We start from the raw sequence: 57,671 nt of genomic DNA, 5'->3' as shown, positions 1-57,671 counted from the left end.
TAGGCATACATGAAGTACGTGAGTACACGAATTCCTCGATAGTATTTGCAGAAACCAATTCTTTAAAGCAGAAGAGTATGCGCATAATTTTTTTGTTATTTACTACCTTAGTAACACTGTCTGCCTGCAATAAAAAAGTAAAAGAAACAATAGGTATAGTGACACCTGGTCCTGATGAATATAGGGTACAACGCAATAAAACCTTAGAAGTCCCCCCTCACTATGACTTACCTTCTATTGAAAAAAAAGATACAAAGAACCACAAAGTTCATTCTCCCAAAAATCTCAATGATGGAGAGCAAGCTTTAATAGAGGACATGGAAAAATAATGCTATTATTTTAATATTATATAATTTTTTCACTTAGTGGACAAAAATTTTGGTATATACTCGATTAAAATCAACAATTGCCGGGGTCTAAAACAAGGTGGGTGATAATAATAAAAGTGTTGTGTTAAATTTTGGTCCACAACATCCAGCTACTCATGGGGTATTAAGATTAATTTTAGAAATGGATGGTGAGGTTATCAATAAAGCAGACCCGCATATTGGATTACTGCATCGTGGTACTGAAAAATTAATTGAGCATAAAACATACCTACAAGCTATACCATATTTTGATCGGTTAGATTACGTATCGCCAATGTGCCAAGAACACGCTTTTGCCTTAGCAGTTGAAGGATTGCTTGGCTGCAATGTGCCAAGACGAGCGGGGTTTATTCGAGTGATGTTTTCTGAGCTTACTCGTATCCTTAATCACATACTGAATATAACAACACAAGCCCTAGATGTTGGTGCTACTACCCCTCTATTATGGTTATTTGAGGAACGCGAAAAAATTATGGAATTTTATGAGCGTGTCTCCGGCTCTAGAATGCATGCAAATTATTTTAGACCTGGTGGTGTTGCACAGGACTTACCAAATGGTATACTAGAAGATATAAATATTTTTGTTCAGCAATTCTCAAAAAAATTAGAAGACGTCGAGACTCTGTTAAATGACAATAGAATTTGGAAACAACGCTTAGTAGATATCGGAGTAGTAAGTCAAAAAGAAGCTATGGATTGGGGGTTTTCTGGCCCAATGCTTAGAGGCTCAGGCATCGCATGGGATCTTAGAAAAGCCACCCCGTATGATGTATATGATGAGCTAGATTTTGATATACCAATTGGCAAATCTGGTGATTGTTATGATAGGTATTTGGTCCGTATTGAAGAAATGTACCAATCGCTTAAAATTATACAGCAATGTCTTGAAAAAATGCCAGAGGGTGCTATTAAAACTGATGATCCTAGAATTGCACCACCCTCAAGAGAAAAAATGAAAGAATCAATGGAAGCCATGATTAATCATTTTAAACTTTACACTGAAGGATATGATGTGCCAAAAGGCGAAATATATAAATTTGTTGAAGCACCAAAAGGCGAGTTTGGTGTGTATTTATACTCTGATGGAACAAACAGACCTTATAGATGCCGGATTAAAGCCCCTGGGTTCGCCCATCTCCAAGGTCTAGATTTCATGTCAAAAGGACATTTGATGGCAGATGTGGTAACTATTATTGCCAGTCTTGATATTGTTTTTGGAGAAATTGATCGATGAATGATGAACCACTAAATTTCAGTTTTAATGATGAGAACTTAAAAAAAGCCCAAAATATCATTAAGAAATATCCTGAAAACAAACAAAAGAGTGCTATCCTGCCATTACTTGACCTTGCACAACGCCAAATGAATGGTTGGTTACCAAGAGGCTGCATAGAGTATGTAGCAAATTTTCTAAATTTACCTTTCATCCGAGCATATGAAGTTGCAACATTTTATACCATGTTTAATCTAAAGCCAGTAGGACGATATCATATACAAATTTGTGGTACTACTCCTTGTTGGCTAAGGGGTAGTGATAAAATTGTAACTATTTGTAAAAAAAAACTTGGTATTAACTTTGGTGAACTAACAAGTGATAAAAAATTTAGCCTTACAGAAGTTGAATGTTTGGGAGCTTGTGTCAATGCACCAGTTGTACAAATTAATGATGATTTCCTTGAGAACTTAGATGAAGAAAAAATGGCTGATTTAATTGATAGTCTCACCTGACTTCTGCAGCTTTTAATATTTATTATTGGGTAGTAGCAAAATTAAAGAAGTATACTCAAATGGTTTGGAGAATGGGAACAGTAAACAAGGGGTAAGCGAAATAGGTGTACATAAGGTATGTGTATAAAATGAATTCTTGGTTGTAACAATATCGCTACTGGTTTAAACTTTCGCTCTTTAAAGATAATTATTTATTACAATAGAAATTAAATTGTTGACATCTAAACTACTTAGCATAGCATAAGAAATATGATATATAACTTAGAGAGGTGTACTTATGCTACGCAATGTGATTCTGAAGGAGCTAATGAAATTGGATGTTTTAGGTACATTACAGCAACTAGTAGAATCAGCCAAATTACATCTTAAACAGGGCGATAAGAATAGCTGTCTGACTGAGCTTGATAAACTAGAAGAGTATCTAGAAAATTTTCAAGATATGAGTATGATATACTCAATGTTTGAAAAACATGTAATAGAACAAGGGCTAGAAAATGATGATATCATAGAGATCGATAAACATAAACGAGATTTATAACAGTAGATAGATCTATAATTAGCTAAGTATAAGCTCCTTTTAATATAAGGAAAAATGCACTCTTGAAGCGGTTGACACGAGTACATTTTAACTTTTTTCATCATTCAATAGGTAATTTTAATTATTAACATCACCTATTGAATGGAATATTATATTTTAATAATCAGGTGTAGGCGAGCATCAAACCTGATTGTTTCTACTTAACCCCTGAATTCAATGGTAAGTATACTCGAAGATTTGAAGAATAGGGACAACAAACAATGGGTGAGCGAACTAGGTGTAGATAATGTGTATACGAATTCCCATAGTACCCTACATTTTTCTATAATCGTCATCGCGAGGCATCTTTAGATGCCGTGGCGATCTAGGTAAACAGCGAAGCTGTTTTTTTCTAGTACGCTTCGCGTATCCTAGATTGCCGCGTCGCCGCTTTCAGCGACTCCTCGCAATGACGATCAGCAGCCATTTTAATAGTGGTTATATAAAAAATGTAGGGTACTATGCTACAGCACTCTAGCGTAAATATAATAATCCCTATGTACTCCTTGAACAATTTCATATTTCTTAAGCAACCCCTCTTTGACAAAATTACATCGTTCCAAAACATTAATTGAACGTATATTGTCATTTATTACAGTAGCTTGGGTTCGAACAATACCAGCATATTCTATAAATCTTAAAATAGCTTTGATAGATTTTAGCATAATTCCTTTACCCCAAAATGCAGGATCAAGATCGTAGCTTATTTCTGCTTTGAGGTGCATTGTAGAAACAGTATTAAACCCAGCCGTACCTATAAGTTTATTATTATCTTTAAGGGAAATACCCCAGTAAAATCCTCTTTGGTAATGAAATAAGCTAGACCAATATTTTAGTTCATCAGCAGCTTGTGGGATAGTTGATGGACTGTTGCTATCTGTCAAGAAAGGGAGCATCTCTAATTTACTCATATAACCAAAATAGTCTTCTGAATCATCACTAGTTAATTCTCTCAGCACTATGTTGTCTAGGTCTAACATAGGAAATTGATGGTATATAGAACGATTAAGCATACGTAGAAGCGAATTTACTTTTATAATTAATTGGATCAATTGTATTATTTTCTTCAAAGGCCTTAAGTCTGAGTAAGCAGGCATGACATGTCCCACAAGATAACCCATTATATGGGTCATAACAAGAAATTGTTTTGGAGTAATCTACTCCTAATTCTAGACCGGTTTTAATAATTTGCCCTTTTGTCATATTTATTAAGGGAGCATGAATGGTAATTCGTGTACCCAATACTCCTACCGCAGTTGCAAGATTAGCAAGCTTCTCAAAAGCGTCTAGGTACTCTGGACGGCAATCTGGGTAATTAGCATAATCAGTTGCGTGTACCCCCATAAAAATATCAAAGGCTCCTATTATTTCACTAAATCCCAAAGCATAACTTAAAAATATAGTATTACGTGCTGGGACATAAGTGATTGGTATATTATCCTCTAAATCACTATGATCTTTATATTTTGGTACTTCTATGGCATCATCAGTAAGAGCTGATCCGCCAAAGCTACGTAAATCAATATTTACAATTTTATGTTGTTTGATATTATAGTCCTTAACTAACTCTTTAACTTTCTCAAGTTCAATATTATTATGTTGAGAATAGTTAAAACTTATGGCATGAATTTCGTAATTCATTTTTTCTATCATTGCTAGTACTGTGGCTGAATCTGCACCGCCACTAACTAAAGCTACTGCCTTCTGCATAAAATCTTCCCCTCCCCTGATTAATCTCAATTCGATATAAGAATTAATAATTCTTATCCCAAATTCGGTGAAATTATAGAAACAATCAGATTTGAGACGGCTCTGCATCTGATTGTTAAATTAATATTTTGCTAAAAACATGATTTAAAAAGATTAAAATCATATTTTTAGCTTTAGAAAGCTTTAAAATGCATTCGCAAAACCGCTTTAAGAATGCATTTTTCCTTATATTAAAGCCAACTCGGGATAAGAATTAACTAATTCTTGAATTGGGGTTTGTTATACCCACAGGTAAGATTAATTTTTAGCACATCCTGCCACACCTTATCCCAACCTTTGGTATGAGTAATATTAGGGAAAATCTTTTGTTGTATACAATCTGAAGAACTAGCTTTTATATAGCCCTGCATAATTTTACTCGGTACTATTGCATCCTTACCTCCCGAAAGATGTAATTGCGGAATATTGCTAATTTTTATGGCATAATCTATGGGATTTAATGACTCCTTTAATGCATATATCCCATGATGTTTACTGAAATTCTCAATATCAAGATTACCAGCTATAGTTATTATATCTTTAATATGCTTATTTCTTGCTGCAACCAAGACAGCAACTCCACCACCTCCGGAAAAGCCAACCAAACTAGCTGGTTTACTATTACTTATACTATTTATTACTATGTTTGTTGATTCTATAACCTCCTTGGCAAGTCTTTTGTCTGTCCAATAGATTTGACTGCAATTGGGGTTAAGTTCTACTGGCGTATATTGGCACGGACGAGCTATATAAACTATATTAGGTCTAGTATCAAGAGCTGCAAGCTTAAGCAACATAATCTTGGAAGGGGTTGGATTGCTAGAAACTGCGTAACGCCCTATACTAATGCTACCATCACCCTCAATATAAAATACGTAAGGGCTATCTTTATCTGAAACACGTTGGTAAGTTGTAATAACAAAATCGCCAGCCTTAACTAGTTTTTTCTCAAAGTGGTTTATTGAGGCTACCTTATCTGCCTCCTCAATCCTAGTATCTATAGATGAAACACACGCAGAAAATAACAGGGATATAGAAAGTAGAACAATTTTAAAAAGGTATTTCATCATCTAGATCACTATGGTCAAAGTTACTATTACCAACTGTGCTTTTTGGTACAATAGAATCTAGGGAGTTAGCCCCACTACCTTTAGAGTCTAACAATATAAATTGTGAGTTAAAATTTTGTAATACTATTTCTGTTGTATATTTTTCTTGACCAAGGTTATCCACCCATTTTCTAGTTTGTAAATTACCTTCTAAATAAACTTTAGTGCCTTTCTTGGCATAATTCTTTACAACAGACACCAAACCTTCGTTAAATACTACTATTCTATGCCATTCGGTTTTTTCTTTCTTCTCTCCAGTAGCACGATCTTTCCAAGTCTCAGAAGTAGCAATACTGAAACTTGCTATCTCTTTACCATCAGCCGTGTGCCTAATTTCTGGATCACGCCCTAAATTACCTATTAATACTGCCTTATTTAAACTACCAGCCACAGATCATTACCTATTTAAAAATTACTATTGCAATAGTAATTCAAAACAACCTATAATGCTACAAGTTTTTTGAAAGTTCCTTAAAAATTTATAACAAATTATGATACAAGAATATATTAAAGTCCGTGGTGCTAAGGAGCATAATTTAAAAAATGTAAATGTTGATATTCCAAGAAATAAGTTTGTAGTAATTACAGGGCTTAGTGGTTCTGGAAAATCTTCACTAGCTTTTGATACTATTTATGCAGAAGGACAACGTAGATATGTTGAAAGTTTATCTTCATATGCTAGGCAATTCTTACACCTTCAGGATAAACCTGATGTTGAATCGGTCTCTGGTTTGTCACCTGCAATAGCTATTGATCAAAAAACCACATCTAAAAATCCTCGTTCTACAGTGGGTACTATAACTGAAATTTATGATTATTTAAGATTATTATATGCAAGGGTAGGAGTACCCTACTCTCCAGCGACAGGTTTACCAATCAAGAATCAGACCATCTCAGAGATGATAGATGCCATTCATAATTTTCCTAAGGGTACTAAACTATACATATTAGCTCCAATTATCAGAGGACAAAAAGGTGAATTCAGACGTGAAATGCTTGATCTTAAAAAACAGGGTTTTGGGCGATTATTCATTAACAATGAAATTTATGAAATCGATAATCTTCCAAAATTTGATAAGAATAAAAAACATAATATTGAAGTAATTGTTGATAGGATTTCTCTAGAAGATGATTTAGGTAACAGGCTTGCAGATAGTTTGGAAATCTCTCTTAAGTTGGCAGATGGTATAGTATATGTTGAAATTGTTGACCTACCAAACGGATTAGAAACCAACCTTACTAAAGGTCAGAGAATCATTTTTTCAGAAAAATATTCTTGTCCAGTTTCTGGTTTCCAAATTACTGAAATAGAACCAAGAATTTTTTCCTTTAATAGCCCATTTGGTGCTTGTCCTAAATGTGAGGGTATCGGCACAGAATTGTGTCTTGATAAAGAATTAATTATTCCAAATAGCAGAATTAGTATTAAAGATGGAGCTATAGCACCTTGGGGGAAAATATCCTCAAAGTTTTTTTTAGAAACATTAAAAGCTTTAGCAAATCATTACGAGTTCTCATTAGACACTCCTTTTATAGAACTACCAAATACTATACAGCAAGTATTATTCCATGGATCAGGTGACGATGTTATAAAATTTCAGTATCATGATGGTTCTAAATCTCAGGTGGTACAGCAACCTTTTGCTGGAATAATACCTAGCTTACAAGAAAAGGAGCGTAAGGCTGATTCTTCTTTAGTAAAAGAAGAATTATTAAAATATAAAGCAGAGTACAAATGCACATCTTGTGAAGGTTATAGGCTAAAAATGGAATCTCTTTGTATTAAAATCGCTGATATGCATATTGGACAAGTATCTACCATGAGTATTTTGCAACTACAAAAATGGTTTAATCAATTAGACAAACAGCTCAATAAAAGACAAATGACTATCGCTGAACGCATATTAAAGGAAATCAAGGAAAGATTACAATTTCTTATGAATGTTGGTCTTGATTATCTTGCTTTGTCTAGAGAATCAGGAACTCTGTCTGGTGGAGAAAGTCAGCGTATTCGCTTGGCATCGCAAATTGGTTCAGGGCTTAGTGGTGTGTTGTATGTACTTGATGAACCCTCAATTGGTTTGCATCAACGTGATAATGCTAGATTAATAGAAACTCTAAAGAATCTTCGAGACCTTGGTAATACAGTGCTTGTTGTTGAGCATGATGAAGAGACAATGTACGAATCGGATCACATTATAGATGTCGGACCAGGTGCCGGTATTCACGGTGGACATATAATAGCTCAAGGAACAATTGAGGAAATTAAACAATCTCCCAATAGTATAACGGGTAGCTATTTAAGCGGTAAACAATCTATTGAAGTACCAACAAATACTAGAGTATCCCCTACGGGTAAGGTAATAGCATTAACAGGGGCTATTTCTAATAATTTACAGGATGTTAATATTACAATTCCTCTGAGCAGTTTTACAGCAATAACGGGGGTATCAGGTAGCGGTAAATCAAGTTTAATAATTCACACTTTATATAAAGCAGCTTTAAAATTTTTAGAACCCTCTTCAAAAAATTTTCCAGGAGAATATAAGTCAATTAAAGGTCTTGAATATATTGATAAGGTTATTGATATAAACCAATCACCAATAGGTCGCACACCAAGGTCAAATCCAGCAACTTATACTGGTGCGTTTACCCATATTAGAGACTGGTTTGCTGAACTACCCACTGCAAAAGCACGGGGTTATAAAGTTGGTAGGTTTTCATTCAATGTTAAAGGTGGAAGGTGTGAATTATGTCAAGGTGATGGTCTGATTAAAATAGAAATGCATTTTTTACCTGATATTTATGTAAAATGTGATGTTTGTAATGGTGACAGATATAATAGAGAAACCCTTGAAGTTAAATATAAGGATAAATCTATAGCTGACGTTCTTAGGATGACAGTTGAGGATGCAATGAGTTTCTTTGCTAAAGTACCACTAATTTACGAAAAACTTGTTACTTTAAATGAGGTAGGACTTGGTTATATAAAAATTGGACAATCTGCTACCACTTTGTCTGGAGGCGAAGCACAAAGAATAAAGTTAGCTAAAGAGTTATCAAAACGCTCAACCGGTAAAACTTTATATATACTTGATGAACCAACAACAGGGCTGCACATAGATGATATTAATAAATTGCTTAAAGTGCTGCATAAGCTAGTTGATATGGGTAATACTGTTATAGTTATTGAGCATAATCTAGATGTTATCAAAACAGCGGATTATGTTATAGATATTGGACCTGAAGGGGGAGATAAAGGCGGTAGAATAGTAGCTACCGGCACTCCAAAGGATATAGCTGCTTGTAGTGAGAGCTATACTGGACAATATTTAAAGCATTATCTCGACCAGTGTTAAGGTAGCTGCGATGAGCCGCCACATTTAATATAAAGTTCCTAAAAGAATATTGTTGACACTTTTTGACATTTATTATTAAAATATACAGCTCATAATATTTGATTATAGGTAGTATTGTTCGTAAATACTACCTAACCTGAATTCGATGTAACAAGTTACATCGAACTTTCGTGTTATATATAGAAACAATCAGGTTTGAAGCGGCTGCCCACCTGATTGTTAAAATATAACACTCCATTCAATATGTGATTTTAATTATTAAAATCACATATTGAATGATGAAAAAAGTTAAAATGCACTCGCGTCAGCCGCTTCAAGAGTGCATTTTTCCTTATAACAAAGCCAGTTCGATATAAGAATTATTAATTCTTATATCGAACTGAGGTTAATTTATTGTCTCGTATTAACTGTCCGGAAAAGTATAACCACATCACTACTATTGAGAGAAAACGTAAATTGATAAATTTAGTGTTTGGTAACCTAGAATTAAAAGACGGAAAGCTAAACTTTATGCTACGTTCACCATTTAACGCATTCGTAAAATGCACTAAAATCGAAGAATGGTGGGCCCGGCAGGACTTGAACCTGCGACAACACCGTTATGAGCGGTGGGTTCTAACCAACTGAACTACAGGCCCTCTTATAATGATAGTTAAGGTTTATATAATTATTAGCTTTCTAAGTCTAGTAAAATTTTTATAACACTTGAAAAAGTTTTAATTAATTTAGGACTTTTTGGGTCAATTTTTCTGATTATTTATTTTGTTTGCATAACTATAACAATATATTGCTTTAAAAAACATGACCCCCAACACCCAACTTGATATTATTAATTCCATTATTTTATATTTCTGGGCTAGTTCTAGGGTGTGTCATCAATTGAGCCAAATTACCATGGAAGCCATATAAACAGCTCCCAAAAAGTTCTGAGATGTTTTGTCATATCGTGTTGCAATAGCTCTATATTGCTTCAATTTTGCAAAAAGTTCTCAATCAAATGCCTAGCTTTATAGAGGTCCTTATCATACTTAGCTGGATTCACACGATTCTTCTTTGGGGGAATCACAGCTATACATCCCTTATCTTTCAGCTTATCTCGCATACGTGCATTGGCATCATACGCCTTATCAGCAAGTACAGCATCCGCTTTCGTCAATTCATTCATCAAAACATCAGATCCTTGCAAATCATGAGCTTGACCCGGGGTAAGATGGACTTACTATTACCCACAAATATTATAGTTAGCTAATTGATAACCTTGAACTAGATCAAATAACCGTTGCCATCCTCTCCACAATACAATAGGACTAGGCTCTGGATCATTTTTTCTTGCTAAATACCCACCCAATTTAGCAACCCATATTATAGCATTTTTTATTGTAGGAATTGTATTATTAGGGGGAGCTGCTTTGTGTATCTTTACATACAAAACTCGCCATTCTTCTTCAGCTAATATTACACTACATGGTAGATTAGGATTAGTTCTGCCAATTAAAGTAATAAAAAAAATTCTCCAAGCAATTATGCTCATGATTGTCAAGTATTTTATTAATCTTTCTCCTGTTGCAAGTCTACATTGTTCAACCCTAAATCCAGATTTTAAAATTTTATGAAAAATTTCAATTCTCCATCTTAAACAATACCATCTTACTTTCTCTATAGCTTCTTCAAAATTATTGATAACTATATTGGTTAGTAACATCCATTCTAATGGTGTTGTTCCACTAGGGGGACGACGCTCAATAACATTGATGGCATATACTGGTAAATTTGGCAATGTTTCTGTTTTATGTCTTACATTGTTTACAGGAGGATTCATTATAAATTTTCCAAATCTAACTTCCAAATGTCTAATCCTATTAGCTTTATTTTCTTGACTAGTATCTTTAACTGCTATTTCTCCAGCACACTGGAAACCCGATACTACCTTCCACAAATATTGTCTATCTTTTTTGGAATATTTTGACTTTTTATTTATTTCTCTATCCTGTGCAGCTCTAACTAAAACTTTAGATTTCTGAGCTTGTGCCAATTCAAAAAAATCATATATATCAGCTTCTCTATCACAAACAGTTATAATTTGGGTATTACCATTATTCGTTGCATTAATAGTGTTCTGTAATGCATTAAGCCACTTTATACTTTCTTTATCTTTAATATGTACCGTATTACCATGACTAGTTTTTTTTAACTGTTGTATTTCTTCAGGCACTGCTGGTCTATTGTGAATCTTTTGATCCAACAACCCAAGTGCTAACCCATTGCTAGCAACCGCAAAGGCAGTATGCATTATCAGACCTTTACATTCAATATTTTTAACATTCTTTCCCTCTTTTCTTGATAACACACCCAATCCAGTAGTTTTTTTATGACTAGTATATGTGATATAACTAGTATCTTGTATAACAAGAACTTTATCATGCTCTTTGATTCTTTCTACTGTTTTAGCAATATGGGATTCTAATATTTTTGATTCCTTAACATTATCGTTTTTTTAAAAACGATATGCTGCTTTTGTTTCTGCCCAATTTCCACATGCTTGATTAATTGAGCTTTCAGGTATATTCGCAAAATTATCAGCTATCTTTATTAACCTATCTGTCAGCCTTTTATCACCCAAAATAGCTCCACTAAATTCCTCGGTCAAATAATTATTTATTATTTCTTGACTCATACTATACCTCTACAATGTAATATTTTAATTGCAAATCAGTATATTATTTTTACTTCTTTTTCACCATTGTTATTTTGTGGGTAATAGTAAGGTAAGATGGAATCCCGTTGGATTCCCTAGGTTCTGTTGACAAAAATTATAGTTAGGAAAGAGGAATAAAAAGTTGCCATAGTAAGAAGAAATGGTAGTTTCTAGTTATCAAAAAAAGGAACTACCAATATGAAGTATTACATAGAAGAACAAGCATGGGAAGTAATTTTATCATTTTTTAAGAAAAAAAATGGTATACACAACAAGAATGAAGAAAAAATGAGACATTTTATTGAAGCAATATGGTTTATTGTTAGAACAGGTTGCCAATGGCGTCTTCTACCTGATGATTATGGTTGTTGGTACAGTATTTATCGCAGATTTAAGAGATGGGTTGACAAAGGTATATGGGAGGATTTAATGGATTATGTTAAAGTAGATGCAGATATGGAATCAATTATGATTGATGCAACTATTGTGAGAGCACATGCTTGCTCATCTGGATATATCAAAGGTAATCAAGAAGAAGCGGCTTTAGGTAGAAGCAGAGGTGGTTTTAGTACTAAAATTCATGCCCTTGTTGATGCCCTTGGTAATCCATTAAAGTTTATACTAACTGCTGGGCAAAGAAATGATATAACTCAAGCGGGAAATCTTACTCAAGATGTTCAGAATACGACTGTGATAGCCGATAAAGGATACGATAGTAGTGCATTTGTAGAAAGTTTAGAAAATAAGGGGTGTGAGATTGTTATACCACCAAAATCTAACCGTAAAGTACAACGTGAATATGATAAACATACTTATAAGGAACGACATTTAATTGAGTGCTTATTGGCTCTGTCCAAAAAACTGTGTAAATTTCGAAATAGGTTATATATAAAAGTATAACAAAAAAGGAAATTACATGAATAAAAAAACTAATGAATCAATAAAGCAAGCAGTAGATTTATTAATAGATAATGATACAGATGTAAGTACAATACTGAAAGAAGGAGGTTTATTAAAAGAATTGACCAAACGTTTAATAGAGAAGGCACTGCAGTCAGAAATGAATAATCATCTAGGCTATGATAAATACAGTTGTGCAGATAATGATAATGCTCGTAATGGTATAACTAGCAAAAAACTGATCTCCGAACATGGAGCTGTAGAAATAGAAGTACCAAGGGATAGGCATAATACCTTTGAACCCGCAATACTACCAAAACGCCAGAAACGTTTTGATGGTTTTGACGATAAAGTACTATCATTATATGCTAAAGGCATGAGTATATCTGATATTAAGATTCAGTTACAGGAGTTATACAGTGTTGAAATAAGTGAAGGCTTAATCAGCCAAATTACTGATGATGTAATGGATGAGGTTAAAGCTTGGCAGAGTCGACCATTAGAAGAGATATATCCGATAGTATTTTTTGATTGTTTAGTAGTAAAAGTCAGGCAAGATAAAAGGATAATCAATAAGGCAGTATATGTTGCATTAGGAATTGATTTATCTGGTAAAAAAGATATATTGGGATTATGGATCAGTGAAAATGAAGGGGCAAAATTTTGGCTCGGTAATTTTACCGAAATGAAAAATAGAGGGCTAAAAGATATACTGATTGCCTGTAGCGATAATCTTACTGGTATGTCTGAGGCAATAGAAGCAGTTTATCCAAAAACAGAACATCAATTGTGTATTGTACATCAGATTAGAAATAGTTTAAAATATGTGTCGTATAAAGATAGGAAGCAACTGTCTAGCGATTTAAAGCCGATATATACTGCAGTAACGGAAGAACAAGCCCATTTAGCTTTAGTATCTTTTGAAGAAAAATGGAATAAACAATATCCACAAATTGCCAAATCATGGTATAATAATTGGGACAATCTAATGATTTTTCTAGGGTATCCTGAGTCAATTAGAAAGGTAATTTATACAACTAATTCAGTTGAATCTGTCAATAGTCAATTGCGTAAAGTAACAAATAATAAGCGGGTTTTTCCTAATGATAATGCTGTTTTTAAAAGTTTATATTTGACAATTGACTATATGACCAAAAAATGGACTATGCCCATTCCAAACTGGAATGAAGCTATGGCTCATTTGATGGTTAAATTTGAGGATAGGCTTAACAAAATTTAATGACCTATTTTTTCGAATTTACACAGTTTTTTGGACAGAGCCGAATTTGCTTTCATAATTATGGATTCTAGCATTAAGCAATTGGCTAGCTAATTCATTTAAAGTATAAAATCTTACCCTGTAACTATCCCAAATGCTAAGCCACCGCTTTCAGCGGTGGAATCATAGAGTTTGACATATACTAAAGATATCCCTAAATGATTTTGCCGCTCAAAGCAGAATCAAGAAGGATAATGTATATGCCAAACTATAATAGTTTAAACCACTGTACATGGGAATGTAAGTACCATGTTGTTTTTACACCCAAATATCGCAAGAAAACGATATTTGGATTAATTAGGAAAGAGTTAAAAGAAGTGTTGCATCGTTTAGCGGGTCAAAAGGAATGTAAGATAGAGGAAGGATATTTAATGCAGGATCATGTGCATATGCTAATATCCATTCCTCCCAAACATTCTATTTCAACCATTGTGGGTTTTATTAAAGGTAAAAGTTCTATATGGGTAGCACAAAATATAGCAAATAAACAGCAAAATTTTGTTGGTCATAAATTTGGGGCAAGAGGATATTTTGTGAGTACCGTAGGAGCGAATGAAGAGGTAGTACGTAAATACGTTCAAAACCAAGAATCTGAGGATAAAAGAGCTGATCAACTTAACCTGTTTTACAGGTCAAAATAAGTAATATTAACCCGCTTTGAGCGGTTCTATAACAAACTCCCACTTCTAGGGGGAGTAATTGGCTCAAGGCTTTAGGGAAATCATCCTTATGCATGCACTCTATATAACTTTTATAGAAAAATTTAAAATTCTTAGCATAGGATGTATGAAACATAATTATTATTGTTAACATTTCACTTAAACTCATGCTACAACAGCGATTTCTCTGCTTATTTGATGGTAATAACTTTCTCTGTTCATACTCCAAATAAATTTTACAAAAATCATCTATAAAACTATATAATTCTGTGATATCTTTTTTCATGCCTGTAGTTTGTTTTTTTGTTTAAAAATATAAATACTGCAGGCACTCCTTTTTGACAATCCTTTTATCTATTACTATTTCATCTATATCTTATCCCGAACTGACGTGTTATCAGCATCTTCAGCCAGCATCTCAAAAACCTTTTTCCACACACCTGTCTTGCTCCACCTTGAATGACGTAGGTGAATCACTCGAAAATCTCCAAAACGTTCAGGTAGGTCTCTCCAAGGTATACCAGCCCTATACCGATACAAGACTGCTTCTACAAATAGGCGATTATCCTTGGCTGTTACACCAACAGACTCTTCCCTTCCAGGTAGGTTATCTTTAATCCGATCCCATTGATCGTCACGTAGAGCATATCGACGCATAGAGAAAATTTATCCTTAATTTTTTCTCTATTACACAACAAACAAACACTCCTGTCAACTTAATTGATGACACGCCCTAATCAGTGTGCGTACTAAAGATGCCCTTGCACTTAAAAAAGCTCAAGGCCAAATATTTAGGTAAACCAATTGGTAGTATACAAAAAAGCAAGTTTGATAAAGACGTTAGTAAAATTAAAGAATTACTAAAACTAGGTTCTGTTGACAAAAATTTTAACGTAACCATATTAAAGTTCCAACGAAATTTAGAAAAGCTAAAAAAGTGGCTGGAGCTTTATCAAATCTAGAAAATATACGCCTAAAATGTTTGATTTTACCAAATAAGCACTCAATTAAATGTCGTTCCTTATAAGTATGTTTATCATATTCACGTTGTACTTTACGGTTAGATTTTGGTGGTATAACAATCTCACACCCCTTATTTTCTAAACTTTCTACAAATGCACTACTATCGTATCCTTTATCGGCTATCACAGTCGTATTCTGAACATCTTGAGTAAGATTTCCCGCTTGAGTTATATCATTTCTTTGCCCAGCAGTTAGTATAAACTTTAATGGATTACCAAGGGCATCAACAAGGGCATGAATTTTAGTACTAAAACCACCTCTGCTTCTACCTAAAGCCGCTTCTTCTTGATTACCTTTGATATATCCAGATGAGCAAGCATGTGCTCTCACAATAGTTGCATCAATCATAATTGATTCCATATCTGCATCTACTTTAACATAATCCATTAAATCCTCCCATATACCTTTGTCAACCCATCTCTTAAATCTGCGATAAATACTGTACCAACAACCATAATCATCAGGTAGAAGACGCCATTGGCAACCTGTTCTAACAATAAACCATATTGCTTCAATAAAATGTCTCATTTTTTCTTCATTCTTGTTGTGTATACCATTTTTTTTTCTTAAAAAATGATAAAATTACTTCCCATGCTTGTTCTTCTATGTAATACTTCATATTGGTAGTTCCTTTTTTTGATAACTAGAAACTACCATTTCTTCTTACTATGGCAACTTTTTATTCCTCTTTCCTAACTATAATTTTTGTCAACAGAACCTAGGTCTGTCGGTAAGAAAAATATCTAGATTCTTTGGTTATAATAACCATATATCGCTTAATACTTATATTCAAAAAAGAAAATTGAAAGATAGTTTAAATGGAGACAAAAATACGAGTTTTTAAATGGTTTAATTAATTAATATAGCACTTAACATATAGGTTCATACATTATTTTAAATGTTCTACAACTTGCCTCAAATACAGAAATTCCTTTATCTAATAATTTTCTAATGTTATTTTTTATCGGAAACCAATGATGTTCAATAAGATTTAAATCAGGGGAATAAGACGGTAAGAATTTTAGTTTACAGCCAGCTTTTTCGATTAATTCTTTAGCCCTTTTGGATTTGTGAAAGCTTGCATTATCAGCAATGACAACCTGTCCAGGCTTTAGCTCCGGCACAAGACAATTTTCTATATAATCTTCAAACACCTTACTATCACAGCTCCCTGTAAAGACTAGTGATGCGATTAAACTATTCCGATTTAACGCACCAATAAAACTTGTTCTTTCACTACGTCTCCCAGATTTACTTCCATTACAACGACTTCCTTTCATTGACCATCCATATTCATATGATTCATTATCATTTATGCCAGCTTCATCAAGATAAACTCGTTTCTCTATCGGCACTTTTTCTAATTCACTGAGAAAATCTTGTCGCTTTCCTTCATCTCTTTCTTTATACGCATATGTCTTTTTTTTCGAGTAATATTGAGTTTCTTTAATGCACGACTGATAGTCATTATACTTACAGTATTATCTAGTTTTTTTGCTATCTCTGTAAGCGTTAAAGAGTTATCTTCTTTTATTAAATTACCAAACGCTAATAAATCAGGGATTTTATGACCATACCCTTTTTGGTATCCTTCTTTTGCCTTTATATCTCCAGTTTGTTTCTTTAATCTAATCCATACATAGAGCATTGACCGACTAATTTTAAAGGTCTCGCATGTAAATGCTATTTTTTTATGTTTTTCATAATGTTCTATAACTCTAGAACGTAAATCATAACTGTATGGTGACGGCATATTTCTATTATATAATTTTTTTCTTATCTATTATTATAACTAATATCTAACTATATGTTAACTGCTATAACACAAAAAACACTCTAAAACCTATATTATAAAAGGCTTAGTCCATGCTGGTTTATCGGCGGGGATTTGTGCTTCGAACCCCTAATCTCTCCTACAATTACAAACTGACTTTGTTACCAAAGTTAGCTCAAGACTCGATACATAGTGTGCTAGGTCAACACTTCTATGGCTGATCTTTCATCAGCTAGCTCATTTACACTTCGTGGCACACCAAAAGCTGATTACAATCTACATTAGGTTTTACGGATGTATGAACCACAGTGGAGCTTTAATAAGGAACACAATCAATCTGATATTGCAGTGCAACTTCCTTGCCACAAAAGGTCATAGAGATTTTAATGATCTTTTTGACATGTTTGTGTTCTCTTATCTTAGTATCATATTGTTTATCTATAATTTGCTTTAAGCCCATTTTGGCTACTGAAAGCAAATCTTCTACATTTTTAGCAATCTTATACTCAATAATAATTGCCTTATCTTCTCTACCAGCTTTAGGGATCATGATAATATCAGCTCTTCCGCTTCCTGACTCCTGTTCACTTGCTATTATGTAACTAGGTGATAACATGTTAACAAGCCCTAGCATAAAGCCACTATAAAATAATTCTGCTTTTTTCTTCCCTGTTTGATAAAAACTGGTAGAATTTACCAACAATTCTTGTAACCGTTCTTTAAATTCCTCTACTTTACCTGCTGGTAATAAACTAACAAAAGAATAATACCGAGAACTATCGATTTCTATCTGATCGGTAACCCATTGTAGCATTCTAGCATTATATATATACCGTATTTCTTTGTTCGGTACTGCCAACTCATAAATATTTTCTTCTAGCATTTTAGTAATAGGGTTTAAATAACCACTAAATAGTAATAAACTAAATAATCCTACTGGTCTACTGATGTCAGCAAAGCTTATTTGTTTGGTAATAGGCGAGATAATGCTTTTACCTGCAGCTAAGTTCTGTAAATCTTCCTGCATTTCATCTGACAATAATGCCTGATCTACAAGCGAAGTTCCACCACTATCTAGCCAGTAATGATCAAGTTCGCCCTCCCGTGCAAGACATTGCATAATTGACCATGGGTTGTAGATGATCTCTCCACCAAAAGTGTAACCATTATACCAATTTTGAATTTCCTCAGGATTTGTTTTGGTTGGGACGATGGTTAATAACTCCTCAACTTCTGCTTGAGTGAAGCCATAAAACTTAGCAAAATTTTTATCAAGTAAGGTATATTCACTAACATTATTTAAATCAGAAAATAAATTAGCTTTAGCAATTCTTAATATGCCAGTTATTACTCCTTTTTCTACACAAGTATTACCTTTTAGGCTGCTGCCAAACATCCCGCGGAATATCTTTAGTACATCATCAAACTCTTTTGATTTATTGCCAAATTCAATGTACGAACTATTAATTGGCGTATCATATTCATCGATCAATATGTAGACTTTTTGATTGAAATGTTTAAACAATAATTCGCTTAAAAAACGTAAACTATCTTTAATATCTTCTTTATCAAATTTTCCTGTAAAATATCGGTTTAGCTTTTCCTTTTGTGCATCATCTAACAAACTTGCATCTTCTGTTATATAATGCTTTAAATAGCGATGGTTAGAGAACAATCTTATAACTTGTTCTTTTATCCCGTTCTCAATGTCTTGGTAATTACTACCCTTAACATCCTTAAAACTTATAGAAATAACCGGATAATTACCTTGTTGAACCATAGCGTATTCATTACTATTAATCTTTAAAGGTTTTAGAGTCCTTTTACCTTTAATACCTAAATCTACTGTACCTCCAAGGAATAGTTTGTTATTTATCTTTTGTTCTAGTGGTAAAGGCTTGCCTTTTTCATCTACTTCAATTTCAAAGAATTTCCGGAGCATATCCATATTTAGACTCTTACCCCAGCGTCTTGGTCGAGTGATTAATATAACATCTCCACTATCTTCTAGGAATTCTTTGATCATTAGACTTTTGTCAACAAATATATCACTATTTAATAATAATGTTTTAAAGTCATCAGTACCTACCCTCATTCTAGGGGACTTACTAACCTCAATAATATTAATATTCTTGAGATTTGTCTTGGTATCAGAAGGTTTGCTAATCATATTATGTTAATTGATAGTTATTATATAAGTTCTTTAAATTATTGTAACATAAGCAATGCTGCATTACTAGTATTTACCACGAGCATATTATCTCAATAAAATTTAATAGCTCTAAAATTATTCAATTTTGTATTTCACGCAATCTAAGGCAACATAGAAAAAATTAGTTATAAACTTTTTGTAAAAATCTGAGGTTTTAGCTCAAAACCACTATAGTTAAAATATATATTCGTAAAATTCCGTTACTATTTTAACACATATTGTTAAATTTTTATTTATTATTTTAATTATTGTTTGTATTTGATTAATTTAAATTGCTACGCTAATTAATTATTGCTTTATGCAGAAACCCTTCAATCACTTTTTTAGATACTTAATTAAGGTTAAATCAATTAAGGAATAATAGCCAATTACTCCCCCTAGAAGTGGGAGTTTGTTATAGAACCGCTTAAAGCGGGTTAATATTACTTATTTTGACCTGTAAAACAGGTTAAGTTGATCAGCTCTTTTATCCTCAGATTCTTGGTTTTGAACGTATTTACGTACTACCTCTTCATTCGCTCCTACGGTACTCACAAAATATCCTCTTGCCCCAAATTTATGACCAACAAAATTTTGCTGTTTATTTGCTATATTTTGTGCTACCCATATAGAACTTTTACCTTTAATAAAACCCACAATGGTTGAAATAGAATGTTTGGGAGGAATGGATATTAGCATATGCACATGATCCTGCATTAAATATCCTTCCTCTATCTTACATTCCTTTTGACCCGCTAAACGATGCAACACTTCTTTTAACTCTTTCCTAATTAATCCAAATATCGTTTTCTTGCGATATTTGGGTGTAAAAACAACATGGTACTTACATTCCCATGTACAGTGGTTTAAACTATTATAGTTTGGCATATACATTATCCTTCTTGATTCTGCTTTGAGCGGCAAAATCATTTAGGGATATCTTTAGTATATGTCAAACTCTATGATTCCACCGCTGAAAGCGGTGGCTTAGCATTTGGGATAGTTAAAATATTGCTCAAAATCTTTTAGTAGATGGGGTTTTTTAGCACAGGGCGGTAATTTTATTTTAGCAATGATACCTAAAACGGAGGTAATAACATGACTAAAAGATATAACGCAGGTTCTTGGGCTAATCATTATCGGAAAAATAACTTTAAAATACCGATGAAATATACCCCACCTCCTAATGTAGAGACTCCTAATACAATTACTTTTAGCATTGCAGAGAAAGATAATAATGAACCACATAGTAAGCAAAATGTTGAAGTATTTTTGGCTAGTAATAATTGGAAAAGTACTCAAAGTCTACCTAATGTAAATTGTAATGTGTTTTTGACCCTCTATTGTAATTATAAGTGACCCTCTTATCATAACAGTAAAACCCCTGAAGATATAGCTTTTATACAACTTATCAATGGGGTCAAAATTTGTTACAATAGGGGGTCAAAAACATATTACAATTTACATAACACTACCCGGCGTAGTGTAAAGAGGTAAGTAATAGCCATCCTTAGGCACTAATAATGGTGGGTCTAGTTGTTTTTGTGCTACTTTCAGGGTAATTTGTCTTAAGCTATTGAGTAATTTAATATCAGGTAGCACATGATGAGCCGGAGCATAGCCATATACTTCACCTTCTTCTTTTACCCACCGCGTTACAAAAAATGGGAAATAAGAATAGCCTGATTGACTGATAATTTTTTGTTCAGCAAACGTTAATTCGGGATAAGGATTAGTAAAAATGCTTTAGCTATAACTAATACAAGATTTTGGATATGTATAAATTGCATTTCTGTGAATTCATACATTAATTGCTCTTCGTAGTGTATATATGTCTGCTATTTTTACTAATCCTTATCCCGAATTAACGTATATTGAATGATGAAAAAAGTTAAAATGCACTCGCAGAACCGTTTCAAGAGTGCATTTTTCCTTATAACAAAGCCAGTTCGATATAAGAATTATTAATTCTTATATCGAACTGAGGTTATATTACATATCACGTTTCGTTTAGAAGAGATGCATATATGTATAGAAATGCTACTTGATGAATTTAGAGAATTTGTCAAACTTAACAATCCTAAAGGCAAGACCGAAGAAGAAAATAATAATCAACATACTAAGAGTAATGAAAATATACAACCATAATCTTAATCAAACGTTATATTCGATAGATGAATGAGGAATACTGCTGTTTAAGTTCATTAGCTAGTGTTTTATCATATATTATCTCTTGGAAATAAGAGCTAACTTTTTCAAGAAGCTTAATAATATCAGCACTTTGTTTACCAATATCACAATTTATATGATTAACTCTTAAACCACGATTTACAAATGTGACCTTAATGCTTAATTGTTCTTGTTCCACAAATCTATGTCATATTGTTTACAATATTCAAGCATATCAACGGTATTAGGATGGTGTATGCCAAATGCCTTAATTTGTGGCTTGCCAAAAAATTTATAATTATATAAATCTTTGCTTTTACAAGCGGCCTTTGCTCCTTTGTTATATAACTCACTTACTTGAACAACATTTTTACTTTTATCCCCATAGAAATAGTGGTATATAGCGTAAGCTTTTTTATAAGATTCTATACCTTCTTTAATGTTACCTTGACTAAGAAAAATATCACCTTGCACTACATAACTTGCTGCTAAATCTGGATCTTCCAAATGATCTACATTCTTAGGATTTCTACGCTCATCTGCTAAAAATATTGTTAGAGCTCTATTAATATGATCTAAAGCAATATCTATTTTATTTAATCCTAATTCACTTTTTGCCATTTGTGTATAAATATAACCTAATGCCTCTTGGTTTACAGATTTATGCATATTATATACTTGTTGAGTTTGAACATAAGCTTCTTGATATTTGCCAATAGAGCTTAATATTGCTGCTCTAAGTAAATAATCTCTAGTAAAACCTAGATCATTAGGATCTAACATCTTCCATACCTCAATGCCTTTATTAACATATTCTAAAGCCTCATTATATTTACCTTGAATAAAAGATATTCTGGCTTTTACATGATACAATATAAATATATCTCCTCCCTCTATCCTATGTTTAAATAGTTTCTCCATTTCGTTAATAATTTCTTCAGCAGTTTTTATATTACCTAAATATACATGAGTTAGAGCAATGTTTAAGCTACAGTTAAATTTAGAATAAATATAATCATAATCATCACCTAGGGTATCTAAAACTTTAAGTGCTTTAGTTAAATAAGAAATAGTTTTTTGATAATTTATCGATGTTACTCTATTGTAAAGTCCTACTCCTACTAAATATCTAGCGTAACAGAATTTTTGATAAGTAGACATTTGCCAAAATTTAAACTGTTCGTCTTGTTCTTTTTGCTCAAACCAGTTAACCATTTGCTTTGATTTATATAGATTCCAGGCATTCATATATGAGGCAAACAATTGCAATCTCAAGTTAAGCATTAAATATATGTTAATATTATATTTTTCAGCATTTTGAAAAATAATCTCTAAATTTTCGGATATAGTCTTACTGCCTCTCCATACATGTGCGGAATGAACCCCCTTTAGCTTAGGTAATTTTAGAATAATATCCTCTAAATATATTCTATTGTTTTCATCCCCATTCATCTCCATTATTTTATTGCTAATTATATCATGCATTTCAAAAATAGGATTATCCTGATTAGAATCAATATTGCTAATCAACATAAACTTAGATAATTGGTATATATCATCATCCAGAGTATCTTTGTTATCAATAATTATAGCAAGTAATTGTTTTGAGAAACTTTGGTTATTTATCAAAGCTATTTTATTAAGTAAATTTACTGCACTAGGTTTTAATTCTTGAATAGCCATGCTGATATTTGTTGCTATTTTATCAGTTGATTGATAAATTTTCTTTTTATACTCTTCTTTATCTAGACCTTTAATTTTATTGAGTAATTGAGCCCCCTGAACTATAAGTATTGGATAACCACTAAAATATTGCGTTAAAAATTCGATACTATTTTTATCCTTATTATCCAATAAACTATTAGCCAAAGCTACGATAGTAGGTTTATTAAACAAGGTCATTAATATAACATTAGGTAATCTCTCGTTATTTTGAGAACAAAACACCACATTACCATTATGTTCCCAATCAATAAAGTTCTGAATTTTTTTATTTTCATTAACTTTTAAATTATCAAACACCAATAACCATTTACTAGTAGAAGTTAAATATGACATTACTTCTTTTTTGGCTAGAGTTATTGCTTCAGATATATTAGTTTGTTTAACCATATTGAGTTGTTGGGCTAATTTAACAAATTGTTCATTAAGGTCTAGGTTACAATCAAAAAACCAAATTAGATCATAATTATTTTTATTCTCATAACTATACATCCTAATTAATTGAGTTTTACCTATACCGCTAGTACCCACTATACTTGCTTGTCTATATTTATCTAAATGTTTCTCAAGAATTTTAAGTTGTTGCTCATGATTGACAAAATAACTAACTGGGGTGATTAAATTAGTTATTTGTTCTTTTGCTAAAGTTCTAGTATTAATGATTAATAATATGATTAATAGTAAAAATTTTTTCATATAATAAAACTGTTGAAAAATAAATTATGCCCTAACGGTACGTATAAAACATATTATACGAATATATTATACGGATAACTATAAAGAATAAGCAGAAATAATTCAACTTAAGTTTGAATATTAATAATAAAAATCATTAAAAAGCAGGAAAGTTTGTTTGCTAATTCTGAACCTAAATTCCACTAACCTAGTATCAGTAGGCCATCTTTACAATCTCAAAGTTCGTATAATCCCTTATGGTGATTTTTGACATGTATAACGCCGATAGACCTCTAAATTATAACCTTATCCCGAATTCATACGTAATCCTTTCGTTAATAAATGAATAGTAATGAAGAAAATAAATAAAACCAAAGTATATTTAGATTTTAACCACCTTCTAGAACATTATTGATTCTCATTTTCAAATATTCTGTTCTAAATATGCTCACTTTGATCTAAACCTACTTATTACCCCTGCTAATATAAGAACAGGATCATTATTTATTGTTTTTTCTATCATAATATAGTCAATTAATTTGATTAGCTCTTTGCACATAGTATCAAATCCAACTGAATTAACGATAGTTCCTCATCATCACTATCATCTATTGTTACTGTAGTAGAAAGCATTATGCGTTCAAAATAAAAAAAACATAGAGTAAATAAATTACGGTTCATTTCTAGAAAATTATCAACCTGACCTTTTTTAGCATTAGCAGCATGCAGTATATTTTCTTGGACATAAAGTTTGTTAATTAGCTTAGCCTCTAGTAAAGTGCCAATTACTACCCAAGTTAAGAAGCAATGAATATCCTTAAAAATACTTCTTATTAGGTTGACGGGACTGTTATAGCTATATTGTTTGACTACGATTTGAATTAATTTACAAAGTGCTTTGTTATTGTATTTATCTTTTGCAACAATAATTTTGATTATAGTAAAATTATTATCCTTGCAGAAGTCAATCAAAGATTCTTTTAATTTTAATGGTTCAGAATAGGCATGTGATAAATATGATAGGATAATGGCTTTTTTACCTATTTGACTAGTCATAACGACATCCCCTCTGTGATTAAACTTAAAGTTATCAAGCTTTAACCACCAAAGAATCTTGAGAGATTACTTTGGCGATCGGGGGAGTTCGAAAAACCGTGAATAGACAGTTACGATAGCCTTTAGGCTTAAGGTGCAAACCTTAAGTCCTGAACATAACTAGCACCTCCCCGACCATAACAATCGAGGGCTACCCCTTTTACGGCTGATGCCTACCGGATACTCAATAGAGATTTCGACACCTAAAAGTAACTTTGCAGTTACTCTACTTTTGATTTTAAACTATACGTAGATAAAGTCAATGACAGTTTGCATGACAAATGGTTTTTTAATTTCTTGCACGAATCACACAAGGACGTTCTTCAGAAAAAAGGGGATTTACCGTCAGATTATGGAAAGATTTTATTGGGAGTAAAGAGAAAATACCTCTGTAGCTCTTCTATTACGGAGACCATTCAAAATCAGGGGCAAAGCTAAATTCTGCTAAAAAATATACCTAGCTTTTTATAAAAATATATTACAAAATGAATCTATAACACCTGAAACATATTTTACCCTATTTGATGTAACTGATAAATTGCTTTTATATGTCTGACAATACTAAGATTTACCAATTTAAAGTACATCTTAAAGATATAAGAATCATAAATAAATCAGTACAAAAACAAGAGCAAGTGTTAGATTTTACTAAATATGTGAATAATATTAGAAAGAAAAAATGAAAAAATCTCTATTAATAATGATGATATTAATTATGTCTTATATATCAGTTGCTCAAGCGGCAATATCTAATCTTGTTATACCAGTTAGTTATTTTGCTGATCATATTAAACAATTAACTTTAGTTAAAAATAATTTAATTAAATATAGGCAGACAAGTCTCGTTGGCATTAGTGGCATGGGCAAGACTCAACTTGCAAGAATGCATGCTTATGAGAATAAAAATAATTATGAGCTTATTTGGTTTATTGATTGTAACTTAGATATTAATGAAGAATTTTTAAAACTAGCAAAGTCAATTAATGAAAAGGCTAAGACTAATTTAATATCGAAAGATGTCGGATCAGCAAAAAAAGAAGTGTTATCTTACTTATCAAGCAAAGATAAATGGTTATTAGTATTTGATAATTTAAAGATCAAAGAAAATCACAAGGTGCAAGAATTTATTAATTGGGAACATAATGGTCATGTTATCTTTGCTTCTCAGGATAGTGAGTTATTACCTAATATCATAGTCAAGATGACGGTCTTTGACAAAGATGATGCTATAACACTTGCTAATAATATTTTAGAAAAAGATGATCCTAAACTAGCAGAGTTTTTAGTTCAAGAATTTGTTGGTTATCCTGTATTGATAGTACAAGGTACACAGTTATTGAACCAAGTACCGGGTTTAAGTCAAGAAGAGTATAAAAAGAGGATACGAGATTCTGCTGATAAAATTAAATTAAACATTACTTTAGCAATTAAGGAATTAAAGCCAGATGCTAAAAGATTACTGAATAAGATAGCTTTAATCAATAACCAAGCTTTTTCCAAGGAACTATTGAAGATTATTGCTGATGACAAAAACACCATTGATGATGATATTTATCAACTGTCTAAATTTGCTTTAATTTCTAATACTGATCCAAATGAAACCAATCCTGTTTTTGAAATGCATGATGTTATTGCTCAGAAAATAGCAGAGATGCGTGGAATTGGGAATAATATAAATGATTTAGAAGAGATTGTTACTAAATTGATAAACTCTGTACCGAAGAGTGTAATGAGGGCTCATGTTTTTGAGGAAGCAAAAACGATGCGTGAAAACCTAGAAATTATTGCAGCAAATACCCAAAAATACAATATTAACATCTATAAACTTATGAAGTTAAATTTACAATTGATAATACGATATGTTAATTTTCTAGATATTTATAATTCAGAGAAACTGATCAGTTGGTTTAATAAAAACGATAAAAAGGGTAAGTTTAAATTATGGCTAATGAATAATGATACAAAAAGTAAATATGCATGTTATTTAGGGTTAATAGGAACATATTATATAAGTTGTACTGACCATTATATGGCAATTAATTATTTTACTAGGGCAAGGGAAGTTTTTGATAATGTTAAGGGATATGGGGCTTGCAAATGTAATATATTTTATTTTTTGGCTATATCTAATATTCACTTAGGTAAAATTCAAGAAGCAGAAGAAAATATTCAGGTTATGCAGCAAATGTTTACCGATGGTTTAGTAGAGAAGAGAGATATAGGTTATATATATGGTTCTAAAGCAAGGTTATTATTTGTGCAAGGAAAATACCTAGAAGCATTAGAACAAATTAATAAAACTATAGAAATGTTTATTAAAAATGGATTACAGCCGGATGATTTATTTCTTACAAGTAGTTACATACGTAAAGCTGCAATACTTAACTCTCTTAATCAATATCAAGAAGCTTATGCTCAAGCTAAACAAGTATATGACATGCATAAGATAGTAAAGAAAGAAGATCATGAAGTATTTGGTCGAATCTTTACCCAAATGTCAAGAGCTGAACTAGGATTAGGCAATGCTCAAGAAGCTCTAGGTTATGCTCAAAAAGCTATAGTCATATTTATTAATGATTCGGCTAGATCTAATAAAGATATCAGCATTTCATCAGATACATACTTAGCCAAGGCTTTTGTTGCTGAAGGAGATGCATTAGCAGCTCTTGGTCAGAATGAAAAGGTAGCTGAGTCCTATGCTTCAGCAGAAGTATTATATTATAATAATTATCGGGATAATATGAAAAATGTCGATGGAGTAAGCTACCTGTATTGGGCTGCAGCAAAAGCGACTTGCAATTTACCAAATAAATTTTGGTATACAAAATTTAGCACCCAACTCATAGAAAAATTTGGTGAAACCCACTTTAGAAGTATAGATCTTTTGAGTAAGTGTAAAAACTAATAAAATTTGATAAAATATTCACTTTTGCCCCAAATTTACTTTTTTTGTATGCGTTGTTGTAATATCCAATTAATAAACCTTTTCTCTAGTTCTTTTTTGGGTTCGGGTTTCGAGTAATTAAACACTTCTAACATAATATTGACTAGATCGACTTCAGTAACTTCTAACTTAAGGTTTTTTATCTCTTCTATTACAGTCTTAAGTACTTTTTCCATCAATTCAAAATCATCATTATTTAAATAATTTTTTGTTTCAATAAAGGGATTATATAAATCTTTAACGGTTACACCTAGTACATCGGCTACCGTTTGTAACAACTCTGCTGAAGGTTTTTTAGATATCCCCTTTAGAATATTGTATATATTATTTTTCTTTAAACCAGCTTTTCTTTCAAGTTCAGTAACTTGGTAATTACGGTCTTTAATAATTTTATCTAAATTTTTTTGTAATGTTGTATATGACATTATGTTCTAAATAATTTAATTATTTTTTAGTTACATCTATGTTCCACTATGTATTAATTCGCACATAAATGTTTTTTTGTCAAATTTTATATGCATAATTATTGACATTAGTAATAAAAGTGTTATACATATAATTCTATATATAGAATTTAAAGGCAAGACATAATCATAATAAAAATAAAACTTACTAAAACTAGTAATCTTTGTAGGTCGGCAAACTTTTAGAGAATACTGGTTAAACTAACAACGCTTTTTACAACGCAGATAACTATGTTTATAGCACAAAACCATTCCGAATGCAATAACGCAAGGAATGAAATTAATAAAATAACCCTCACTGGTAATATAGTACCGGGTATTTGGTATCATAAATTGCTACGTTCGTGTGGTAAGTCAGATACCACTACTATCGCTATTCTGTCGGTGCTAGTCTTCTTACATCGGTATAATGGTGATACTGAGTTCCAATTAAATTTCAATTATTTCAAAAATAAATCTAATTTTAGTAAGTGGTGTCATCAAGTCAATAATACTGCTAGACCAAGATTGTACCTTATTACTTTGAACAATTTAATCATACATTACGTACGTTTCGATTATATCAATGTAATAAAACAATACATAGCCTTATATTCTACCACACATCTTGCTCCAGTAATTTAATGGAGGAGTAATATGGAAATTGAAAAAACCTTTAACATAACCATAGTAGTAATAGCGGTGGTGTATATAGTTGTAATGTTTAACTTTCTGATGAATATGGAAAAACGATACAGGACAAGTGGGCAAGCAATGTCATCTACTGGCAATGCAGTGCAGGTGGCAACAGAACATGCAGCCAAATGTACCTTAGACCCAATATTGACAGAGCTGAGCAGAGTCAAAATATCCAGTAACGGTTCAGTAGCAATCAATCAACCAAGTTTATCTAGATTTACAGAGGTTATAGCGGACAAGAATAACATTAGCAAACAAAGGAACTAAAACATGAATTATCAAATATTAGCCTTGGTCATTGGAGTATTTAGCCTAATCATCGGACAGATATTATTAATACTACTCTCGGTCAAATGGCTTAATCAAATCAGAGCAACCTGTAGTGACATCAAGGTTATTTGCAATAATTTTTCTAACTTTTACATCAAAGCACAAGATGAAATAGCAGCTCTATATCAAAAGACCACAGAGCTAGCTAATAGTACAGTTAAGAAAGAACAGCATATATTACATGCTACCTTTCAGTTAGAAGACATAAATATCAATCTTAAAATACTACTTGATGAGTTTAAAGTATTTGCTAGCTCTAGCAATACTACGCCACAGACCAAGGAACAAAAATAATTAACATTAACTAATACTAATTATCTTTCAAAATAGAATTAACATGGTATCATGGTATAATTTAGTATTAGGTCTATCATTAGTTAGAATTAAATTATTAATTCTATTTTGAAAGATAATCAGTATAACTAACCCCAGTTACCAATTAATTTTGTATATCAAAAAGTTCTAGAGTTAATCCTTGATTATTTTTGCTTTATTACAGAATTTACCTTGCATATCTGTAAATTGTAATCAGCTATTGACCCCTTTAAGGGAAAAATTGTAATGAAAATTGCCCCCCTAAATAAGTAACAATATCTCCAAAAAATTAATATTTTTAATATTTTTTTAAGGAGTTTTTAAAAGGGTGTTTATAGTGGAAACAATTGGAAGAATACGTAGAATGTATTACGTATAGTGTAAATTGTAATCAGCTATTGCCCCCCCTAACCACATAAAAAAATTAGTTAATTTTGGTTAAAATTCAGATAGAATTTTCTAAAATCATTGTAATTTTTAATTAATACCGTAGTCTATTATTTTAATCTTTAATCTACATCTTTCCCTCCTCTAAAACTTTTATTACCAGTTTCTATGATTTGACAATGATGTGTCAATCTATCGATAATTACTTTTGTTGCCTTAGCATTACCAAACATATCATTCCATTCTTCAAATCTCAAATGGGTAGTAATGATCACTGAAGTTTGCTCATACAATTTAGCAAATAACTCAAATAACAGGAATCTAGCTTCGGCTTTTATTGGTATACTGCTCATAAATGAAGAGTTGGTAGACGAAGATCAAAATCAACAAGTGCTAGGAGTGTCCAAGCCGAGGAGTACAGCGTACACTAGTACGTGAGCACCGCAGGTCTTGGACAACGCAATTGTTGATTTTCATCGAGTATACATAGCCTAATTCATCTACTACAATCAGATGGAATCTCTTAACTGAATCGATGAATTTGCTTTCATAATTATGGATTCTAGCATTAAGCAATTGGCTAGCTAATTCATTTAAAGTATAAAATCTTACCCTGTAACTTTTTTCAATGGCGGTGAACGCCAAACCAATTGCTAGATGAGTTTTTGCAGACCCAGAACCACCTATGAACATGATATTCTGATGATTATCAATCACTTTTTGTATATCAATATTTTCAACCAATTTAGCTTGGCATGTATCTGATAGTAACTTTATGGTTGGGAACTTAGCTAGTTGCAACCTATAACCTAGCGAGCGTGACTTCTTATATACTACTCGTAAATGAAGAGTTGATAGACGAAGATCAAAATTATGAAGTGCTAGGAGTCGAAGGGTCGAGGAGCGGAGCGTACATTTAGTACGTGAGCACCGAAGATCCCTGAAGACGACAACGCAATTCTTGATTTTCATCGAGTATATTCACACTCTGCTTCAAGAAGTTTCTTTAACACATCATACACACTAGTAGTAGGGACATCATTTGTTAAATTACTTGACTCAGCTAACTGCATCTTCATACCGACTAAACCTAATTTATCTAATAACAATATTAAGTCTTTCATTTAATTTACCTCCGTTGTTAAATGCAACTTGCTATAAATACTACAATCAGCATCAGGAGGATTTTTTAGCTGAATAAACTCAGTCTCTTGGATATCTAGTTTCATTGCTGGTTGCAACAAATATTGCTCAACTAATTTAGAGCTACAGCCGCCAGCAGCAATTGTTAGGTTACAAGCATTTGTTACCTTTTCTAATCCATACTTATTAACAAGTAGCAGGATATCTATAAATTGTTTATCACCATCCTTGTAAGTCTCTAACTTATTTCGTAGTTTGCCAAATATCTCAGGTAACAAACTCATTAACTCTTTGAACGGTCCACCATTACGTAAAGCACCGGGTTTACGTTCTAGAGCTGCTATATAGTGCCATGGATTATAATTCTTCTGATAGCGTTTAAAACTACGAACATGCTCTGCAATAATCTTGCTTTCATGTAAAATCACTATTTGCCAAGCATAGGATTTAATCTGTACGCTAAGTCCCACATATTCACACGGAACACTATACATATTACGTCAATTCGGGATAAGGATATTGAGAACATGTAGATTAAAATCAAATTTTGTTGAAGGTTTATTTTTCTTTAATGAATAAGCAACAAGAGTAGATAATATATGGACAAAGGCATTTATTGGTGATCTATGTCTAGTATGTTCAAGGTTCATTTTATTTTTTAGATAATCAAAAACTGTTTCAATTAAGTTACGCTTTCGAAGTAAGATTTTTTCTTTCAAATCCATTAATTTATTTTCCATATTCTTCTTAATTCCATGAATCATTTTTAAGCCTCTTTCATATAAATTTAAGAACAAATTTTGCTTAATATAACCTTTATCAGCTGCTATAATTCCAGTTAATCTTTTTGTTAACTCCGGTACTGGAACCCTATCATCTACATTGCCTTTGGTCACTTTTAATGCCATAAACTCCCCTTTATTATTGATTATTACATGTAATTTAAAACCATAAAAATACCCCATAGAGGATTTACTATGTTTGGCTAATCCTTTAAAAACTTTATTGCTATAACGCCTTTTATTGTGACAAGCTTTAATCGTTGTAGAGTCAATAAAATAAATACCTGTTTCCTCACCAAACAACAAATGAATCAACATATTTAGCGGTATGAATAATCGTGCCATTAATTCAACAAATCTATTATAACTCAAGGCTTTAGGGAAATCATCCTTATGCATGCACTCTATATAACTTTTATAGAAAAATTTAAAATTCTTAGCATAGGATGTATGAAACATAATTATTATTGTTAACATTTCACTTAAACTCATGCTACAACAGCGATTTCTCTGCTTATTTGATGGTAATAACTTTCTCTGTTCATACTCCAAATAAATTTTACAAAAATCATCTATAAAACTATATAATTCTGTGATATCTTTTTTCATGCCTGTAGTTTGTTTTTTTGTTTAAAAATATAAATACTGCAGGCACTCCTTTTTGACAATCCTTTTATCTATTACTATTTCATCTATATCTTATCCCGAACTGACGTAATACCAGTTTTGTTCATATGCTGAGAGGTTGCTTAATGAATTAATTTTGCTAAATACAAAAGTAAAGCAACCAATAGACATTGATGTAGTAAAAAAAGGCATCTACTATGCTAAAAAATATCATGGCAGTCAAATGAGACAATCCGGCGAACCGTATTATTCGCATCCAATAGAGGTGGCTTATATGGTTGCCCAGTACACAGCCCTAAAAATTCCAAAATATTTCAGAACTGACATGATTGTTACCGCATTACTGCACGATACCATTGAAGATACAAAACTGACCGAACCTATGATTGCCTATATCTTTGGCAGTCAAGTGGCTAGTCAAGTGGCTAGTCAAGTGCAAGATTTGACTAGGGTTAAGCCTCATGGCAAGATTAGTTCGGCAGAAACATTAAATATATTATTTCAACAAAAAAAACATGATGTAGCACTGATTAAACTTTTTGATAGAAAGCATAACTTGCAAACAATTGGGGCTAAATCTCTAGAGAAAGTAAAGAAAATCATTGAGGAGACTATAGAACATTTTATAATAATCTCTACCTACCTTGAAATGCCACAAATAAGCAATGACATAATTACACTTTGTAAAAATAGTCTAGGTATCAAGTTACAGTCGAGTCATAACTACCAGTTACCTTCTCTAGATTTATGAAATGTAATAACCCAATCCCATATAATGTGATTATGGGGAGCATGACAACTAACAGCCCATAATTACCCAAATATTCTATAAGGTAAACAATTCCAAAAGAAGTCACTACAGACATTAATGCACGGGATATAGCAAATGTAAAGCTAGCGTAACTAAAACGTTTAAAAATAGGGAAGGCTCTATAAAAAATAGGATTAGCTGGGAATGTACTAGGGGCAAATACAGCTGTTAGTGCTTGAATTATAAATATACCTTGTACAGTATTAATATTATTTAGGAGAAGTGGATATACTAAAACCAAGCCAAAAAATATTATTGACTGTGTTTTTAAAATTTTTAAAGGATGTACCTTATAGGCTAAAAATGTAAGTGTGATAACTACTAGTAGGTCTACCATAGAAACTAAGAAATTGTGATGAATAACTTGACCAGCATCAAAATTAAAAGAATTCTTCATACTATTGCTACAATAGATATAAATAAAATAAAACCACACAGGTTGTCCTAGTTCCATAAAAAAATATGATATTGCAGTTTTTTTACTAACTTTTTCTTGAATAACAGGATTAGCAACTAATGATTTTGTATTTATAGTAAACTCTTCGAAAGTTTTTTTTATCCGTCGTTTCGCGTCAGCAAATTCTGGCGTTTCTCTAAGTGCTGTTCTTGCTATTGCACCAATCATAGCAATGCCTGTTCCAACCAAGAAGGCCATACGCCAGTTAAAACCATAACTAGTAAATAAAGAAGCAATAGCTAAGGCACATACTCCACCTAAACTTACACTTACCATTATTAATGCTACCACAAAATATTGCATGGGTGATTTTTGAATAAGTTCTGTTAAATAGAGTTTTGCTCCTACCACTTCTCCCATAGAAGACACACCTTGCATAATACGGCACATTGTCATTAACCAAGCAGCAGTAGCTCCTATTTGTTCATAAGTAGGTAAAACAGCTATAATAAAACATGAAATCGCCATCATAAAAGTTGTTATCACTACTGTTGTTTTACGTCCAATATTATCCCCAATCCAGCCAAAAATCAAAGCACCTATGGGACGTAAGACAAATGTCGAACAAACGGCAGTAGCTGCAAGAAGATTTGTCGTATGAGGATCAGTTTTTGGAAAAAACAACTCATTCATCAATATTGCCATATGTACATAAAGCATCAAGTCAAAATATTCCAAAAAACTACCGATTGATAATAACCCAACCGCTTCTTTCTGTTCTTTTGTTAAGCTTATTTGTTCTTTATAATTTCCTAGCATTTATCACCTTATATATTTATTAGTTTATAGATATTGATGATTTGGTTGAACGATAGCAAGAAAAAATAATACAGAAAATTGAAATAATAAATCTTAGTTGTAACAATATCACATTTCTATAAATAAATTAGAAAGGGAAAAAGAGATATTTGGTAAAAATATAGGCTTAAGATCAAAGAGATGTTGACTATCAAAACTGCATAGCATGTTAGCGAATTATTGGATATTACTTTTATGGATAAGAAACTGTAATTTTACAACAAGATTAGAAAATATTGTATCTTTTTAAAAATCAAAAGTAGTTAATGCTTTGAGTAATAAAAATCTTAGTTTATTATAACTTTATAATTAAAATATTATGATTTTTATGGAAGATATTAACTATTGGGATAATTCACAATACACGTCAGTTCGGGATAAGATATAGATGAAATAGTAATAGATAAAAGGATTGTCAAAAAGGAGTGCCTGCAGTATTTATATTTTTAAACAAAAAAACAAACTACAGGCATGAAAAAAGATATCACAGAATTATATAGTTTTATAGATGATTTTTGTAAAATTTATTTGGAGTATGAACAGAGAAAGTTATTACCATCAAATAAGCAGAGAAATCGCTGTTGTAGCATGAGTTTAAGTGAAATGTTAACAATAATAATTATGTTTCATACATCCTATGCTAAGAATTTTAAATTTTTCTATAAAAGTTATATAGAGTGCATGCATAAGGATGATTTCCCTAAAGCCTTGAGTTATAATAGATTTGTTGAATTAATGGCACGATTATTCATACCGCTAAATATGTTGATTCATTTGTTGTTTGGTGAGGAAACAGGTATTTATTTTATTGACTCTACAACGATTAAAGCTTGTCACAATAAAAGGCGTTATAGCAATAAAGTTTTTAAAGGATTAGCCAAACATAGTAAATCCTCTATGGGGTATTTTTATGGTTTTAAATTACATGTAATAATCAATAATAAAGGGGAGTTTATGGCATTAAAAGTGACCAAAGGCAATGTAGATGATAGGGTTCCAGTACCGGAGTTAACAAAAAGATTAACTGGAATTATAGCAGCTGATAAAGGTTATATTAAGCAAAATTTGTTCTTAAATTTATATGAAAGAGGCTTAAAAATGATTCATGGAATTAAGAAGAATATGGAAAATAAATTAATGGATTTGAAAGAAAAAATCTTACTTCGAAAGCGTAACTTAATTGAAACAGTTTTTGATTATCTAAAAAATAAAATGAACCTTGAACATACTAGACATAGATCACCAATAAATGCCTTTGTCCATATATTATCTACTCTTGTTGCTTATTCATTAAAGAAAAATAAACCTTCAACAAAATTTGATTTTAATCTACATGTTCTCAATATCCTTATCCCGAATTGACGTAATACCAGTTTTGTTCATATGCTGAGAGGTTGCTTAATGAATTAATTTTGCTAAATACAAAAGTAAAGCAACCAATAGACATTGATGTAGTAAAAAAAGGCATCTACTATGCTAAAAAATATCATGGCAGTCAAATGAGACAATCCGGTGAGCCATATTACTCGCATCCGATTGAAGTGGCTTATATGGTTGCCCAGTACACAACCCTAGAAATTCCACGATTGTTTAGAACCGACATGATTGTTACCGCATTACTGCACGATACCATTGAAGATACAAAACTGACCGAACCCATGATTGCCTATATTTTTGGCAATCAAGTGGCTAGTCAAGTAGAAGATTTGACTAGGGTTAAACCTTATGGCAAGATTAGCTCAGCGGAAACACTAGATTTATTAATTCAGCAAAAAAAATATGATGTAGCATTGATTAAAGTTCTTGACAGAAAACATAACTTGCAAACTCTAGGAGCTAAATCACCGGAAAAAGCTAAGAAGATAATTCAAGAGACAATAGGACATTTTATAACACTTTGTGCATATTTGGAAATACCAAGAGTAGAGCAAGAACTAATAAAACTTTGTCAACAATATCTATGTGTTAATCTGAACCCCTCTGAACTGCAGAAGCAAAATAATCGGCTCTGTCCAAAAAACTGTGTAAATTCGAAAAAATAGGTCATTAAATTTTGTTAAGCCTATCCTCAAATTTAACCATCAAATGAGCCATAGCTTCATTCCAGTTTGGAATGGGCATAGTCCATTTTTTGGTCATATAGTCAATTGTCAAATATAAACTTTTAAAAACAGCATTATCATTAGGAAAAACCCGCTTATTATTTGTTACTTTACGCAATTGACTATTGACAGATTCAACTGAATTAGTTGTATAAATTACCTTTCTAATTGACTCAGGATACCCTAGAAAAATCATTAGATTGTCCCAATTATTATACCATGATTTGGCAATTTGTGGATATTGTTTATTCCATTTTTCTTCAAAAGATACTAAAGCTAAATGGGCTTGTTCTTCCGTTACTGCAGTATATATCGGCTTTAAATCGCTAGACAGTTGCTTCCTATCTTTATACGACACATATTTTAAACTATTTCTAATCTGATGTACAATACACAATTGATGTTCTGTTTTTGGATAAACTGCTTCTATTGCCTCAGACATACCAGTAAGATTATCGCTACAGGCAATCAGTATATCTTTTAGCCCTCTATTTTTCATTTCGGTAAAATTACCGAGCCAAAATTTTGCCCCTTCATTTTCACTGATCCATAATCCCAATATATCTTTTTTACCAGATAAATCAATTCCTAATGCAACATATACTGCCTTATTGATTATCCTTTTATCTTGCCTGACTTTTACTACTAAACAATCAAAAAATACTATCGGATATATCTCTTCTAATGGTCGACTCTGCCAAGCTTTAACCTCATCCATTACATCATCAGTAATTTGGCTGATTAAGCCTTCACTTATTTCAACACTGTATAACTCCTGTAACTGAATCTTAATATCAGATATACTCATGCCTTTAGCATATAATGATAGTACTTTATCGTCAAAACCATCAAAACGTTTCTGGCGTTTTGGTAGTATTGCGGGTTCAAAGGTATTATGCCTATCCCTTGGTACTTCTATTTCTACAGCTCCATGTTCGGAGATCAGTTTTTTGCTAGTTATACCATTACGAGCATTATCATTATCTGCACAACTGTATTTATCATAGCCTAGATGATTATTCATTTCTGACTGCAGTGCCTTCTCTATTAAACGTTTGGTCAATTCTTTTAATAAACCTCCTTCTTTCAGTATTGTACTTACATCTGTATCATTATCTATTAATAAATCTACTGCTTGCTTTATTGATTCATTAGTTTTTTTATTCATGTAATTTCCTTTTTTGTTATACTTTTATATATAACCTATTTCGAAATTTACACAGTTTTTTGGACAGAGCCGGATAAGGATTAGTAAAAATGCTTTAGCTATAACTAATACAAGATTTTGGATATGTATAAATTGCATTTCTGTGAATTCATACATTAATTGCTCTTCGTAGTGTATATATGTCTGCTATTTTTACTAATCCTTATCCCGAATTAACGTATATTGCTGTCGTATTGTATTAAACTCAAAGGTGATACGGTCGTTGGATGTAATCTATAACCGGTAAACTGCCCTCTATATCCTATTAAATATGCCTTCTCTTCCTCATATATTTCTAGAATCGTTCTTTCTGTAAATTCAGGATGTCTTTTAGTTTTAGCCCACTCTATAGACATCTCTCTTAGCTGAATGTTAATAGCTTCATAACTATCTCCTTTCAATATTGGAGTAAAAAAGTTACGTCTAGTGTCTCCTACTTGTTTCTCAACCTGTCCTTTCTCCCATCCTGATGCTGGACTACAGGCAAGTGGCTCAAATAAATGGTGAGAGACCATTTGGATAAACTTCTCGTTAAAGATACGATCCTTGCCAATCAATATTTTTTTGACAGCCGTCTTCATATTGTCATAAATACCATTCTTACAACAACCAGCAAAAAACTTGAAAGCTTGATCATGGGCATCCATAACCATTTCCAGCTGCTCATTAGGATAAACCACTACCAAAGAATAACGACTATAGCATAGCTTTATTCTCGCTGCTTTAACTCTAGTAACCTCCCCATTTAAACATATTTCTTCCTCTCCCCAATCAAACTGAAACGCCTGACCAGCTTCAAAATTTAATGGAATAAAAACTTGCCCGCCCCTTGCCTCGTATTCTCTACGGAAGTTTCGTACAATTAGATTCACAGATTCGTAACTTCCTGTATAACCCGATATCTGAAGCTGTTGGTATAGCTGCCGTCATTCTACGTCGAACCGACTCCTTGCTATTCTCTGCTAATAGCTGATTTAGTACTTCAAGATGATTGCCAAGAACAGGCTTACCTTTGCTATATTTTGCTAACTCAAATTTAGTTTGATTGCTGCAAATGACTTTTTTTACTGTATTCTTTGATATATTCAGTTCTCTAGCAATTGCTTTAATTGCTTTGCCATCAACGTAATACATTCTACGTATTCTTCCAATTGTTTCCACTATAAACAACCTTTTAAAAACTCCTTAAAAAAATATTAAAAATATTAATTTTTTGGAGATATTGTTACTTATTTAGGGGGGCAATTTTCATTACAATTTTTCCCTTAAAGGGGTCAATAGCTGATTACAATTTACACAGTTAGACGAACATTCCCATTTTTTCGAATTTACACAGTTTTTTGGACAGAGCCGCAAATTCATCGATTCAGTTAAGAGATTCCATCTGATTGTAGTAGATGAATTAGGCTATGTACCAATAAAAGTGGATGCTAGATTCCTGTTATTTGAGCTATTTGCTAAATTATATGAGCAGTCTTCGCTTATCATCACTACCCATTTGAGATTTGAAGAATGGGGTGATATATTTGGTAATGCTAAAGCAACAAAAGTAATTATCGATAGACTGACACATCATTGTCACATCATAGAAACTGGTAATAAAAGTTTCATAGGAGGCAAAGATGTAGATTAAAGATTAAAATAATAGACTACGGTATTAATTAAAAATTACAATGATTTTAGAAAATTCTATCTGAATTTTAACCAAAATTAACTAATTTTTTTATGTGGTTAGGGGGGGCAATAGTTTATTACAATAGGGGGTCAATAGCTGATTACAATTTACAAATAGGATTTTAATGATATACTAGGAATAGCCCACTCAAGTAATAGTAAGCTAGGGCTTTCAGCTAAAACCTTAACACTGCCAAATCTAGATAAAACCTTTAAAGCTGCTGATTCTCTCTTAAGTCCAGCAATATCTAGCCCCAACTTTAAGATAATTGGCTGATGACCTTGAAAACCTGCTAAAACATAGTGGTAACTCAAGTTTTTAATAGGATTTAAACTAGACAAACCGTACTCCTTAGCCAATTCATCCACAATTCTTGGTAAATCATCTAACCAAACCTTACCTTGATCGCCATAGATATTAGTGATGTTAGTTTTTAATCTTTTCATGCTGATAAACTTATATTTTTTTATGCTAGATCAAATTAACTATTTACTATAGTATTACAGTAGTTTTAACTTAAAACTTACAAAATTGATATTATGGGAATGAGCTTCAGTCACTTATTAGTGATCTTGTTAATTATCTTAGTGTTATTTGGTGCTGGTAAATTGCCTCAAGTGATGTCAGATCTTGCAAAAGGTCTTAAAGCTTTCAAGGAAGGAATGAAAGACATTGATAAGAAAAAAGATGAATAACCTGTTTTGCTAGGTGATGTGAAGATTTCTATCTAATGGTTTTATCGATCGTTATTTTCGTTCTCGAATCCGTAACGGAATTTAGTACGCTACGGTTTTGTGCTTACTATTACCCACATCTTTGGATTCGTGGGACGTCATCCTGAATTTATTTCAGTATCTAGAACATCAAGTAGTTAGCAAAAATTATCGTAAGTAAGATTGACAAATCATCCTTACGACAATTTGAAGTCCTTCGATCATGGATCGAGCGTTTGTACCGAAGGCTCTCACTTGCCTAAGATGACGCCACTGACTTAAACCGGACACTAGTGTACCGAAGCGGGAATGACATTACCTTGACAGCAAGGGATAATTATATTCATTCAATAACTATCGCAGCTCGCTCAAACTTATTCTCTAAATTGCTTTTAAGGTTTTTATACTGAGGAGTTTTTAACTCTTCATTGGTAATCAAACTTTTTCTTATGGAGATTATATCTGTAAATTCAGTATCTTTATTCTGATATTTACATGATCTATTGACATATATCCACGGAGTATCAATTTCAAAATTTAATTTTTTACAGTCTTTAATTATAATATTTTTTATAATTGTATGTTTTTTGTTAGTGTTAGGTACACCTATAAAAAGGTCTGATACTTGGTCAAAAGCTGTATTTGTAATATCCTCCATCCCATATAATCTTAACCTTAAACCAGCCCCCTTATTGGTTTTAAAAATTTGGTTTTTTTGCTGATATGCGTATTTAATTGTAATATCCTTGACAATACGAGAAGTAAGATCAGGTAATTCTAAAAATTTCTTCTCTTCTTCATCAAGATATACTCCTGTCAACATGTGGAAAGTAAAATCCCTTAGCTGTTCATTTGATTCATATAACCCAGCACCTGTTATATTTACTGCTACTTCTGCTTTCAAATCAAGCTGACCATGCACATCTACAATATTATTTCTTATTACGAACTCATTGTGTATTATAGCTTGTGAATTTTGATAGGCTATTTCAGGAATTTTGGTATAACCTGCTTGTTGAATATCTAATACCAAGGCTAACTTACCTGCAACATCCGGAAAAATTCCTTGTGCCATACTAACAAAGTTTGTTGGGTCAATCCAATATATTTTTCCATTTTTATTAGCTATTTTAAGCATCACATGATTAAAATTTCCTATGTTAGGTAGTGCATTTGGGTTAGAAAAATTAGTAATACCTCGCATTACTAAAATGGGTTGAACCTTAAACCCAAGCTTTTGCAAGATAACAGCAGTACTTGCAGAAAAATCTTTGCAATCACCAATTTGAGAAGTAGCAATCTTTTCTAAATCTCTAGGAAAATACTGACCTGATACTGTTCGCCAATCACCCATATATTGGATTTTCTCAGCTAATGAAGAAGTGACAAAATTAATTTTTTCTTCATCGGTATTTTTATCTAGAGCAGATTCCGCTATATTCATGAAGATTGTAGGAAGTGGTTGATTGATTACCTTAAAATAGCCAGGAGCAAGTTGTTTAGCCAAATCTTGCCATTTAGTTAAGCTTGACAAGGATACCCAAGTAGTATGTTTAACATTTAATACACCATTATTTGGTTCATTGGTCAATTGATTATAAACAGGTTTCTCTAGGATAATCTCTGCCGAATGAAAGTCACTTTCAGCATCAGTAATAACTTTTAATACGCCTTTTGGGTCGTTTACTTTGATATTTAGAGGTAATTTGGAATTAATCTTAGTGTGATCTGCTCGCAAGTAGCCTTCCGTACCATAAAATAAAGTAGTACCATAAAAATTATCTACAGGGACTTTCGTTTTAACAAACTTATATTTTAAGTATATTTCTGCACCAAGTTCCACTTTAGGGAATGAGATAGTTATCTGATTTAATTGATCAAAACCTTGTCCAAAACTAGCTAGCGGTTTATCCTCAATCATATCTTTAGAAACTACATATTCTTGCCCATTATAAACAGTCTTAGCTTCCAATATAGAGATTTGGGCACTATAGTTATTATAAGACAATCTATAGTGAGAGAACTGACTACGTCCTGATTCTTTTAGTATTTTTGCGTGCATTTCCGTTATTTCTTCAGAAGTACCATCTTGGTTAATAGTAATATTGTTGTTACACAATTTTATTTCAACAGGAGCATCTTCGTAGTTACTCCATCTCCCTTGAGCGGAATAGTTTATTAAAAATACTAATAATATTAAACGAAAACAAAATTTTAAATAAGTCATTATAAATATCCTAAAAGAGTATAGTCTAGTTAATAACAAAGCCCATAAGGTTTTATACACTAAAAAATAGAGACCACTAAGTAAAAATGATCTTTTTTCTTGGAGGGATATAAACAATTTTTTCTTGGTCATTTATATTATTGTCATAATTCATTTTTTCCATGACACCAATAAAATAATTACCATGTGGCATTAGTTTTACTATTGCCCAACCGTCCATAATAGATTGAGTAATTTTATCTAAATCAGATTTGTTTTCAGCGAAAGATATAATCTTTTGAGGGGGTTTTACCCTTGTCATAATCTTATTTTTTATTAATTTTAATTTCTTATATAGCTAACCCGAAAAGGTTTAAGGCATAGTAATGGTAATAGCCGATGTCATTCCCGCGTAGGCGGGAGTATAAATACGATCTTACGATGTCACCCCTGCGAAGGTAGCGGGGTTCAAAATAACTTAACACAACCTAATCTTGGTTATTTTTTTAGATTCCGCACCGAAGCAGGGATGACATCGCTTCTAGCTAAGCTAAGATTAACATATATCTAAAACCTTTTCGGGTTAGCTATAGGCTGATTATTGCATATTTGTTAAGTAATTGCAATTACTTAACCTTCGGATATTTATTATGTTTCTTCTTCCATCTATTATGAAACCAAAACCATTGACCTGGATTTTCTTTAACCCAATTACCTAAAATTTGGTTAATGGTAAACATTATATTATAACAATCTGTTTTACTATTATTAGTTTTTTGTAATTGTATTGGTGGATGGATAATAGCTTTAAAATAACTATTATTACTATTAGTGCGAACCACTTGTAATGGTACAATCGGGTAGCCGAATTGTAAGGCAATTTTAGCAATTGCGTGAGCAGTCATGGCCGGCTGGCCTAAAAATGGTACTTCAATGCCATTATTCATTTTTTGATCTACAAGCATGCCAATTGCATATCCTGATTTGATTGCAGATATGAGATCTCTTGCCCCCTTTTCTCCTTTTGGAATTAGCTTTATATCACTAGTTTTACGCGTATTATTAATTAGCTTATCAATATAAGGATTATTTAATTTACGATAGATAATAGCAAACTTAGGATAAAATTTATTTATAATTTTAAGTGCAAAATCCCAATTAGCAAAATGCCCCGTAAATAATAAGAAAGGTTGGTGTGATTTCTGAAATTCTATTATATTATCAAGTCCGCTTATTTCTACCCTTCTAGATAATTCTTCCTCTGACATATTATTAATATATGGAAATTCTCCTATAAAACTGCTAAAATTATCCCATACTTGATTAATTGTTGTTTGAGTCTCCACGCTTAGACCATTTGTCTGATTCTTGCCAAAAATATTTTGAACATTTTCTTTTGCAATTTTATTGACTGGCAATAGAGGTCCTATTTTCCTTGCTATATACCGACAAATTTGTACAGATTTGTCGATACCAAATGCTCCTAGTATCTTTAGTACTATTAAAACGAAAAAATACTCAAGCAAATACCTAATATTTTTAAAGAATTTTTTCATATATTAAATCTACTAATAATTTTTGATTATTTAGTAATAAATGTACATCACAACATATTACTGACAAGTCAGTATCACATATTTTTACGTAATCTTTTCTAGTTGTTATTAGAAGAGAATTAGATTTTTCTGATTGTTCTTTTAAATAGTCTAAATCTTCTTCACGATATTGATGATGATCCGGAAAAATTTTATTACCGACTAACTGCAATCCATAATTTTCTAATGTAGAAAAAAACCGTTCCGGATTACCTATACCACTAAAGGCAAAATAGCTCTTTGTTTTATCTATGTCTATAGCTGGAACTATTTGGGCTTGAAAAAAGGGAAGCTCCTTATGTAAGAAAGAAGAAACAACATTAGACTTATTGCATAACTCTACTTCTGTTGGTAATTTATACGTCGATCCGGTACTCAAATCCTCACGTACACTTGCCGTACTGCTTGCGGTTTTCCGCTCCGTATCTACTATAAATTCCGGAGCAGCAGCGAATTCTGCAAGAAGTCTATTACTCGAACCGACGAGAATAACTATATCCGCTTTTTCAATAGCTTGTTTAGGATACTCACGCAAAGGACCGGCTGGAATTAACAATTCGTTGCCAAATAACCTGTCAGCATCAACTGACAGAATAACAATATCCTTATAAAAATTAGGATTCTGCATTGCATCATCTACTATAATCACCTTTGGTTTAATCCTTTTTATAAAAGGTAGTATATATTGAATTTTCTTGCTAGCTATGACTTTACCATATTTTAATAGCATTACTGCTTCATCCCCGACATCTAGTACTGTATGATGTGGTTCAACTAACAACGCTGTTTGCAGTTTACTGCCATAACCTTTAGTAATAATTATAAAATCAATATTAATAGCCTTCAACATTTCCGCAAGGAAGATCACTATTTGAGTTTTACCAGTACCTCCAATGCTTATATTACCGACACAAATTACTTTACAAGGAAATATTATAGGGCGTGCAATTATTTTTCTTAAATAACTAGCAAAAAGATATAACCAACTTAGTGGTAATAATAAATATGCTATAATGTTCTTGGTGTGCCAAAATTTAGGATAAATAAGCCTGATCATAAGTTTAAGACAACTTAAGCCCTATCATAGAAATTATCATAGTCGTAATAAAGAAAACTCGTATGGCAGAGTATGACTCGTTAAAACACACCATCCCTACTATTACTGTTCCTACAGCTCCGATACCAGTCCATATAAGATAAGCAGTACCAAGAGGAAGTTTATCTAGAGTTTTACTTAGACAAACAAAACTCAATATAGAAAAAATAATAAAAGCTATAATGGGTTTTACTTTGGTAAAACCATCTGACAATTTCAGCGATATAGAGAAACCTACCTCAAATAATCCTGCAAGTATAAGGAGAACCCAAGTTACTAGCATATTGTTACCTTTGTTTAATTTGCCCTGAAGATTTGCTATTTTTGTTATTTTGTAAAGATTTTTTACTAGGTAAGTTAACCGATACCTGATCTTTTATTATATTTAATTTGTTAGATTTTAGATTGACTACCGACTTTATTTGACTATCTAATTTTTGTATGGATACATTATGCTCTACTGCTTGCTGTTGAGACAAGAATTCCTTATTATTTTTCCATAAATTAGTTTTTAGAGTGGTAATTTTTTCTTCTTGCCTACTCATGGATTTATCCTGACTCAGAATTACCCCGCCAATTTTCTCGCCGATTTTGGGAGCATATTCTATGGCTAGAATAGAAGCTGGTACTACCATAAAAGCAAATGTTGCACCAGCTGTTGCAACACTGATAGCCCCAACTGCTAGAACAGAAATGGCAGTTATAATTTTACTAGTTGCTTGTTTAAATATTTCAATTTTCTTATTATGTTTTACTGCAACATTTACTATTCTATTAATTTCTAATCTAGCATTAGTGCTGACTTCCTTTGGGTTTTGATATTTTTTCACCGCATGCATTACCGTTGTACAAAATATTTCTGGTTCAAGCTGTATAAAATTTGTTAATTCATAACTATTCCTTGCTGCCAGTAAATCTTTTAACACTTGTTTTATTACTTTTCTCTCTTCAGAATTTGCCTTAGCAAAATTTGTACTTATTAGTGTATCAATTATTATATCTTCTGATTTGTTTAGAATATTATCTCTATCTTGATATTCTACTGCATCAGGAGAGATTGCTACTGAAAATAACATTAAAACTGTTGAAAAACTATCATCCGTAATAACTTTCTGACCGAGAAAAACTCTTAATTTACCAATACAATTACTTATATGGATATCAATCTCAGGTGTTGATTTAAGTCTAATTTCGTAATCAATAACTATTATATTAGCAAGTGTTAAACACGCATGTTTTGTTATATTATTAAATAACTCTTCACTTATTCTTTTTCTACATATAGAAATGTTTATACTGCTAAAGATGTTCATTAGTCTTTGACTCTTTATTTTTTAACATGAGAGTGTTTTTTTACAAATGAAGCTATCGTATCCTCAAAAAAAATAAACTTTTCATTTAGTAAATTAATTTGCTTTATTTTTTCATCTTCAGTTAAGAAAGAATATTTAATACTATTAGACACTATTTCTTTTAGCTTATCATAAGATGGCTTGTAGCAAGTGACAAATTTTAAATATTCATCCGTTAAATTATTACGTGATACCCCTGGATCATCAGTAGAAATTGCAATTGGTACTCCATACCGCATATAAAGTCTCACTGGATGATCGTTACCTTGTACTCCTAGTAACGTTTCATTACTAGTCAAATTAATTTCTACAAGTATATTTTTGTTTAATAATGTATTTATTAATTGGTAGGGGTTAGATTCGTGCATAATATCGACACCATGTCCTATACGGTTTGCCTCTGCCACATTAACCGCATCATTAATATGATAACTCAATTCTTCAGGAGTAACTTGCCCTAAAGTAAGCTCTCCCGCGTGCAGCGACAATTTTACGTTAGGAAATTTTTGTTTTAAGAAACGAAACATTTTCATATGCAACTTATAATCACGTAAAGCAATAGGATGAGCCTCATTACCAACAATGTTAACTCCAACAAATTTGGTATTATTTTTGACCATTAAAAACGCTGAATATAATCCGGAAAATATCAGCGATGGTTTGTTGAAACGTAGTACATATGGTTGAAATCGCATACTAAAATCATCATCATCAATATCTTGGGAGTTAGATACGATTTCACGTAAATTTTGAGCAATTTCATTTTGTATAATGCTATCTTTATCTAAAACATCAACAGCCTGCCTTAAAACGCTATTGATAGTAGTATCATCTGTATTACTTGTTAGTTGATTAATCTTATCAAGTGCAGGATTGAAACTAGTTGGGGCTGGGAACAATATAGTTTCAATATATTGGATATTTTCCGATTTAGCTCTTAGCTTCAACAAAGTCAAACTACTTTTGACATCTACTGCTTCTATTGGGGCTAAATATCCAAAAACATTAAAGAAATGTTTTAATCCATCTTCTTGAGTATAATCATGGTCGTAAAAGAATTTACCATATGACCAGTGACGTAAAATGGTGGTATATAGATCATAATTATCTTGCAGAGCAGTAACACTAAGGCATGTTTTATTTGGTTTATTTTTTTGCACTTGATAGCTATTCTTATCTATATAAAAACCGGCCTTACTAATAAAATCTAAATAATTTTCAGCATATATAGCTCCACTAAAATGATGATGAAGCTCCCCTCCTTTGGGTAATAAACTTAAAAACATATTAAGCTCTGCCATATCGTTACTGGATATTAAATTATGGTAATATTTACTAGTAGCGATATAATCTTTTGTTTCTTTTGATGAGGAGTTACTAGCCATCGTCACTTCTGCGATAAAAATAATATTTAAAATAATGATAAATCTTATTAACTTTTTTACAATAATATTCATATATTTCTCTAAGATTTATTACTCGATAATCAAGTTTTTTTCTGAAGGCTACAATTCATGGCAGTTTATGTCACCCCTTCCTACGATGTCACCCCTGCGAAAGCAGGGGTCTAAAAAAGTCTAACAAACCCTCTTGGTCTATTTTTCTAGATTCCTGCCTTCGCAGGAATGACATAAACCCTACACCCCCCTTCACAGGGATGACATCTTCTCAGCTTCTTTTCATGACTTTTAACATGCCATGAATTATAAATTTCAATAAAAACTTGATTATCGAGTATTAATAATTTTGTTATAAAATATATAATAACTACTTAAGGTTACAATTACTTATTTGCCGTTATTTCTCTTATACGCATGTTAAGTTTTGTAAATATCATATCAGGTGTTCTTTCTGTTGATAGTTTATAAACAACCTTAGGTTCTAACACATCTTCTTTCTTTATGTCTATAGATAATACAATAGTATTCTCCGGCATACAAGAGTAGATTTCTCTTATAATTGTCAAGAAAGTTGCAAAATCTTTAGTAGAAAATCTTATATAAACATCATAATTCTTTATCCTTATAGTATCCTGCTTTGTTCCCACCATTGGGTTAATACCACTTAAGAATTCTTGTTTAATTAATATAGTAATAGGCTCATTTAAGTTGTATTTTTTTGAAAAACTATCAATTGTTGTTATTAACCTTGCTCGTGCTAAACAACTTTGTCTAGCAGAAATAGATAATAATTTCGAATATCTTGCATAAGTTTCTAGTATTTTATGTTTGGAATTTATTATAGAATATAACTTTAACGTTTCTTGAGCTAGAGATTCTTCTATATTTTGATTCTTGGCAATTGACTCCATATAATCTTTATTAATACTTTGCAGTAACCAAAAAATAGTAGAAATACACAAACAACATATAATAAACTTAAAGAATATAACATTTTTTAGATGAACAATAAAATTTTTAAGCATCTCTTATCCTTTTTTCTTAGTAATAATGACCTCAGCAGGTATTACTACTCTATTAGGTAACTCTAATATTTGATCAGTAAATATTGTAAAATTAATATCCATATTGCTAAATATTTTACTAAAATTTGCAATTTCTTGTTTTAATATCTGAGTAGCATCTTCAACTAGCATATCACTAACGATAAGTTTTAATAACATCTCAATTTGTATATACTGATTAGATGATAATAACGTATTATCTAGATCCGACCTTTGCCATTTAATCTCCTCTAGGTGCAGATTAGGTGGTAAATTTGTTAAAAACTTTTCTAACGAGTCAAATGGCGTTGGTACAGGGATTTGCAATAAGGCTTCAAATACGTATAAATCAGCTAAATTAGTGGTATTTTGAATATATGGATAGGTTTGCTTAACATTATAATAATCTTGTTCAGCACTAAAATAGTGTGAATTTAAAAGATCCAATTTTCTGTAATTTGCTATGGTTTTAATTTTGATAACGCATGCAGCAAATATCAATACTATTATTATAGTGATAAATGGTTTAAAAATTAAAGAACTGATAATATTGAGTTTAGCTATGGATTCTAAATATTTATTAGAGGCTAGAAAGCTTTTTTGTTCATTAAATAACTTGACAACCATTTCATCTGAAAATTTGCTATTATCATCTATACTGTTAGACTTACATATTACTGGATGTTCACCAAAACTGGATTGTTCTAATAACAATTTTAGACTTTGGTCTGCTATAAGAATTATACAAACTTTAAGGGTTAAACTATCAATATAGCTTTTACAAGATATCAAACAATCTTCCACTTCTTGTTCAATTATACCTTGAATATATAAGTCTGACTTATCAGCTGGATAATCAAATGTTTGAATTGAGATTATATTACCTTGGTGTTTAACAACAAGTTTAATACCGTTTGTACTTAAAATACATACAAAAATTTGTAAATATTCACTATATTTATTATTTTCAACATTTTTTACAATTTTATCTATAATTGTTTTCCATTCCAAAGCTAAAAAATAAATCCCACCAAACTTTTGCCTCTTACTTGCCAAAAGATTCTCAAGTAGCTTACTTAAAGGTGGGGTATAAGGAGTAGATACCAGCAAAGTATTCCACACCTCACTATATTTGGTATTGATGTTATAGACATTGTAAGCAACTATATCATCTATAGAAAAATACTCCTCAATAAACTTTTCTACAGGATTGGTTTTTACTATTGAATGTAGTACAGGTACTATATCATGGCGTACTTCACATGCAGAACCGCTTAATAAGAAGAAAACGTAACAGTTTTTGAATTTACCAAAAAATTCTTTATAGGAGTCTAAATTATCTTGGTTTTCAGCAGGGACAAATAAAGTATCCTCAACTTTATCGTGTATTAAAGCACAAAGAAATGTACCTTTACCTCCTATTAAAATAATAATATTTCTTTTATATAAAAAATATACCACCAATTCATGTAGTTTTTTTAGTAAAACTTGTAGTTTGGGTAGTTTGGATATGTTAATCATGTAACTAATACTTAGACTTAAATATTTAAACATAGACTATTATAACATCAATTATCTTTCCACTAAGTGGATTTAGTATTTTTTTACGATTTATCTATAAAAAAATATTAAACATTGATTGAATAATTACAATATTATCCGTTCTAAACGGATAAAGACTATATGAATGATATAGGTACAAAATCTTAAATTAACCTCAGTTTGATATAATAAATTAATAATAAGCTCAGTATCATTAGGGGTGACATCCGAAGGGGCAGGGATTGACACCCTAGGCTATTAAACCAATGTCTTATACCACTTCCCATTATTAACTACACTATTTAGCACTACACTGTAGTACTAATGTCAAAACGATGTCATCCCAGCGAAAGCTGGGATATAATAATGTTTAATAGTCTTTTAGGCTATTTTTTTTAGATTCCCGCCTACGCGGGAATGACAGCTCTGGGTAGTAACTACAACTGTAGTATTAGCGTAGTTAATAATGGGAAATGGTCTTACATCAATACTTGAGGTTAAATTACTATTACTTTAACATAAATTTTTATTTTTGTAATATTTTGTTGGACATTCTTAAATAATAAATATACTTTCCTTGAGTTAGGTTATTATAAAGGACGATAATCTAATAAAATTCTAATGGTTTTAATAATTGAAAATTTGTAGTATTACAAAATCAATTATTAGTAATATGTTGAACTAATTGAGGATTATATTATTATGTCTAAACAACAAAATGATTTGGTTACAAAACAGGATGTAGAGGAAGCTTATTTGTTTACAAAACCGAATGTAGAGGAAGCTAAGAAGATACTTATATCTGTGCAAGACCAAGATATTGAGGCTGTATACAAAGTAGCTTTACCTAGTAGAATACTACAGAAACTTATAGTAGCTTTACCTAGTAGAATACAACAGGAACTTAATGATCAAAATATTAAAGCAAATGCTGTATACAAAATAGTAAGTTTACCTAGTAGAATACTACAGAAATTTAATGCTAAAACTAGTGACGCTAAAAAGATATTGACTAACGCTGAAAAGATAAAGATATTGACTAACGCTGAAAAGATATTGACTAAAGAACTCTCAGACTTAAAAACGAGTTACGCTACAAACGAAGAACAATACAATATTATAGACTCAAAATCCCAAGAACTAAACAATTTATGCACAAAATTAGCTACGGAAAAAGAAGAATTAGAACAAGTACAAAAATGATCCAGTATCAGATAGTGATCCAGTATCAAATAGTGATCCAGTATCAGATAGTGATCTAGTATCAGAAAATGATTCTGATTATACATCTAGCGATGATGATCTTAGTACTAGCAAAATACAATACGCAGTGTTGCTAAGGGATATATTATCAGAAAATAATCCACAGCATCCAGTATTGTTAAAGATCAAGGAACTAGCAGATGAATTCTCTCGAGAAATAGAACTCGGCAACACTGAATATATTAATAATAATGATGACGTTAGCGTAGCAGGGGGAGATGTAGAACATAATGATACGCTTTAAACTATAGGCTAACACAGACAGGTTAGTTGCAGTAATGGGATAGAATCAATGTCATTCCCGCGTAGGCGGGAATGACATTTTTTCAAATTCTCTTCATAATTTTTAAACTACCATGGCGGTTATATACTAAAAAAAGTTATTATTTGCAGTAGACACCACACCCCCTCTTCTCTATAATACTGCTATCTTCAAGGATTTTACAATATTAAGAGCCTAAATTATACCCCAAATTTGAGATTGCTAAGTTTTAATAACTCTTGATTTGCAAATATGTAGAGTCAGTATAATTCCCAATTGAAGAGGTGAATTTAATAAAGAGAGTTTAGTATGAATAAATTGTTGAATATAATTCACCCCCATCCTTCTAAAGACATATCAGATAAAATTGGGGGCAAAGAGAATTATATCAATATGACGGTAGGCAATCCAAATTTCAACTTTCCTAAAAAACTTTTGAATAGTTTAAAGGCTACAATAGAAAGCAATGATAGTACTCTTAATAAGTATGCAGATTCAAGAGGTTTTTACCCTTTACGTACCGCGATTGCAGAAAGATACAAGATAAAATACAACATTAAGCTGCAACCAAATAACCAAATACTTGTTACTAACGGTTGTGCTGAAGCTATTTGGTTAACAATCTTTACTGCAACTAACATAGGAGATGAGGTAATAATTCCTGATCCATGTTATATGCTTTATGAACCTATTGTTATTTCATTAGGACGTCTACCTGTAAGAAGTGTTACTTCGCATCTTAATAGATTTGAATTAGATTTTGACGATATTTTAAAGTGCATAACTCCTAAAACCAAATTAATCATCATTAATACTCCGTGTAATCCAACGGGTACAGTTTATACTTTAGAAACATTAAAAAAATTGTACCAAATTATAGTAGAAAAAGATATTTATCTTATGCAAGATGAAGTTTTTGATGATTTTATCTTTACAGGACAATCTCATATACCAATAATTAAATTTTGTGATAACATGCATAATTTAATTGTTGTAAACAGCTTTTCAAAAAGATTAGGAATTACTGGTTGGAGATTAGGATGGCTAGTTGCATCAGAGAAGTTTACTGCACAAGCACTAAAGGCTCATACTTATAATTGTTTGGCTGTTAACACATTGATACAAACAGCAATAGCTGAGGTAATGAATGATCAAGAGGTTATAAATACGACCCAAAGTAATGTATCACTGTTAGAGAAAAAGCTAACTCGCTTTTTCTCTTCACTGCAAAAAATTGATGGTTTTGAGCTTGATAAAGCTCCAGATTCAGGTATGTATTTATTTCCTAACATTAGTAGCTTATACAAAAAAATTCCTAATAGCTATCAGAATAATTCTGTAAGTGAATCTGTTGCTAATTTTATTTTAGATAAGATTCGTGTTGCGGTTGTCCCTGGGACAGCCTTTGGTAAAGCCGGAGAAAATCATATAAGAATATCTATAACTGGCTCAGAAGAAAGTTTATTAGAAGCGATAGCAAGGCTTAATACACAGTTAATAACATAATAGACATACTCCATTACAGTATGTCTAATTTTTAAGGATTATTAGTAATGACTAAACTTACCACTGAAGAAATTAGAAGTAAATTTATAAGTTATTTTGTTGCAAATAATCATATACACGTTCCAGCTAGCTCCCTAATTCCTCATAATGATCCTAGTTTAATGTTTGTTAATTCCGGGATGGTACAATTTAAAAATGTTTTTACCGGTCAGGAAACTAGAAACTATCAAAGAGCCACTACTAGTCAGAAGTCACTACGGGCTGGTGGTAAGCATAATGATCTTGAAAATGTTGGTTATACTGCAAGACATCATACATTCTTTGAAATGTTAGGTAATTTTTCTTTTGGTGATTATTTTAAAGAACAAGCAATATATTACGCGTGGAATCTCTTAACCAAGGAATTTGCTATAGATAAAGAAAAATTATATGTAACTGTTTATCATACTGATGAAGAAGCGGCTTCATATTGGAAAAAAATTGCTAATTTAAGTGATGACCGAATTATCAGGATACCAACCAATGATAATTTTTGGTCAATGGGAGATACTGGACCTTGTGGACCGTGTTCAGAAATTTTTTATGATCATGGAGATAAGATACCAGGAGGCTTACCTGGTACAAAAGATCAAGATGGCGATCGCTATATTGAGATTTGGAATATGGTCTTTATGCAATTTGAACAATTGGATAGCAATACTAGGATTGCCTTACCTAAACAATCCGTTGATACTGGCATGGGGCTAGAACGTATTAGTGCTGTATTGCAAAATGTATATGATAATTATGACATAGATTTATTTAAGGAAATAATTGCTTATACGGAAAGTATAGTAAAAGTTAAAGTAGAAGGGGAAGCAAAATTTTCTTACCGGGTTATTGCTGATCATTTACGAGCTTGTGCCTTTCTAATTAGTGATGGTGTTATGCCGTCTAATGAAGGCAGAGGATATGTGCTAAGACGTATTATGCGTCGGAGTATGAGGCATGCACATATACTCGGTAGCAGTGAACCTTTAATGCACCGATTGCTAGCAAAATTAGTAGATCTTATGGGTGCAACTTATCCTGAACTGAAGAGAGCTGAGGCTTTTACCCATAGTATCTTGGAACAGGAAGAATTAAGATTTAAAGCAACTCTTGAACGAGGGCTGAAACTGCTTGACGATGAAACAAAGCAACTCAGTAAGAATTCACAGCTTTCAGGAGAGATAGCCTTTAAATTATATGATACATATGGTTTTCCTCTCGATTTAACTGAAGATATATTAAAAAGTAAACAGATATCAGTTGATCTTGATGGCTTTAATAATAAGATGCAAGAGCAAAAAGAAAGGGCAAGAAAAGCTTGGTTAGGTTCAAATGAGTCACAAATTGATCAAATATGGTTTGATATTAAAGGCGAATTTGGTAGTACTGAATTTTTGGGTTACTCTTTGGATAAGGCAGAAGGTAAGATATTAGCTCTAATTAAAGATAATAAGTTAGTCAACAGTATAGAAACTAGCGAAGAGCAATTTATTCTAATTAGTAATCAAACTCCTTTTTATGGGGAATCTGGCGGACAGATGGGAGATATAGGATTTATTAAATCTGCCGGCAATAAAATTAGAGTACTAAATACTTTAAAGCATCTTGGTTCAATAATTGCTCATATATGCGTTCTACAGGAAGGAACAGCTATCCAAGTGGGAGATAATGCTGATTTTGCTATTGATGTCAAGTACCGTAAAAATTTAAGAATTCATCATTCTGCAACTCATATATTACATGCAGTATTACATGAAGTGCTGGGGAAACATGTAACACAGAAAGGATCTCTCGTAGCACATGATCGTCTGCGTTTTGATATTAGCCATATGACACCACTAACAAAACAAGAAGTTATATTGATAGAAGATAAGGTAAATCAAATTATCACTGATAATTTTAAGGTTACTACAACATTAATGTCAACAGATGAAGCTATTAAGGCAGGTGCTATGGCTTTATTTGGTGAGAAATACGATTCTGAAGTAAGAGTGGTAGCAATGAGCAACTCGCTTGAGTTATGCGGTGGCACGCATGTTAATAGAACTGGGGATATTGGAATATTTAAAATTATTAGCGAAAGTAGCGTTGCAGCTGGCGTTCGAAGGATAGAAGCTGTTTGTGGTGAATTTGCATTAAAATTAATTAGACAAAACGATACTGTAATTGATGACTTGTCTTCAACCTTAAAAATAGGTAAGAATGAAATTACTGATAAAGTAAATAACCTGATTGCTAGTAAAAAACAATTAGAAGATAAGTTAGTAGCTACTCAGGTCTCTATGCTTGATTTGAATATTGAGCAAATTGCCAAAGAATCAATCCATGTATCAGGTATAAATTTTGTCTATAAACTAGTACAAAACTTGGATACTAAAATATTACGCTTATCTGCCCAACGAATAGCTGATAAGTCGGATAATCTAGTGATTGTATATATAGGTATGCCTGATTTGCAGGGTAAATTATCTATTACTATTGCGGTTAGTAAAGAAATTAGCAATAAGGTACATGCAGGTAACTTAGCTAAAGAAGTGTCTGTATTCCTTGGCGGTAGCGGCGGTGGTGGTCAGGCGAATATAGCCCAGGCTGGTGGCACGAATGTAAGTAAAGTAGGAAAGTTACAAGATATGATAAGAGAGTTGTTATCTAAGTTCTAAATTATACGATATTTTTACCACATTTATCCAAGAGTTTAATGCTAAAACTATTTTAGGCTTTTAAGTGGCAGTATGATAATATATAATACATAGATGAGATGTTTAACAATTTTTCTGTTAAGCAAATATAACCAATAGCTTTATTTAAATTAAGGAGTTTATTATGCTACTAAAAAAAACTGCAATAGCTTTTTTAGCACTATTTGTGCTTTCTGGATGTAATACTAAAAAGAAACCGGCAGAAGGGGTGGTGACTCCTATTGTCGAGGAAAGTTCTTTAGCTGCTGATTTCGAAAGAAATGTTGGTGATAGGATATTTTTTGGTTTCAATAAATCAGATCTTTCAAGTAAATCAAAAGAACAGCTAAATAAACAAGCCGTTTGGTTAAAAAAACATTGTCATACTAAAGCTACTATTGAAGGACATTGTGACGAAAGAGGCACAAGAGAATATAACTTAGCACTTGGTGAAAGAAGAGCAGAAGCTGTACTAAAATACTTGGTTGGTCTAGGAATTGAGAATAACAGACTTGATACTATCTCTTACGGTAAAGAGAAACCAGCTGTTATGGGTTGTGACGAAGCAGCTTGGGCACAGAACCGTAGGGCTGTAACCGCTATAAAATAAAGTATACTCGCTTGCTATTTCAAGAGTTGTAAAAACAACTCTTGAAATAAGTAGTGTGTCTTCGATGTCATTCCCACTTTTAGCTACCTCAAGTATTGATGTAAGACATCGGTTTAATACCTAGGGTGTGTGCCATCCCATAGCACCCTACTTTTTTCTATAATCGTCATCGCGAGGCATCTTTAGATGCCGTGGCGATCCAAGTAAACAGCGAAGCTGTTTTTTCTAGTACGCTTCGCGTATCCTAGATTGCCGCGTCGCCGCTTTCAGCGACTCCTCGCAATGACAATCAGCAGCAATTTTAATATTGGTTCTATAAAAAAAGTAGGGTAACTATGGTATCATCCCTACCTCTCCTTTTATGTCACCCCTGCAAAGGTAGCGGAGTCTAAAAAAATAGCATAGAAGGTATGTTGTATAGTTTTATATCCCAGATTTCGCTGGGATGACATAATGGCGGTGACATCACCCCTAATGGTCCTGACAAACAGCAGTCATTTCTTGTATATCACCACTACAATGTAGCACTAAGTCGCAACCAGCTGCAATAGTTTGCCTAGCAACTTCAGCTATACTTGTAATA

The 57,671-nt window shown here is 32.0% G+C and carries 59 protein-coding genes, 1 tRNA gene and 3 pseudogenes (2 of these 63 cut by a window edge); 24 read left to right on the top strand and 39 right to left on the bottom strand.

Features of this window, described 5'->3' with window-relative positions:
* From AB3211_RS06405 to AB3211_RS06390, 4 genes are all read left to right on the top strand, one after another.
* Window positions 1–329, top strand: the 3' portion of a protein-coding gene (locus AB3211_RS06405; RefSeq protein WP_410521589.1) for a hypothetical protein. It extends 52 nt beyond the left edge of the window; 329 of the gene's 381 nt are visible here — the last part of the coding sequence; the start codon falls outside the window, past its left edge; it ends in the stop codon at window positions 327–329.
* Between the two features lie 97 nt (window positions 330–426).
* Window positions 427–1,602 (top strand): NADH dehydrogenase (quinone) subunit D, encoded by a 1,176-nt coding sequence (gene nuoD, locus AB3211_RS06400; RefSeq protein ID WP_367364015.1) that lies wholly within the window; start codon window positions 427–429, stop codon window positions 1,600–1,602.
* Window positions 1,599–2,096, top strand: a complete 498-nt coding sequence (gene nuoE / locus AB3211_RS06395; protein ID WP_367364014.1) for an NADH-quinone oxidoreductase subunit NuoE — start codon at window positions 1,599–1,601, stop codon at window positions 2,094–2,096. Before nuoD ends, nuoE begins: the two co-directional genes overlap by 4 nt.
* Before the next feature lie 277 nt (window positions 2,097–2,373).
* On the top strand, window positions 2,374–2,634 hold the full coding sequence (locus AB3211_RS06390; RefSeq protein WP_367364013.1) for a hypothetical protein: 261 nt from the start codon (window positions 2,374–2,376) through the stop codon (window positions 2,632–2,634).
* A 503-nt stretch (window positions 2,635–3,137) separates the two neighbouring features.
* Here AB3211_RS06390 and AB3211_RS06385 read toward each other — a convergent pair.
* From AB3211_RS06385 to ssb, 4 genes are all read right to left on the bottom strand, one after another.
* Window positions 3,138–3,686 carry a GNAT family N-acetyltransferase gene (locus AB3211_RS06385; protein ID WP_367364012.1) on the bottom strand — a complete coding sequence of 183 codons (549 nt, stop codon included), beginning with the start codon at window positions 3,684–3,686 and terminating at the stop codon, window positions 3,138–3,140.
* Window positions 3,679–4,383 carry a 7-cyano-7-deazaguanine synthase QueC gene (gene queC, locus AB3211_RS06380; protein ID WP_367364011.1) on the bottom strand — a complete coding sequence of 235 codons (705 nt, stop codon included), beginning with the start codon at window positions 4,381–4,383 and terminating at the stop codon, window positions 3,679–3,681. The genes AB3211_RS06385 and queC overlap by 8 nt, the downstream gene beginning before the upstream one ends.
* Before the next feature lie 257 nt (window positions 4,384–4,640).
* Complete coding sequence (locus AB3211_RS06375) at window positions 4,641–5,492, bottom strand: alpha/beta hydrolase (RefSeq protein ID WP_367364010.1); 852 nt, start codon at window positions 5,490–5,492, stop codon at window positions 4,641–4,643.
* Window positions 5,473–5,922, bottom strand: coding sequence for a single-stranded DNA-binding protein (ssb, locus tag AB3211_RS06370; RefSeq protein ID WP_367364009.1), 450 nt, complete (start codon window positions 5,920–5,922; stop codon window positions 5,473–5,475). The genes AB3211_RS06375 and ssb overlap by 20 nt, the downstream gene beginning before the upstream one ends.
* Window positions 5,923–6,022: 100 nt before the next feature.
* Here ssb and uvrA point away from each other — a divergent pair, with 100 nt between their 5' ends.
* Complete coding sequence (gene uvrA / locus AB3211_RS06365) at window positions 6,023–8,890, top strand: excinuclease ABC subunit UvrA (protein ID WP_367364008.1); 2,868 nt, start codon at window positions 6,023–6,025, stop codon at window positions 8,888–8,890.
* 561 nt (window positions 8,891–9,451) lie between these two features.
* Here uvrA and AB3211_RS06360 read toward each other — a convergent pair.
* From AB3211_RS06360 to AB3211_RS06345, 4 genes and pseudogenes are all read right to left on the bottom strand, one after another.
* Window positions 9,452–9,528 (bottom strand) — tRNA-Ile (locus tag AB3211_RS06360).
* Window positions 9,529–9,765: 237 nt separating this feature from the next.
* Window positions 9,766–9,864, bottom strand: coding sequence for a hypothetical protein (locus AB3211_RS06355; protein WP_367364007.1), 99 nt, complete (start codon window positions 9,862–9,864; stop codon window positions 9,766–9,768).
* The gene (locus tag AB3211_RS06350; protein ID WP_367364006.1) at window positions 9,861–10,055 is read right to left on the bottom strand and encodes a hypothetical protein; all 195 of its coding nucleotides are present in this window, start codon (window positions 10,053–10,055) and stop codon (window positions 9,861–9,863) included. Before AB3211_RS06350 ends, AB3211_RS06355 begins: the two co-directional genes overlap by 4 nt.
* Window positions 10,056–10,112: 57 nt before the next feature.
* A pseudogene (locus AB3211_RS06345) lies at window positions 10,113–11,564 on the bottom strand (IS4 family transposase).
* 219 nt (window positions 11,565–11,783) lie between these two features.
* Between AB3211_RS06345 and AB3211_RS06340 the strand changes: the two are divergent.
* From AB3211_RS06340 to tnpA (AB3211_RS06330), 3 genes are all read left to right on the top strand, one after another.
* A complete protein-coding gene (locus tag AB3211_RS06340; RefSeq protein ID WP_367364005.1) occupies window positions 11,784–12,485 on the top strand; it encodes an IS5 family transposase in 702 nt (233 codons plus the stop codon).
* Window positions 12,486–12,501: 16 nt separating this feature from the next.
* Window positions 12,502–13,725 carry an IS256 family transposase gene (locus AB3211_RS06335; RefSeq protein WP_367363661.1) on the top strand — a complete coding sequence of 408 codons (1,224 nt, stop codon included), beginning with the start codon at window positions 12,502–12,504 and terminating at the stop codon, window positions 13,723–13,725.
* Between the two features lie 239 nt (window positions 13,726–13,964).
* The gene (gene tnpA / locus AB3211_RS06330) at window positions 13,965–14,405 is read left to right on the top strand and encodes an IS200/IS605 family transposase (protein ID WP_367364806.1); all 441 of its coding nucleotides are present in this window, start codon (window positions 13,965–13,967) and stop codon (window positions 14,403–14,405) included.
* Here tnpA (AB3211_RS06330) and AB3211_RS06325 read toward each other — a convergent pair.
* The 6 genes and pseudogenes from AB3211_RS06325 to tnpA (AB3211_RS06300) all read right to left on the bottom strand — a co-directional run bounded on the left by AB3211_RS06325 (window position 14,380) and on the right by tnpA (AB3211_RS06300) (window position 20,299).
* Window positions 14,380–14,709 (bottom strand): hypothetical protein, encoded by a 330-nt coding sequence (locus AB3211_RS06325; protein WP_367364004.1) that lies wholly within the window; start codon window positions 14,707–14,709, stop codon window positions 14,380–14,382. The genes tnpA (AB3211_RS06330) and AB3211_RS06325 overlap by 26 nt on opposite strands.
* Window positions 14,710–14,816: 107 nt before the next feature.
* Window positions 14,817–15,080, bottom strand: a pseudogene (locus AB3211_RS06320) (transposase); the annotation flags it as partial.
* A 231-nt stretch (window positions 15,081–15,311) separates the two neighbouring features.
* A protein-coding gene (locus AB3211_RS06315) for an IS5 family transposase (RefSeq protein ID WP_367364003.1) occupies window positions 15,312–16,065 on the bottom strand; the annotation gives its coding sequence in 2 pieces (ribosomal slippage) (window positions 15,312–16,019 and window positions 16,021–16,065; 753 coding nt in all).
* 250 nt (window positions 16,066–16,315) lie between these two features.
* Window positions 16,316–17,199 (bottom strand): IS630 family transposase gene (locus tag AB3211_RS06310; RefSeq protein ID WP_367364002.1). Its coding sequence is split into 2 segments (ribosomal slippage): window positions 16,316–16,876 and window positions 16,879–17,199, totalling 882 coding nucleotides; the frame shifts between segments, so codons are not numbered across the junction.
* 337 nt (window positions 17,200–17,536) lie between these two features.
* Entirely contained in the window at window positions 17,537–19,390 is a 1,854-nt protein-coding gene (locus AB3211_RS06305) for an AAA family ATPase (protein WP_367364001.1), read from the bottom strand.
* A gap of 468 nt (window positions 19,391–19,858) precedes the next feature.
* Window positions 19,859–20,299, bottom strand: a complete 441-nt coding sequence (tnpA, locus tag AB3211_RS06300; RefSeq protein ID WP_367364806.1) for an IS200/IS605 family transposase — start codon at window positions 20,297–20,299, stop codon at window positions 19,859–19,861.
* A gap of 210 nt (window positions 20,300–20,509) precedes the next feature.
* On the opposite strand from tnpA (AB3211_RS06300), the gene AB3211_RS06295 reads away from it, so the two are divergent.
* Window positions 20,510–20,770, top strand: a complete 261-nt coding sequence (locus tag AB3211_RS06295) for a hypothetical protein (protein ID WP_367364000.1) — start codon at window positions 20,510–20,512, stop codon at window positions 20,768–20,770.
* A 102-nt stretch (window positions 20,771–20,872) separates the two neighbouring features.
* Here the strand turns inward: AB3211_RS06295 and AB3211_RS06290 are convergent, their stop codons facing one another.
* Window positions 20,873–21,106, bottom strand: a complete 234-nt coding sequence (locus AB3211_RS06290) for a portal protein (RefSeq protein ID WP_367364832.1) — start codon at window positions 21,104–21,106, stop codon at window positions 20,873–20,875.
* Window positions 21,107–21,430: 324 nt separating this feature from the next.
* Here AB3211_RS06290 and AB3211_RS06285 point away from each other — a divergent pair, with 324 nt between their 5' ends.
* Complete coding sequence (locus AB3211_RS06285) at window positions 21,431–21,559, top strand: hypothetical protein (protein ID WP_367363999.1); 129 nt, start codon at window positions 21,431–21,433, stop codon at window positions 21,557–21,559.
* Between the two features lie 13 nt (window positions 21,560–21,572).
* Here the strand turns inward: AB3211_RS06285 and AB3211_RS06280 are convergent, their stop codons facing one another.
* From AB3211_RS06280 to AB3211_RS06270, 3 genes are all read right to left on the bottom strand, one after another.
* Window positions 21,573–21,779 carry a hypothetical protein gene (locus tag AB3211_RS06280; protein WP_367363998.1) on the bottom strand — a complete coding sequence of 69 codons (207 nt, stop codon included), beginning with the start codon at window positions 21,777–21,779 and terminating at the stop codon, window positions 21,573–21,575.
* Window positions 21,761–23,998, bottom strand: a complete 2,238-nt coding sequence (locus AB3211_RS06275; RefSeq protein WP_367363997.1) for a tetratricopeptide repeat protein — start codon at window positions 23,996–23,998, stop codon at window positions 21,761–21,763. The genes AB3211_RS06280 and AB3211_RS06275 overlap by 19 nt, the downstream gene beginning before the upstream one ends.
* Before the next feature lie 522 nt (window positions 23,999–24,520).
* Complete coding sequence (locus AB3211_RS06270; protein WP_367363996.1) at window positions 24,521–25,033, bottom strand: hypothetical protein; 513 nt, start codon at window positions 25,031–25,033, stop codon at window positions 24,521–24,523.
* Window positions 25,034–25,620: 587 nt separating this feature from the next.
* Here AB3211_RS06270 and AB3211_RS06265 point away from each other — a divergent pair.
* Both AB3211_RS06265 and AB3211_RS06260 read left to right on the top strand, forming a co-directional pair.
* Window positions 25,621–25,755 (top strand): hypothetical protein, encoded by a 135-nt coding sequence (locus AB3211_RS06265; protein ID WP_367363995.1) that lies wholly within the window; start codon window positions 25,621–25,623, stop codon window positions 25,753–25,755.
* Window positions 25,752–27,977, top strand: a complete 2,226-nt coding sequence (locus AB3211_RS06260) for a tetratricopeptide repeat protein (protein ID WP_367363994.1) — start codon at window positions 25,752–25,754, stop codon at window positions 27,975–27,977. Before AB3211_RS06265 ends, AB3211_RS06260 begins: the two co-directional genes overlap by 4 nt.
* A 35-nt stretch (window positions 27,978–28,012) precedes the next feature.
* Here the strand turns inward: AB3211_RS06260 and AB3211_RS06255 are convergent, their stop codons facing one another.
* A complete protein-coding gene (locus tag AB3211_RS06255; protein ID WP_367363993.1) occupies window positions 28,013–28,441 on the bottom strand; it encodes a helix-turn-helix domain-containing protein in 429 nt (142 codons plus the stop codon).
* Between the two features lie 675 nt (window positions 28,442–29,116).
* On the opposite strand from AB3211_RS06255, the gene AB3211_RS06250 reads away from it, so the two are divergent.
* Window positions 29,117–29,425: a hypothetical protein gene (locus AB3211_RS06250; protein ID WP_367363992.1), complete on the top strand. Its 309-nt coding sequence runs from the start codon at window positions 29,117–29,119 to the stop codon at window positions 29,423–29,425.
* Between the two features lie 3 nt (window positions 29,426–29,428).
* A complete protein-coding gene (locus tag AB3211_RS06245) occupies window positions 29,429–29,782 on the top strand; it encodes a hypothetical protein (RefSeq protein WP_367363991.1) in 354 nt (117 codons plus the stop codon).
* Between the two features lie 530 nt (window positions 29,783–30,312).
* Here the strand turns inward: AB3211_RS06245 and AB3211_RS06240 are convergent.
* From AB3211_RS06240 to AB3211_RS06220, 5 genes and pseudogenes are all read right to left on the bottom strand, one after another.
* Window positions 30,313–30,510, bottom strand: a pseudogene (locus tag AB3211_RS06240) (ATP-binding protein); the annotation flags it as partial.
* A 73-nt stretch (window positions 30,511–30,583) separates the two neighbouring features.
* Complete coding sequence (locus tag AB3211_RS06235) at window positions 30,584–30,991, bottom strand: ATP-binding protein (protein ID WP_367363754.1); 408 nt, start codon at window positions 30,989–30,991, stop codon at window positions 30,584–30,586.
* Between the two features lie 167 nt (window positions 30,992–31,158).
* A complete protein-coding gene (locus tag AB3211_RS06230) occupies window positions 31,159–31,314 on the bottom strand; it encodes a hypothetical protein (protein WP_367363755.1) in 156 nt (51 codons plus the stop codon).
* Window positions 31,315–31,827 (bottom strand): Mu transposase domain-containing protein, encoded by a 513-nt coding sequence (locus tag AB3211_RS06225; protein WP_367363990.1) that lies wholly within the window; start codon window positions 31,825–31,827, stop codon window positions 31,315–31,317.
* Between the two features lie 6 nt (window positions 31,828–31,833).
* A complete protein-coding gene (locus AB3211_RS06220) occupies window positions 31,834–32,724 on the bottom strand; it encodes an IS982 family transposase (RefSeq protein WP_367363772.1) in 891 nt (296 codons plus the stop codon).
* 136 nt (window positions 32,725–32,860) lie between these two features.
* Between AB3211_RS06220 and AB3211_RS06215 the strand changes: the two genes are divergently transcribed.
* On the top strand, window positions 32,861–33,493 hold the full coding sequence (locus AB3211_RS06215; protein ID WP_367363774.1) for an HD domain-containing protein: 633 nt from the start codon (window positions 32,861–32,863) through the stop codon (window positions 33,491–33,493).
* Here AB3211_RS06215 and AB3211_RS06210 read toward each other — a convergent pair.
* Window positions 33,444–34,769: an MFS transporter gene (locus tag AB3211_RS06210; protein WP_367363773.1), complete on the bottom strand. Its 1,326-nt coding sequence runs from the start codon at window positions 34,767–34,769 to the stop codon at window positions 33,444–33,446. The two genes, AB3211_RS06215 and AB3211_RS06210, sit on opposite strands and share 50 nt — an antisense overlap.
* A 510-nt stretch (window positions 34,770–35,279) precedes the next feature.
* Here AB3211_RS06210 and AB3211_RS06205 point away from each other — a divergent pair.
* Complete coding sequence (locus AB3211_RS06205; RefSeq protein WP_367363772.1) at window positions 35,280–36,170, top strand: IS982 family transposase; 891 nt, start codon at window positions 35,280–35,282, stop codon at window positions 36,168–36,170.
* 32 nt (window positions 36,171–36,202) lie between these two features.
* Window positions 36,203–36,850: an HD domain-containing protein gene (locus tag AB3211_RS06200; RefSeq protein WP_367363771.1), complete on the top strand. Its 648-nt coding sequence runs from the start codon at window positions 36,203–36,205 to the stop codon at window positions 36,848–36,850.
* A gap of 4 nt (window positions 36,851–36,854) precedes the next feature.
* On the opposite strand, the gene AB3211_RS06195 is transcribed toward AB3211_RS06200, so the two are convergent.
* The 3 genes from AB3211_RS06195 to AB3211_RS06185 all read right to left on the bottom strand — a co-directional run bounded on the left by AB3211_RS06195 (window position 36,855) and on the right by AB3211_RS06185 (window position 39,251).
* Window positions 36,855–38,078, bottom strand: a complete 1,224-nt coding sequence (locus AB3211_RS06195) for an IS256 family transposase (protein WP_367363661.1) — start codon at window positions 38,076–38,078, stop codon at window positions 36,855–36,857.
* Between the two features lie 212 nt (window positions 38,079–38,290).
* Window positions 38,291–38,989 carry an IS21 family transposase gene (gene istA, locus AB3211_RS06190; protein ID WP_367363989.1) on the bottom strand — a complete coding sequence of 233 codons (699 nt, stop codon included), beginning with the start codon at window positions 38,987–38,989 and terminating at the stop codon, window positions 38,291–38,293.
* Window positions 38,961–39,251 carry a LuxR C-terminal-related transcriptional regulator gene (locus AB3211_RS06185; RefSeq protein ID WP_367363728.1) on the bottom strand — a complete coding sequence of 97 codons (291 nt, stop codon included), beginning with the start codon at window positions 39,249–39,251 and terminating at the stop codon, window positions 38,961–38,963. Before AB3211_RS06185 ends, istA begins: the two co-directional genes overlap by 29 nt.
* Before the next feature lie 226 nt (window positions 39,252–39,477).
* On the opposite strand from AB3211_RS06185, the gene AB3211_RS06180 reads away from it, so the two are divergent.
* On the top strand, window positions 39,478–39,750 hold the full coding sequence (locus AB3211_RS06180) for an ATP-binding protein (protein WP_367364831.1): 273 nt from the start codon (window positions 39,478–39,480) through the stop codon (window positions 39,748–39,750).
* Between the two features lie 149 nt (window positions 39,751–39,899).
* Here the strand turns inward: AB3211_RS06180 and AB3211_RS06175 are convergent, their stop codons facing one another.
* Window positions 39,900–40,238, bottom strand: coding sequence for a hypothetical protein (locus tag AB3211_RS06175; protein WP_367363988.1), 339 nt, complete (start codon window positions 40,236–40,238; stop codon window positions 39,900–39,902).
* A gap of 93 nt (window positions 40,239–40,331) precedes the next feature.
* On the opposite strand from AB3211_RS06175, the gene AB3211_RS06170 reads away from it, so the two are divergent.
* Complete coding sequence (locus AB3211_RS06170; RefSeq protein WP_341747719.1) at window positions 40,332–40,487, top strand: Sec-independent protein translocase subunit TatA; 156 nt, start codon at window positions 40,332–40,334, stop codon at window positions 40,485–40,487.
* Window positions 40,488–40,848: 361 nt separating this feature from the next.
* Here the strand turns inward: AB3211_RS06170 and AB3211_RS06165 are convergent, their stop codons facing one another.
* The 9 genes from AB3211_RS06165 to AB3211_RS06125 form a co-directional block, all read right to left on the bottom strand.
* Window positions 40,849–42,732: a DUF3857 domain-containing protein gene (locus AB3211_RS06165; RefSeq protein ID WP_367363987.1), complete on the bottom strand. Its 1,884-nt coding sequence runs from the start codon at window positions 42,730–42,732 to the stop codon at window positions 40,849–40,851.
* Window positions 42,733–42,808: 76 nt separating this feature from the next.
* Window positions 42,809–43,033 carry a DUF2674 domain-containing protein gene (locus tag AB3211_RS06160; protein WP_367363986.1) on the bottom strand — a complete coding sequence of 75 codons (225 nt, stop codon included), beginning with the start codon at window positions 43,031–43,033 and terminating at the stop codon, window positions 42,809–42,811.
* Between the two features lie 304 nt (window positions 43,034–43,337).
* Window positions 43,338–44,267, bottom strand: a complete 930-nt coding sequence (locus AB3211_RS06155) for a lipid A biosynthesis lauroyl acyltransferase (protein WP_367363985.1) — start codon at window positions 44,265–44,267, stop codon at window positions 43,338–43,340.
* Window positions 44,251–45,363 (bottom strand): tetraacyldisaccharide 4'-kinase, encoded by a 1,113-nt coding sequence (lpxK, locus tag AB3211_RS06150; protein WP_367363984.1) that lies wholly within the window; start codon window positions 45,361–45,363, stop codon window positions 44,251–44,253. Before lpxK ends, AB3211_RS06155 begins: the two co-directional genes overlap by 17 nt.
* A 4-nt stretch (window positions 45,364–45,367) precedes the next feature.
* The gene (locus AB3211_RS06145; protein WP_367363983.1) at window positions 45,368–45,685 is read right to left on the bottom strand and encodes a DMT family transporter; all 318 of its coding nucleotides are present in this window, start codon (window positions 45,683–45,685) and stop codon (window positions 45,368–45,370) included.
* A gap of 4 nt (window positions 45,686–45,689) precedes the next feature.
* Window positions 45,690–46,715 (bottom strand): RP853 family protein, encoded by a 1,026-nt coding sequence (locus AB3211_RS06140; RefSeq protein WP_367363982.1) that lies wholly within the window; start codon window positions 46,713–46,715, stop codon window positions 45,690–45,692.
* A 14-nt stretch (window positions 46,716–46,729) separates the two neighbouring features.
* Entirely contained in the window at window positions 46,730–48,211 is a 1,482-nt protein-coding gene (locus AB3211_RS06135; protein ID WP_367363981.1) for a hypothetical protein, read from the bottom strand.
* A 326-nt stretch (window positions 48,212–48,537) separates the two neighbouring features.
* Window positions 48,538–49,179, bottom strand: coding sequence for a hypothetical protein (locus AB3211_RS06130; RefSeq protein ID WP_367363980.1), 642 nt, complete (start codon window positions 49,177–49,179; stop codon window positions 48,538–48,540).
* A gap of 3 nt (window positions 49,180–49,182) precedes the next feature.
* Window positions 49,183–50,718, bottom strand: a complete 1,536-nt coding sequence (locus AB3211_RS06125) for a hypothetical protein (protein ID WP_367363979.1) — start codon at window positions 50,716–50,718, stop codon at window positions 49,183–49,185.
* A 723-nt stretch (window positions 50,719–51,441) separates the two neighbouring features.
* On the opposite strand from AB3211_RS06125, the gene AB3211_RS06120 reads away from it, so the two are divergent.
* The 5 genes from AB3211_RS06120 to pal all read left to right on the top strand — a co-directional run bounded on the left by AB3211_RS06120 (window position 51,442) and on the right by pal (window position 57,088).
* Window positions 51,442–51,942 carry a hypothetical protein gene (locus AB3211_RS06120; RefSeq protein ID WP_367363978.1) on the top strand — a complete coding sequence of 167 codons (501 nt, stop codon included), beginning with the start codon at window positions 51,442–51,444 and terminating at the stop codon, window positions 51,940–51,942.
* Window positions 51,943–52,072: 130 nt separating this feature from the next.
* Entirely contained in the window at window positions 52,073–52,246 is a 174-nt protein-coding gene (locus AB3211_RS06115) for a hypothetical protein (protein WP_367363977.1), read from the top strand.
* Window positions 52,247–52,573: 327 nt separating this feature from the next.
* Window positions 52,574–53,770 carry a pyridoxal phosphate-dependent aminotransferase gene (locus AB3211_RS06110; protein WP_367363976.1) on the top strand — a complete coding sequence of 399 codons (1,197 nt, stop codon included), beginning with the start codon at window positions 52,574–52,576 and terminating at the stop codon, window positions 53,768–53,770.
* A 47-nt stretch (window positions 53,771–53,817) separates the two neighbouring features.
* Window positions 53,818–56,460: an alanine--tRNA ligase gene (gene alaS / locus AB3211_RS06105; protein ID WP_367363975.1), complete on the top strand. Its 2,643-nt coding sequence runs from the start codon at window positions 53,818–53,820 to the stop codon at window positions 56,458–56,460.
* 163 nt (window positions 56,461–56,623) lie between these two features.
* Window positions 56,624–57,088 carry a peptidoglycan-associated lipoprotein Pal gene (gene pal / locus AB3211_RS06100; RefSeq protein WP_367363974.1) on the top strand — a complete coding sequence of 155 codons (465 nt, stop codon included), beginning with the start codon at window positions 56,624–56,626 and terminating at the stop codon, window positions 57,086–57,088.
* 471 nt (window positions 57,089–57,559) lie between these two features.
* On the opposite strand, the gene AB3211_RS06095 is transcribed toward pal, so the two are convergent.
* On the bottom strand, window positions 57,560–57,671 hold the end of the coding sequence (locus tag AB3211_RS06095) for a glycoside hydrolase family 3 N-terminal domain-containing protein (protein WP_367363973.1). The gene runs 986 nt beyond the window's last position; only the last 112 of its 1,098 coding nucleotides appear in the window; its start codon lies off the right edge, out of view; its stop codon occupies window positions 57,560–57,562.

The sequence above is a fragment of the Candidatus Tisiphia endosymbiont of Nedyus quadrimaculatus genome, assembly GCF_964059235.1.
Taxonomy (GTDB): domain Bacteria; phylum Pseudomonadota; class Alphaproteobacteria; order Rickettsiales; family Rickettsiaceae; genus Tisiphia.
Note: the sequence above shows the minus strand (reverse complement) of the source record. Positions and strands in the feature narration are given on the sequence as shown.

Bases quoted from the DNA above. Each gene is read 5' to 3' on its own strand.
- nuoE (WP_367364014.1), top strand. From the start codon at position 1,599: ATGAATGATGAACCACTAAATTTCAGTTTTAATGATGAGAACTTAAAA.
- AB3211_RS06390 (WP_367364013.1), top strand. From the start codon at position 2,374: ATGCTACGCAATGTGATTCTGAAGGAGCTAATGAAATTGGATGTTTTA.
- AB3211_RS06385 (WP_367364012.1), bottom strand. From the start codon at position 3,686: ATGCTTAATCGTTCTATATACCATCAATTTCCTATGTTAGACCTAGAC.
- queC (WP_367364011.1), bottom strand. From the start codon at position 4,383: ATGCAGAAGGCAGTAGCTTTAGTTAGTGGCGGTGCAGATTCAGCCACA.
- AB3211_RS06375 (WP_367364010.1), bottom strand. From the start codon at position 5,492: ATGATGAAATACCTTTTTAAAATTGTTCTACTTTCTATATCCCTGTTA.
- uvrA (WP_367364008.1), top strand. From the start codon at position 6,023: ATGATACAAGAATATATTAAAGTCCGTGGTGCTAAGGAGCATAATTTA.
- AB3211_RS06350 (WP_367364006.1), bottom strand. From the start codon at position 10,055: ATGAATGAATTGACGAAAGCGGATGCTGTACTTGCTGATAAGGCGTAT.
- AB3211_RS06340 (WP_367364005.1), top strand. From the start codon at position 11,784: ATGAAGTATTACATAGAAGAACAAGCATGGGAAGTAATTTTATCATTT.
- AB3211_RS06335 (WP_367363661.1), top strand. From the start codon at position 12,502: ATGAATAAAAAAACTAATGAATCAATAAAGCAAGCAGTAGATTTATTA.
- tnpA (WP_367364806.1), top strand. From the start codon at position 13,965: ATGCCAAACTATAATAGTTTAAACCACTGTACATGGGAATGTAAGTAC.
- AB3211_RS06325 (WP_367364004.1), bottom strand. From the start codon at position 14,709: ATGAAAAAAGATATCACAGAATTATATAGTTTTATAGATGATTTTTGT.
- AB3211_RS06305 (WP_367364001.1), bottom strand. From the start codon at position 19,390: ATGATTAGCAAACCTTCTGATACCAAGACAAATCTCAAGAATATTAAT.
- tnpA (WP_367364806.1), bottom strand. From the start codon at position 20,299: ATGCCAAACTATAATAGTTTAAACCACTGTACATGGGAATGTAAGTAC.
- AB3211_RS06295 (WP_367364000.1), top strand. From the start codon at position 20,510: ATGACTAAAAGATATAACGCAGGTTCTTGGGCTAATCATTATCGGAAA.
- AB3211_RS06285 (WP_367363999.1), top strand. From the start codon at position 21,431: ATGCATATATGTATAGAAATGCTACTTGATGAATTTAGAGAATTTGTC.
- AB3211_RS06275 (WP_367363997.1), bottom strand. From the start codon at position 23,998: ATGAAAAAATTTTTACTATTAATCATATTATTAATCATTAATACTAGA.
- AB3211_RS06270 (WP_367363996.1), bottom strand. From the start codon at position 25,033: ATGACTAGTCAAATAGGTAAAAAAGCCATTATCCTATCATATTTATCA.
- AB3211_RS06265 (WP_367363995.1), top strand. From the start codon at position 25,621: ATGTCTGACAATACTAAGATTTACCAATTTAAAGTACATCTTAAAGAT.
- AB3211_RS06260 (WP_367363994.1), top strand. From the start codon at position 25,752: ATGAAAAAATCTCTATTAATAATGATGATATTAATTATGTCTTATATA.
- AB3211_RS06255 (WP_367363993.1), bottom strand. From the start codon at position 28,441: ATGTCATATACAACATTACAAAAAAATTTAGATAAAATTATTAAAGAC.
- AB3211_RS06250 (WP_367363992.1), top strand. From the start codon at position 29,117: ATGGAAATTGAAAAAACCTTTAACATAACCATAGTAGTAATAGCGGTG.
- AB3211_RS06245 (WP_367363991.1), top strand. From the start codon at position 29,429: ATGAATTATCAAATATTAGCCTTGGTCATTGGAGTATTTAGCCTAATC.
- AB3211_RS06230 (WP_367363755.1), bottom strand. From the start codon at position 31,314: ATGAAAGACTTAATATTGTTATTAGATAAATTAGGTTTAGTCGGTATG.
- AB3211_RS06225 (WP_367363990.1), bottom strand. From the start codon at position 31,827: ATGTATAGTGTTCCGTGTGAATATGTGGGACTTAGCGTACAGATTAAA.
- AB3211_RS06220 (WP_367363772.1), bottom strand. From the start codon at position 32,724: ATGAAAAAAGATATCACAGAATTATATAGTTTTATAGATGATTTTTGT.
- AB3211_RS06210 (WP_367363773.1), bottom strand. From the start codon at position 34,769: ATGCTAGGAAATTATAAAGAACAAATAAGCTTAACAAAAGAACAGAAA.
- AB3211_RS06205 (WP_367363772.1), top strand. From the start codon at position 35,280: ATGAAAAAAGATATCACAGAATTATATAGTTTTATAGATGATTTTTGT.
- AB3211_RS06195 (WP_367363661.1), bottom strand. From the start codon at position 38,078: ATGAATAAAAAAACTAATGAATCAATAAAGCAAGCAGTAGATTTATTA.
- AB3211_RS06185 (WP_367363728.1), bottom strand. From the start codon at position 39,251: ATGTATTACGTTGATGGCAAAGCAATTAAAGCAATTGCTAGAGAACTG.
- AB3211_RS06175 (WP_367363988.1), bottom strand. From the start codon at position 40,238: ATGAAAAGATTAAAAACTAACATCACTAATATCTATGGCGATCAAGGT.
- AB3211_RS06170 (WP_341747719.1), top strand. From the start codon at position 40,332: ATGGGAATGAGCTTCAGTCACTTATTAGTGATCTTGTTAATTATCTTA.
- AB3211_RS06165 (WP_367363987.1), bottom strand. From the start codon at position 42,732: ATGACTTATTTAAAATTTTGTTTTCGTTTAATATTATTAGTATTTTTA.
- AB3211_RS06160 (WP_367363986.1), bottom strand. From the start codon at position 43,033: ATGACAAGGGTAAAACCCCCTCAAAAGATTATATCTTTCGCTGAAAAC.
- AB3211_RS06155 (WP_367363985.1), bottom strand. From the start codon at position 44,267: ATGAAAAAATTCTTTAAAAATATTAGGTATTTGCTTGAGTATTTTTTC.
- lpxK (WP_367363984.1), bottom strand. From the start codon at position 45,363: ATGATCAGGCTTATTTATCCTAAATTTTGGCACACCAAGAACATTATA.
- AB3211_RS06145 (WP_367363983.1), bottom strand. From the start codon at position 45,685: ATGCTAGTAACTTGGGTTCTCCTTATACTTGCAGGATTATTTGAGGTA.
- AB3211_RS06140 (WP_367363982.1), bottom strand. From the start codon at position 46,715: ATGAACATCTTTAGCAGTATAAACATTTCTATATGTAGAAAAAGAATA.
- AB3211_RS06135 (WP_367363981.1), bottom strand. From the start codon at position 48,211: ATGAATATTATTGTAAAAAAGTTAATAAGATTTATCATTATTTTAAAT.
- AB3211_RS06130 (WP_367363980.1), bottom strand. From the start codon at position 49,179: ATGCTTAAAAATTTTATTGTTCATCTAAAAAATGTTATATTCTTTAAG.
- AB3211_RS06125 (WP_367363979.1), bottom strand. From the start codon at position 50,718: ATGATTAACATATCCAAACTACCCAAACTACAAGTTTTACTAAAAAAA.
- AB3211_RS06120 (WP_367363978.1), top strand. From the start codon at position 51,442: ATGTCTAAACAACAAAATGATTTGGTTACAAAACAGGATGTAGAGGAA.
- AB3211_RS06110 (WP_367363976.1), top strand. From the start codon at position 52,574: ATGAATAAATTGTTGAATATAATTCACCCCCATCCTTCTAAAGACATA.
- alaS (WP_367363975.1), top strand. From the start codon at position 53,818: ATGACTAAACTTACCACTGAAGAAATTAGAAGTAAATTTATAAGTTAT.
- pal (WP_367363974.1), top strand. From the start codon at position 56,624: ATGCTACTAAAAAAAACTGCAATAGCTTTTTTAGCACTATTTGTGCTT.